Genomic DNA, 57,671 nt, shown 5'->3' on the forward strand with positions numbered 1-57,671 from the left:
TCTGCGTATAAAAAATAAAAACATCCCAAGTTTCACACAAATTGCAAAACTTAGGATGTTTTTGAAATATTATAATCCGAAGAATTTTAAGAATGGAACTGCTTGAACAACAAAATACATTATTAAACTAAATCCCAGCCAAAGTCCAAAAACTCCAATAAAATATTTTGTAGTGTTTTCTGCTTTAAATAATTTTGCATATGCAATACTCAAAACAGCATAAAACCAAATTGAGAAAATATCTAATTTATGTGTAAGCCAACCGAGCATAGAATCTTTTTCAATGTTCATAAAACTGCCAACACTTGTATCCATAAACATTTTTCCCATTGCAATTGCTGCAATTATCATAACAATTACTTGTAATACAATTATGTAATGAGGCAAGCCATAAGCTAACATTGATGCTTTATAATCACCTTCACCCTTTAATCCAAATTTTACTAATAATAAAAAGACACCAGCAATAATAAAAAATGAAATAAATGTAATTACTGTTATTCCAATTGAAGAAAAAATTAATTGTGTACTTCCGCCTTTTTCCATTTGTTCTTGAATTGCATCAAGCTGTTGATCAGCTTGCTCTTGTGTCATTTGTCCCTTATCAACTGCTTCTTGAAAATTCTTCTCAAATTGTGCCATTTGTTTTTCTACAATATCTGATTTTACTTCCGGATTATTCATCATAATAAAATTTGAGGCGATTGCAACAATTATTACCAACACCAGCGGTATAAGCCAATCAACAGTTTTGAAAGGTAAATTTGCTAATTTCTGAAATAAATTTGAAGGTTCAGATAAAACACCGATCATTTTATCGGTAAATCCAAGTTCTTCAATTTCAACAATTTCATCAATTTGATGTTCTTGATTATTTAATTCATCCATAATTTTATTCCTTGTTTAGTTTAAAGAGGAATTTGTTTATTTGCTGAATATAAAATAAGTATAAAAATTATTTTTATCACATAAAAAACTTATTTCAAATAACAATATTCTAAATTGTTACAATAGATTAAAAGAAGTAAGTTTGTGCAATAAAATTTTGAGGAATTATGAAAACAATTATTGAACCGTTCAGAATAAAATCCGTTGAGCCAATTAAATTTACAACAAAAGAAGAGCGAATTAAGATTTTGGAAAATGCTGGTTATAATCCTTTTTTAATTAAAGCAGATGACGTAATTATTGATTTACTTACGGATAGCGGAACTTCAGCAATGAGTGCAAAACAATGGGCTGGAATTATGGAAGGCGATGAATCTTACGCCGGCTCTAAAAGTTTTTACAAGTTTGAAAAAGCTGTAAAAAAAATTACGGGACATAATTTTATAATTCCGACACATCAAGGAAGAGCTGCAGAAAAAATACTTTTTTCAATTGTTGGCGGAAAAGGTAAATATATTCCCAACAACACACATTTTGATACAACACGCGCCAATGTTGAGTTTAGTGGAGCTGAAGCTGTTGATTTGCTAAACGAAATTGGAAAACATCCAGAAATTAAAGCAGATTTTAAAGGAAATATGGATGTTGAAAAATTGGAAGAATTTATATTAAAAGTTGGAAAAGAAAATATTCCACTTGTTATGATTACGATTACTAATAATTCCGGCGGCGGTCAGCCGGTTTCCATGCAGAATATTAAAGATGTAAAATCAATTTGTGTAAAATATAAGTTACCGCTTTTTATTGATGCTTGTCGTTTTGCCGAAAATGCATACTTTATCAAAAAAAGAGAAAAAGGTTATGAGAATAAAAGTGTGCTGGAAATTTCGCAAGAAATATTTTCTTATTCTGATGGCGCGACGATGAGTGCGAAAAAAGATGCACTTGTAAATATTGGTGGATTTCTTTCAATCAACAATGAAGATTTGGCAATGAAGTGCAGAAATTTGTTAATTGTTACTGAAGGATTTCCAACTTACGGTGGACTTGCCGGACGCGATTTGGAAGCAGTTTCACAAGGTTTGGAAGAAATTGTTGATGAAAATTATCTTCAATATAGAATTAGAAGTATTGAATATTTGGGAGAAAAATTGCTGAACGCCGGAATTCCAATAATAGAACCGCCGGGCGGACATGCAATTTATATTGATGCAAAAAGATTTTTGCCACAAATTCCTCCACAAGAATTTCCGGGACAATCAATTGTTTGTGAATTATATTTAGTAGGTGGAATTCGATCAGTTGAAATTGGAAGTGTAATGTTCGGCAAATATGATGAAAATGGAAAAACCGTTTCTCCGCCAATGGAATTAGTGCGTTTAGCAATTCCGCGCAGAGTTTACACACAAAGTCATATTGATTATGTTGCCGAAGTAATAATTGAAGTTTTCAAGAATCGTGAGAATTTAAAAGGTTATAAATTTACTTATGAAGCTCCAATGTTAAGACATTTTACAGCAAGATTTGAGAAAATATAAAATAAAAAATCATTATTTGCTGTTTTGCTAGCATTAAACAATTTATATTAAATTACTACAATTTCTATTGGATTTATGAAACTTAAAAAAACAATTTCCTTTACAGATAAAAACCAAATTTGGCGTTTGCTGATTTCTGAATCTGATAAAATTTTAATTGAAACAAGAGATTTAGAAAGCAAAGAAGTTTTCTATCATTACCTTGATTTGAACAATGGGAAAATAATATTTAAAAATTTTCAGATGGAAGAAAAATTTTGGATTGGTGTAGAAAAAATTTACGATGAAAAAATTATATTTCATCAATATACAAAACCAAATATGCCGGAACATAAAAAAATTATTGTTTATGATATTCAACAAAAAGAAGTTTTATGGCAAAATGATGATTTCATTTTCTTAACAATTTTGGATAATAAAATTTATGCATTCAAAAAAAAGTTTGAAGGCAAAGAAATATTTGTTCTGGATTTTAATTCCGGTGAAATAATTGAAAAAATTGAAAATGAAGATGAGAAACTAAAATTAGTTTTGGGAAATATTAATTCTGAAGATTTTGCAAATTACATTTACCCGGAAACTTTTTATAATAATGACAAGCATATATCTGAAATAGTTGAAAATGAAATTCACGATAAAAGTGGTGTAAGTAATATTGATTTAATAAAATTCAACGATTTGCTAATGTTCAATTATTATATAAAAAAAGAAAATAATTTTCTTGATAATATGTTTGCCGTTTACAATATTGATAAAAAGAAAAAACTAATTACAGAAGTTTTAAACAAAAATATAAATTCTTATTCGCCGGATTCATTTTTCATATACAAAAACAATTTGATTGTTCTCAAAAACAAAGTTGAATTAATTTCGTATAAAATTGTTTAATTATTTAAGGCGGATTTATGGAACTTACCTCACAAGAAAAAAAAATGCTTCTTTCTTTTGCGCATTTTTCAATAGAATCCGGGTTTCGTCCAAGTCATATAAATCTTCCAACATCTGAAGAATTTCCAATTTTAAAAACTAATTCCGGAGCTTTTGTTACAATTACAATTAATAAAAAATTGCGAGGATGCATAGGATATATTCAATCGGATGACGAATTAAGCAAAACCGTTATGGATGCGGCATTTCAAGCGGCTTTTCATGATCCACGATTTGAACCTTTAAGCGAAAGTGAGTTTGCAAAAATTAAATTGGAAATTTCAATTTTATCTGAACCATTTATATTGAATAATTACGATGAAATAATTTTAGGAAAACATGGATTAATTTTAGAAGAAAATGGAAGAAAAGCATTATTGCTACCACAAGTTCCAATTGAACATAAACTTGATAAAGCGCAATATTTATCGGCACTTTGTAGAAAAGCTGGACTTTACGATGAATATTGGAAAACAAAAAACCTAAAATTAAAAGCATTTACTGCAACTATATTTTCTGAAGAGGAAATTTTGAAATGAAAATTCGAGAACCAAAAGTTGCAGGAATGTTTTATCCAAACTCCAAAATTGAACTTGAGAAAATGATTAATGTTTTTTTTGATAATGTTGAATTAGAAGCAAAATTTGAAAATGTTAAAGGAATAATTTCTCCGCATGCCGGATATATATATTCCGGGCAAACTGCAGCATTTGGTTACAAAACAATTATTGGGAAAAAATTTAAAAACGTAATTGTAATTTCGCCAAGTCACAGAGAATATTTTCCTGGAATTTCAATTTATGATGGAGATGCGTACAAAACTCCGCTTGGTGAAATTAAAATAAATTCTGAATTAAGAAATCAAATTTTAGATAAAAGTAATTTATTTTTTTCCGGCGAAGAAGGTCATAGATACGAGCATGCTTTGGAAGTTCAACTTCCGTTTTTACAAATTGCAATTGGTGAATTTCGATTAATTCCAATTGTTATTGGAGATCAAGGCAAAATGTTCGTAGATGAATTAGCTGAAGTTTTATCAAATTTTATTGATGATGAAACTCTATTGGTTGCAAGTTCTGATTTATCACACTTTTATAATAGAGAAAAAGCTCAAATTAAAGATGGCAAAATTGTTGAACACATAAATAAATTTGAGTTTGAAAAACTTCAATCGGATTTAGAAAATAATAATTGTGAGGCTTGCGGCGGTGGAACAATAGTTTCCATAATGAAGGCATTGAAAAATAAAAATATCAATAAATCCAAAGTTCTTAAGCAAACAGATTCTGGAGATATAACCGGAGATTCTTCTGAAGTGGTTGGATATTTATCAGCAATAATATTCAATTAAATTTTCCTTAAAATTTCCATCAATTCAAGAATTACCACACTCCACAAATTCTCAAAAAATATTATATTTGCAAATCTTTTTTAATATAGTGAGGTTTACCATAGCACAGAATAACAGAAATGATGTAATTGAAAAAATTGTATCTCTTGCAAAGAGAAGAGGATTTGTTTTTCAATCAAGTGAAATTTACGGCGGATTAAACGGCTGCTGGGATTACGGTCCGTTAGGTGTTGAACTTTTGAACAATATTAAATCCGAGTGGTGGAAAGCAATGACTTACCGCGAAGATGTTGAAGGTTTGGATGCATCAATTTTAATGCACCCAAAAGTTTGGGAAGCAAGCGGTCACGTTGAAAATTTTACAGATCCAATGATTGACTGCAAACAATGTAAAGCAAGATTCAGATTGGATACTTTGGGCGAAGCAATTGCTGATAAAAAGAAAGAAAAATTATTTGAAGCATTTTTAGAAAAAGTTAATAATGAAATTGTAAAATCAATTATCAATTCAGATAAAAATTTGGATGAAAAATTTGAATCGCTGTTATCAAATAAAGATTTCGCAGATTCATTTTTGGAAGAAATAAATTGTCCTCAATGCGGGAATAAGGGAACTTTTACAACACCAAGAAATTTTAATTTAATGTTTAAAACTTTTCTTGGACCAGTTGAAAAATTAGAAAACGCAATTTATTTACGTCCTGAAACTGCGCAAGGAATTTTTGTAAACTTCTTAAATGTTCAAAGTGCAAGCCGACAAAAACTTCCGTTCGGAATTGCGCAAATTGGGAAAGCTTTCCGTAATGAAATTAATACAAAAAATTTCCTTTTTAGAACTCGCGAGTTTGAGCAAATGGAAATGCAATATTTTGTAAAACCAAGTGAAGATAAAAAAAATTATGATTCGTGGAAAGCAACAAGACTTGAATGGTTTAAAAAATTGGGAATGACACCGGAAAAATTACGGTATCATGATCATCCGGCAAACAAGCTTGCTCATTATGCAAAAGAAGCAACGGATATTGAATATCAGTTTTCGTTTGGCTGGGGAGAAATTGAAGGAATTCATAACCGAACAAATTTTGATTTGGGAAGACACGAAGAATTTTCCGGAAAATCTCAAAAATATTTTGATGAGGAGATTAAAGAAAAATATATTCCATTTATTATTGAAACTTCTGCCGGTGCTTCAAGATCATTTATGGCTTTTTTAGTTGATGCTTATAACGAAGAAGAAGTAAACGGAGAAACCAGAGTTGTATTGAAATTTCATCCAAAACTTGCGCCAATAAAAGCTGCAGTTCTTCCTTTGGTAAATAAAGATGGAATGCCGGAAATTGCTCGCGAAATTGAAAATGATTTACGTCCATTTATGAAAGTTTTTTATGATGATAAAGGCGCTATTGGAAGAAGATACAGAAGACAAGATGAAGCTGGAACGCCCTTCTGCGTTACTGTAGATACACAAACTTTGGAAGATGGAACTGTTACAGTGCGCGATAGAGATTCTATGGAACAAATTAGATTGGATAAAAAAGAGTTGTTAAAATATTTTCTTGAAAAGTTAAGGTAAAGAAAAAGATTAAGAATAAGAGTAAGATTAAGAAGTTGTGTTGATAAACATTTTGAAGAAAGAAGGGAGAAGTATTCTTCCTTTTTTTTTTGTAATTTGGATTAAGTAAATTACTTCAACAAAAAAATAATTTAAACTAAAATTGCTTTAGGAGAAAAATGAAATCAAAATTAATTTTAATGTTTTTGCTTTCCGTAACTTTAATTTTTGCTCAAGCAAGAAAAATTGAATTTACCGAATATGATCTTGATAATGGATTGCATGTAATTTTACATCAAGATAAAACAACGCCAATTGTGGCTGTTTCAATTATGTATCATGTCGGATCAAAAAATGAAGATCCCGAAAGAACCGGATTTGCGCATTTTTTTGAGCACTTAATGTTTGAAGGTTCTGCCAACATTCCTCGTGGACAATTTGATAAAATTATGGAAAGTGCCGGCGGAACAAATAATGCAAACACTTCTCAAGACAGAACTTATTATTATGAAATTCTTCCATCTAACCAATTGGAATTAGGATTGTGGATTGAATCAGAAAGATTATTACATGCAAAAATTGATTCTATTGGGGTTGAAACACAGAGAAAAGTTGTAAAGGAAGAAAAAAAACAACGATATGAAAACCAGCCTTACGGTTCTGTAATTGAAGAAACTTTTAAAAGAGCTTACAAAGTACATCCATATACGTGGCTGCCGATTGGCTCTGCACAGTATATTGATCAAGCAACAATTCAAGAATTTAGAGATTTTTATAAAACATTTTATGTCCCTGAAAATGCAACTTTAGTAATTGCCGGTGATATTGAAATTGAAAAAACAAAAGAATTAATTAAAAAATATTTTGCAGATATCCCAAAATCTAAAAAAATTGTTCCCAGACCAAATGTAACCGAACCACCTTTAACTGTTGAAGTTAGAGATACAGTTTATGATAATATTCAGCTTCCGCTAGTTCTTCAAGCATATAGAATTCCAGCTTTAGGTACGGAAGATTTTTATTCATTAGAAATGTTAACAACACTTTTAGCTTCCGGGGAAAGTTCACGTTTGCAAAAAGCTGTAGTTGATCAAAAACAAAAAGCCATGAATGTTGGAGCTTTTCCATTTTCATTAGAAGATTCCGGACTATTCATAACATACGGAATAAGCAATATGGGAATTACAGCAGATGATTTAGAAGCTGCAATGCAAGAAGAATTAGATAAATCAATTAAAGAAAAAATTAGCGAAATTGAATTTCAAAAATTGCGAAATCAAATTGAAAATGATTTTGTAAGCGGAAATTCTACAGTTGCGGGAATTGCAAATAATTTAGCAACATATAATGTTCTTTATGGAAATACCGAGTTAATAAATTCTGAAATTGATAATTATATGAAAGTTACAATTGATGATATCCAAAATGTTGCACAAAAATATTTAACAAAAGAAAATAGAGTTTTACTTTATTATTTACCAAAATCAGCTCAACAATAAAAAGTTTATAATGAATTGGAGAAATTAAGATGAAATTTAAAATTGTAATTTTATTTATTCTTTTTGGAGTGTTAAGCTTGGTCGCCCAAGTTGATAGAACAGTTCAGCCAAAACCGGGACCGGCACCGGAAATAAATATGGGTGAATATCAATCATTCACTTTGGATAATGGTTTAAAAGTATTTGTAATCGAAAATCACAAACTTCCCAAAATTAATTTCAACTTAATTAGTGATCGAGATCCTATTTTAGAAAAGGAAAATACCGGTTATATTGAATTAGCCGGACAACTTTTAAGAAGAGGAACATTAACTCGATCAAAAGAAAAAATTGATGAAGAGATTGATTTTATTGGAGCAAACCTAAATACTTCGGGTTCAAGTATTTCCGGTTCATCACTTACAAAACATTTTGATAAGTTGATGGAAATATTTTCCGATGTACTTTTAAATTCGGATTTCAAGCAAGACGAATTAGATAAACTTAAAAAGCAAATGCTTTCCGGTTTAGCTGCATCCAAAGAAGATCCTGAAGCAATCGCATCAAATTTAAGAAGTGTTTTAACTTATGGCGCCGATCATCCATATGGAGAAGTAATGACGGAACAATCAGTTAATTCAATTTCTTTAGATATGTGCAAAAATTATTATAAGAAATTTTTTAAACCAAATATTGGATATTTAGTATTTGTCGGTGATATAAATTTAAAAGAAGCAAAAAAAATTAGTGAAAAGTTTTTAAGTAAATGGGAAAAGGGAATTGTTGAAAATTTTTCTTATCCAACTCCAAAAGCTCCGTTAGTTACAAAAGTTGGAATTTCAAATCGTGATGCTTCGGTTCAATCTGTTGTGAATGTAACTTATCCCGTTGAGTTAGAAAAAAATAGTCCGGATTTAATAAAAGCATCCGTAATGAGTGCAGTTTTAGGCGGAACATTTTCTGCAAGATTAAATCAAAATTTGCGCGAAAAACACGGCTACACTTATGGTACCGGAAGTTCTTTAAATTCCGATAAAGTTATTGGTAATTTTAATGCTTCGGCGACAGTTAGAAACTCAGTAACAGATAGCGCAATTACAGAAATTTTTAATGAATTGAAAAAATTACGAAATGAAAAAGTTCCGGAATTAGAACTTGAAAGAATTAAAAGTTATTTAAATGGAAGTTTTTCTCGATCACTTGAAAATCCGCAAACCATTGCGCGCTTTGCATTAAATATTGCAATGTATAATCTTCCAAAAGATTATTATAAAAATTATCTTAAAAATTTAAGCTTAGTAACTGCTGAAGATGTTCAAGAAATGGCAAAAAAATATTTGAAACCAAGTAATGCGCAAATAATTGTAGTTGGAAACGCAAAAGAAGTTGCAGAAAATTTAAAGAAATTCAGCATAAGCGGAAAAGTTCAATATTATGATATTTATGGAAAAGAATACGATCCAAATGTTAAGAAAGTTGAAGAAGGAATTACTGCCGAAAATATTATTGAAAAATTTATTGAAGCAACCGGCGGAAGAGAAAAAATTTCTGCCGTTACAGATAAAATAGTTGAATACAAAGGCGTTGTTCAAGGAATGAATATAAAATTGACAATGGCTCAAAAAGCTCCGAATAAACTTTTTCAAGAATTAGATTTTTCTGTCGGAAAACAAACAACAGTTTTTGATGGAGAAAAAGGAAAAGTAGAAGGAATGGGACAAGTGCAAAATTTGGAAGGTGAAATGCTTGAAGAACTGAAATTCCAAGCAATCTTAAATTCGTTTTTAGATTATGCAAAAAATAATGTTAAAATTGAACTTGACGGAATTGAAACAATAAACGGAAAAGATGCTTATAAAATTATTTCAACAATTCCATCCGGAAAAAAATCAACGCAATATTATGATAAAGAAACTAGTCTGAAAATTCGTGAAGTTAACAGTGTAACTTCGCCGCAAGGAACTTTTACACAAACAATTGATTTGGATGATTATAGAGATGTTGATGGAATGAAACATCCGTTTAAACTTGCGCAGACATTAGGACCGCAATCAATTAATTTGGAAGTAACATCGGTAAAGACCAATTCTGGATTGAGTGATTCAATGTTTGAAGTAAAATAAAATTATTTGAAAATTAATTAAATCAATAAAGATCCGATCTTTTTAAAAGAGCGGATCTTTTTTAAAAAATACATCAGAATCAGAATGATAAACTTTGCAAATTAGAAAGTTTGAATAATATGAATAAAAGAAAATATACCACAATTGTTTTCGATTTGGGAAATGTACTTTTACCATTTGATCATCAAAAATGGGTGAAAAATTATAATTTAATTCAAAACGGATTAGGTGATAAATATTTTAAAAAATATCTTGAGAATTACACAATTCATAGAGATTATGAATCGGGGAAAATTTCTGAAGAAGAGTTTATAAAAATAAATTTGGAATGGTTGGAAAATAAAATTTTCGAAAATGAATTTTGTAAAATATTTTCAGAAATATTTACAATGAATTTGAATGTTATTGAATTACTTCCGAAACTTAAACAAAATTATAAATTAGTTTTGCTTTCAAACACAAATCACATTCACAAGAAATTTGGATGGGAACAAAATAAGTTTTTAGAAAATTTTGATAAATTAATTCTTTCGCATGAAGTTGGAGCTGTAAAACCGGAAGAAAAAATTTATAATGCCGTTGAAAAATTTACAAATGAACCAAGTGAAACCCATATTTTTATTGATGATATTTTGGATTATGTAAACGCAGCAAAAAATTTAGGCTGGGATGGAATTCAATTTATTGGTTACGAAAATTTAGTTAAAGAATTTAGTGAGAGAGAAATTTTGTTTTAGATTTTTTTCATTTTGTTCTCTTAATCTTACTCTTAATCATAATCTTAATCTTTTTATTCTTTAAAATAACAGAGAAAGTTTAGGATTAAGAGTAAGAAAACTACAAAAGTAATTCATCTTTTGATTTTATAATCTTGAAAATCTTGAAATTTTGGAATCTTGCAATTTTATTTCATCCATTCTTTCCAAACCTCTGGTTCATAACCGACAGTAACATCTTTTCCATTTCTAACAATTGGAGTTTTTAAGAGCAGCGGATCGGAAAGAAGTTCATCCTTTGTATTAAAAATCATGTATTTTAATCCGCGTTTCTCAAACTGCTTAGAATTTCTATCAATCAAATTCTCTTCATCAATTTTGAGAAGAATATTATCCAATTCACCAGCACTAATTCCTTTTTCTGCTAAATCCCTAAAATGAATTTGAATATTTCTTTCCTTAAAAAATCGTTCAGCCTTTTTTGTGTTGTTACATTTTTTTGTGCCGAATATTTGAATATTCATAATATTTACTATTTTGATGTGGGAACAATTTTTTTAATGTTTAGTTAAAAATAGAAATCTTAAAACAAATTACAAATTTTCATGAAGACAAAAATATTTATCAAAATTGGAATTCTGACTTTTGTTAGCAATTTTTCAAATGCACAAAATGTAAAATTTGATTCGCTACTGAATTCCGGAATAAACCAAATTTACAATATTAAATTTAATGAAGCTGAGAATACATTTTTAAAAGTTCAAAAAGATTTTCCCAAACATCCCGCCGGAAAATTTTTTGATGCAATGATTGTTTGGTGGAAAATAATGATTGATCAAGACAATGAAGAATATGATGAAATATTTGAACAAAAATTAGAAAACGTAATTGATTTTTGTGATGATTTACTTGACGAAAATGATGAAAATGTTGACGCAATATTTTTCAAAGGCGGATCACTTGGATTTAGAGGAAGATTATATTCAATTCGTAAAGAATGGTTTGATGCAGCTTTGGATGGGAAAGATGCACTTCCGTTAGTTTACGAAGCTTATGAAATCGATCCGAAAAATGAAGACGTAAAACTTGGTTTTGGAATTTACAATTATTATGCGGAAGCAATTCCGGAAAAATATCCATTTATAAAACCAGCGATGATGTTTATTCCTAAAGGAGATAAGAAAAAAGGAATTGAACAGCTAAAAACTGCTTCGCAAAAAGCAAAATATGCGGCAATTGAATCGAAGTTTTTTTTACTCACTTCATTTTATCAATTTGAAGAAGATTTTGATAAAGCACAAACCTATGCTGAAGAATTGACCAAAATGTTTCCTAACAATCCGATATTTGAAAAATATTTGGGAAGAATTTTTATAAAAAAAAATGACTACACAAAAGGCAGCAGAATTTTTCAAAGTATAATCGATAAACATGATAAAAAAATAACTGGTTATAATAAAAAGGCAGTGAGAGAAGCTAGTTACTACGTTGGTGTTGAGCAAATGAGAAGAAATCAAATTGATTTGGCTAAAAAGAATTTTAAAATTTGTGAAGAAATTTCAAGAAATCTTGATAAAAATGAAGATGAGGAATCTGGATTTTTAATAAGTGCGTTAGTTTATTTGGCAAAAATATATGAGCAAGAAAGGAATAAAATAGAATCAATAAAAATTTATGAAGAATTATTGAAATTAAAGGATTATAATAATTCACATGATAAGGCAAAAGAATCGTTAAAAAGATTGAAAGCTAAGAAATAAAAAGCATACAAAAGAACCGATCTTTTCTGGAGATCGGTTCTTTAAAAAATATTATAAACCGATATTTAAACCTACGCTAAAAGCAAACACATCAAGTTTATGAATACCACCCATATTATGATTACCTTGCTCAATGTCTCTTTCAGCACCCAGCAAATACTCTAAAGCTGCTTCAACAGTATAATTTCCAAGAGAATAACCAAAACCAGCTGTTACAACATGATTTGTAGACGATGGGAATAATACATTTAAAGTTTCGTCTGGAGCCGGAGCTGGATCATAATAATAACCTAATCTTAAAGCAGTAACCGGAGTAACCATATATTCTCCACCTAAACGAATTTGAACAGCATCTTCCCAATCTAGTTTAAATTCATTATCACCTTGAGCAGCCATAGCAAGTTTCCAATATGAGTTATCATATTCAGCAACCAATTTATCAAGTTCTGACCATTGGCTATATTGAGCGTCTAAAGTTAAAGTTAAACATTTATTTGGTTTATAAGCTAAACCACCGCCAATCCACAAAGGCCAGGTAACATCTCTATCAAAATCACTTTCGCCTGGGCCGGGAGCAATTCCCATTGTAGGAACTGTTGGTAAAGCTGGGAATAAAGTGTTTTTAGCAGTTCCGCTCATTGCAATAGTTGTCGCTAATCTAATTGTTGCTCCAGCTGCTAATTGATCATTAAATTTGTACTTTAAACCTATTGTTGCACCAAAACCCATTCCAGTTGATTCTTCTTCAAATTGACGAAAACCTAAACCTAAAGCTACGCCATTTGCAATAAATTGTTTCATGTCAAACATTGCATAAGAAATGTTTACAGCTAATCCAACTGAAAATTGATCATTAACTTGATAAGCAACAGCTGGAGAAATACTAATAACTCCAATTTGTGAAAGAAATTCTGTTCCATTTGCACCAGCACCAGCAAATTCTGTCGGATCCCATTCTGCTCCAAGTCCAGCTGGAACGTAAATACCAAGAGCTAATGCTAATTTATCCATTCTATAGTTTGCTAATAATCCGCCGGTAGGATAAATATTTGAAGCTGTTGAAGCATCAATACCAGCAAGATCCATTTTGTATGATCCAATTGGCATAACACCGGTAAAATATGCGAGAACAGAAGCTTTTTGATCAGCTAAACCAGCCGGGTTCCAGTAAATTGCAGTAGCATCGTTTGATAAAGCAACAAATGCACCGCCCATTCCTAAAGCTCTTGATCCCAAACTATTTAAGCTCAGCCCATTTGCAAAAACACTAGATGAAATTGCAAATGTTAAAATAACACTCAAAGTCAGTTTAAAGATTTTTTTCATTGCCCCTCCATAGTTAGTTGGTAAAGTGGATTCAAATATACTACTTTTGAATTCTATTTTGCTAAATAATTTTTGCTGGGGAATCAATTATTTTTGATATAAATAGGATAAAAAGTGAGGGAAAATTAAAGTTTTGTAGAAATTCCTATTCTGTGAATTGCACCAACTTCGCCATAAGAAGAAAAAGAATAATCAAAATTATAGTTTGAAACTACAATGCCAATTCCTAAATTTATTCCGGCTAAACCAGCTGTTCCACCAATTTTAAATTCTTTACGTTTTTCATTATCATAGCCAAGCCTTAACTTCACGATATTACTTAATCTAAATTCGCCACCAAATGTAAATTGTTGGAATCTTTCTCCAAAAGAATCATAATTTCCGTTTAATTTATTTAGAGATGCAAAAAATGTAAACGGAAGATGAAGCAATGTTTTAGAAAATCCAAATCGAATATCCAGAGGAAGTTTTTCTTCATACGAATAGTATTGTGAAATTTGCGAACCAAGATTCAATATTGAAAAACCAAAATTCCATCTTTCTTCCGGAATAGAATAATGAAGTCCCAAATCTGCTGCAATTCCGGTTGAAGAACGATCTGCAATTCCCGAATAAATAAATTTAAGATTTGCACCGTAGTAAAAATTATTTCCAAGCAAATTTGAGTAGCCGATTATTGCTGCAAGTTCACCGGCACCAAATTCACCGGTTTCAATTCCGTCGATCGTTCTGCCGTCGAAAGTTCCATAATTTATATATTGAACAGCAGCACCAAATCTTCCAATTCCTTCAAATTCATGAGAATATGAAAGTGCGGCAGAATTTATATCCAATAAATGTTTTACAAACGAAAATGAAATTGGGGATTCCTTTAAGTAACTTATTCCCGCTGGATTATAAAAAATTACATTTGGGTCATCGTTGTTTGAAACAAAACTTCCGGCTAAAGCAGAAGCACGCGGACTTTGATCGAGCATCAAAAATTTAAATGTTTCTTGACCGAACAAAGTAAAATTGAAACCCAAAACTAAAATTATTACTGCGGTTTTTTTCATAAATACTTAAAATTTGATAGGTGATTTTAAAGATAAAATATTATAAAGGCAAGATGATATATTTTTGCCCTAACATAATTTTTAATTCAAAAGGAACCGAATACCTAAAAATTGAGTAGAAACAATAAATAAAATTTAGAAAAAGACAAATCGGTCAGCAGATTCTACATTTTTTTTTGATATTTAATTGGGTATTTTGCAATCCAAAATTTAGAATTTTCGGTAAAATTTTTTGAAATTAACACTTATAATAGTTTTTGCATTTAATTTTGTTTTAGTAGCACAAACTAAAACTAACTTAGAAATCGTTGATTCACTTATCGGAGTTTCAATATCTAAAATAAATTCTACACAAATTGATAAAAATCAAAATTTTGAGTTTAAATTCAATTCTCCGCAAGAATTTAGCGCATTGTCAAATTCCGTTATTGAAAAAATGCAAAATGTGGGATTTAAGTTTAATAAAGACGAAAATAATTCTGAGGTTTTAAATTATTCAATAAAAAATATTCTGGTTGAATATCCTGAAATGTTTAGAGATGGAATTTTTGGTGAATATTTAGTTAATAGAAAAGTTGAATTAGAAAGTTCGTTTTATTTTAGCGCAAATGGTAATTTAAGCAAAGTTGAAAATTTTGTATATAATTATTCTGATACTTTAGCTTACGAAGAAATTAATTCCGTTCAAAATATTGCTTACGGATTTACTTCTCCGGAAATTCCAAGTGAACCATTTTTTTCAAGTTTAGTTGAACCAACTATTGCAATTGGAACAGCTGCTGTTGCGGTTTACTTATTTTTTAATGTGAGAAGTAAATAAATTTTAATAAATATTTTTAAATGTGATTTAGGAAAAATATCCAATGAAAAAAAATTTTGTGTTATTTATAGTTTCGATTTTTATATGGAATTGTTCATCTTCTGTTGATACAACTTCTCTTACCAGCGAACAGCATTTGGAATATGCAAGAAAATTATTCCTTGAAGAAGATTATGAAGAAGCAATAAGGGAATTTCAATCAATTTTACTTCAATATACTGGAAGTCAGATTAATGATGATGCACAATATTTCTTAGCATTTTCATACTTTAAGAGAGAACAATATTTATTATCCGCATATGAATTCAGCAAAGTTATAAGAGATACACCGGCAAGTGAATTTGTTCAAGATGCTCAATTTATGCTTGCGGAATCTTATTTTCAATTATCGCCGCATTATCAATTAGAGCAGAGTTATTCTAAAAAAGCAATTGAGGAATTTCAAGCCTTTATTGAATTTTTCCCAACACATCCAAAAGTTGAAGAGGCAGAAAAAAAGATTGCAGAATTATATGCAAAATTTGCAGAAAAAGAATATCATAGCGCAATGATTTATGAAAAAATGGAATATTTTAATGCCGCAATTCAATATTATGAAAATGTAAAAAATACATATTTTGATTCTGAGTTTGCTCCTTTAGCACATTACAAACTTATTAATTTGCTAATTTTGAAAAACAGAAAAGATGAAGCTTTGCGAAATATTGCCGATTATATAAGTAAATATCCCAACGATGATAATATTGATGAATTGAAAGAACTTAATAAGGAACTTGAGAATTCTGTAAATGGCTAAAAAAAAGTTTGTTAAAGATTCAATTATTATGATGACTGAATTGGTTCTACCTCAACATACAAATCAGCTTGGAAATTTGTTGGGCGGACAATTAATGCACTGGATTGATATTTGTGCTGCGTTAGCTGCAAGCAAACATTCAGAAAAAGTTTGTGTTACAGCATCAGTAGATAAAATTGATTTTCATCACCCAATAAAATTAGGTTATGTAGTTACTTTAATTGCATCAGTTAACAGAGCGTTTAATACTTCTATGGAAGTAGGTGTAAAAGTTATAACAGAAAATTTTGTTTTAAGAAAAAATTTGCACACAAATTCTGCTTATCTTACATTTGTTGGTGTAGATAAAAATGGCAAACCCGCTAAAGCATTTGAGATTATTCCGGAAACAGAAGATGAAAAGAGGAGATTTAACGAAGCTCTTCAAAGAAGAAAACAAAGACTTACCGAAAGGAAAAACAATAGTTAAATTATTTTTTTTATTGTTTGTTTCTGCAAATGTTTCCGCACAAACTTTACTTAATAATTTTGGAAATTCGGAAATAATTAAAACTTATCCAGGTTTTATAAAATTTACATTTGTAGATTTTAATAATGATGGAATTGATGATTTAATTCTTTACGGCGGTCAATCTAAAAATTTCGTACTTCACAAAGGTTTGCCGGATTCTACTTTTGCTCCTCCAGAAAAAAAATCTTTCTTTTTTCCAATTGATGATTTCAAGTGGTTAACTTCTACAAAAAAAGGTGAAAATTATTATCTGTTTGTTTCGAGAAATAAAAGATTAGTCGGACTTGTAACATTCACTTCAAATTTTTCTCTAAAATTATTAAGCAAAATAGAGTTTAATTCTTATCCATCTTCTGTAGAAATTATTGATATAAATAATGATTATAACAATGAAGCAATTGTTTTTGGTCCAAATTTTAATGGTATTGAAATTTTGGTTTCAAAAGGTTTCAGATTAACTCAGCAAACTTCAATTGAACAAAATATTTTAAGAGAAATTACACCTTTAGATTTTAATCAAGATGGAAATTCCGATCTTGTGGGAATTGATATTTTAAACAACTCATTAAAATTTTTAGAAAATTATTCAAAATTTAATTTTACAGAAACACGTGAAATTAAATTTACAGAACCGATTTTATCATTTAAAAAAGTTCATTACAATAATGATGATTTTACTGATCTGGCAGTAACTGATGCAAAGGGAATAAAAATTCTTTTGGGTGATTCAGTTTATTCTTTTTCACAAAGTTTAAAATTCAATTTTGATTTTTCGCCGTCAATTTTTGAAATTGAAGATTTTAACAATAATGGATTCAAAGATATTGCAGCCGTAAATATTGATGATAATCAAGCTTATGTAAAACTTAATGATATAACTTACAACATTATAAATTACAATTTTAGCGGAATAACGGATTTAAAATATCTAAAAAATAAATACGTAAATGCAATTCTTCTATTAAGCAGCAAAGGAATTATCAAACAAATTGATACACAAAATAAATGGGGAAATACATTTAAATATTCCGTTGGAGGAATTCCAAATAAAATATTTTATAAGAAATCTGCAAACAATTCTGAAACAAATATTTTTATAACTGATAATGAAAACAATTTTGTAACAAAGTTAGCTTTAAATAAAAACGGATTTTTCGCAAATCAAAATGTGGAAAAATTTGTAAATGATTTTACAAATATATCATGGTCGCCCAAAACTAATTTAACTGCTGCATTTACGGAAAAAGAAAGATTAATAGAAATCCATACCGGTGTTTTAAAATCAAAAACAACAAGTTCACAGCATTTCGTTTATACAATTAATCAAATTGAGCAAGTTTTAATTGATTCATCTAATAATATTTATACACTTCAGAAAGATTCGGATAAATTATATCAACGAAAAATTGAAATTGAGAAAGATCAATATAGGCTAAAGTCAAATAATTTTATTGATGCAGAAGTTATTGATCAAATGATAAATTCTACAAATGATATTTATTATTGGAAATTTTCAAATAAAAATCTCACGTTAAAGAGTTTTAAGAATAATAGTAAGCGAGAATTATTCAATATAAAATTACTTGAAAATGAAAAACCTAAAGTAACGATTATTGATAGATTGAGAAAAAATAATCAAGAATCTGTAATTTCAATTTTACACCAAAAAAGTAACGAGACAATTATTTTTTATGATGGAAAAACAACAAAACATATAAAAACAAAAAATTTACTTTTCGGAAGTTTCCAAATTGATGAAAATAATTTTTGGTTTTCTCAAGATAAAAGGAAAAATTATATTTTATATTTCAAGAAGAAAAATAAAATTCAAAAGTTTAAATTAGATTTTACAACAAGATCAATTAAACTTCTTACTGATTTTGAAACAGAAAATTTAATAGATTTTTGCATTGAAAATTTTAGCGGTAAACTTTATTTAGTTTATACAACGGAAGATAATTGTATAAAATTTCAGAGAATTTAATGTTAAAAAAATTTTTGTTTATAATATTTTTATTTGCTGAATACAGTTTTTCGCAAAATTTGGATTCGCTTTACAATGAATTTATTTTGCAAAATTCACAACAAAATACTTCAGCGCAATTTCAAGTATCCGATGACGAAAATATTAAATGCGGATTTGGTTTAGCCGCTTCAATTAAAACTCAACTAAATGAATTTTCATTAGATAAACAAAGCAAAATTGAAGAAATTTTGCAACGACCAGAAATGCAGAAAAGTATCGTTTCGCCAAAGGGATATTTCAGAATTCACTTTGATACAACCGGCGTAAATATTCCCGGTTATGATATACAAGAATTAGCAATCGCATTTGATTCGGCTTACACATACGAAATTGAATTTTTAGGTTATCCGGCTCCGCCAAAAGACGGAACTTACGGTGGCGATGATAAATATGATGTTTATGTAACAAGTGCTGCCGGCGGTTATGGATCAACAAATTTGGAAGATGAAGTTAGTGAAAATAAATATATAAGTTTTATCAAAATTCATAATTCATTTTCCGGTTCATTTTACACAAAAGGAATTGATGCCGCAAGAGTAACAGCCGCACACGAATTTCATCATGCAATTCAAGTTGGAAATTATATTTATCGAGATTCCGATAGATTTTATTTTGAACTTACGTCAACATCAATGGAAGAATTTGTTTATGATCATGTGAACGATTATTACAATTATATAAAAAGTTATTTCAATAAACCGAACAGAAGATTTACAAGATTTAACGGCGGAAACGACGGTTATGATGTTTCAATTTGGAATATTTTTTTAAGAGAAAAATTTGGTAACGAAATTCCGAATGTTGGTGATCAAATTATAAAAAGAAGCTGGGAATTAATGAGCGAGAAAAACCAAAGAGCAATTATTGCATTGCAAAATTCAATTAGTCAATTTGGTTATTCTTATGCTGATTTATTTAACGAGTTTGGAATTTGGTTATTCTTCACAAATTATAGAACAAAAGAAAATAAATATTTTTCTGAAGCAGAATTTTATCCGCTAATTAAGAAAACCTCTGAGATGGAATTAAATCCAACACAAATGCCGTTTATGCTAAGCTGTGAACCAACTTCGCTAAATTATTTATTGGTAAAAGATAATTCGCAAGGATTACCAGATTCTATTTTTGCAATTTTCAGTAGTTCGGACGTAAACGGAACATTAACCACCGGAAATAATATTGATATTGATTTTAGAATTGATGTAAATTCTTTTAACGGATCTTTCCAAGTTGGAGAAAATTATTTTGCAAAAATTGATGGAAATAATAGTAATTATATAGGTCATAGTTACATTATAAATAGGGAACTTGCTTCAAATTATATGGAAAGAACAAATGTAGATTTTGTTTTCCCGCAGCCTTTTAACTATGATGAATTTTCTAATTTATGTTTCCCAACATATACAGATGAAAGCGGTGAAGCTGAATTATATATTTATTCAACTGATATGAATTTGGTTTTTAATAATTCATCACCGATTTCACTTTCCGGAAAAATGATTGTAACATGGAATGGTTTAGATAAAAATATGAATAAATTAGCAAGCGGTGTTTATATTTACGTTACAAAAGCAAATGGAAAAATCAAAAAAGGAAAATTTGTAATTCTAAATTAATTGATTTAAAATCTTACAAACTCAATTTCACTCAATAAAAATTTATGAGCAATAGTTCTCTTTCATTTCAGAATATATCAAAAACTTTTGGACGAAGATTAATTTTTAAAGAAATTAATTATGAATTTGTTAGTGGAAAAGTTTACGGATTTTCCGGAAGAAACGGTTCGGGTAAATCCACATTGGTTAAAATTGCTTCCGGGCTCATTTCACCAACAAAGGGCAAAGTAATTCATAAAGATTCTGAAAAAGAAATTATTCCGGAAAAACTTCACAACCATATTGGATTTGTTTCACCATATTTGGTTTTATATGATGAATTTAATGCCGAAGAAAATCTTTATCATTTTTCTAAAATCCGCGGGATTAAATTTGATAAAGAAAGAGCAGATTATTTATTGAATGAATTTGAATTACTTCAGCGCAAGAAAGATTTACTAAAAGGTTATTCAAGTGGAATGAAGCAAAGAATGAAATTTATTTTTGCACTTTTACATTCACCCAAAGTTTTATTTTTTGATGAACCAACTTCAAACTTAGATATTTCAGGCAAAGAAAAAGTTTATGAAATTATTGATAATGAAAGTAAAAATAATTTGGTAATAATCGCAAGTAATGAAGAACACGATTTAGCTTTGTGCAATGAAGTTTTGGAAATTGAGAATTTTAAGTAAATGAAGAATCAAGAATCAAGTTTCTAATGTCAATAGAATGAAAATAATTTCGGTACTTAAAAAAGATTGGGAATCTGAACTTAGAACTCGTTATGCAATAAACGCATTAGCGATGTTTATTCTTGTTACAATTAGCGTGATTTTATTTTCAATCGGACAAGAAAAAGTAAGTGTTCATTTAACCGGCGGATTATTTTGGGTAGTAATTTTCTTTTCTGCAATGTCCGGATTATCACGAGCATTTGTTTCCGAGGAAGAAAGAGGAACAACACTAACACTTCAATTAATTGCAGCACCATCCACAATTTATTTTGGCAAATTATTCTTCAATCTCGTTCTTGTTTTTATAATGAACATTGCAATTTTTATACTTTATTATTTGCTCTTCGAATCATTTGTTATTTTAAACTTCTTACTTTTTTTTGTTTCATTATTTTTTGGAAGTATTGGAATTGCAATTTCATCCACAATAATTGCGGCAATAATTTCTAAGGCAAATACTAAGGGAACACTTTATCCGGTTTTATCATTTCCAATTTTATTACCGCTTATTTTAACTCTAATGGAATTAACAAAATTTGCAATGGATGGGGATACAATTGTTCAATCTTACGCAGAATTGATGGTTTTAATTTCTTACGATGTTATAATGATAACTGCCGGATATATGTTGTTTGATTTTATTTGGAAAGATTAATTTTGTAGAGGCGCAAAATCCATTTTTTTATGGATGCGCCTCTACGTGAAATTATACTATTACTTATATCTTATAGTTACTATTAAATCTGCATTTGTTAACGAATAAGAATCTAAAACTTTTAGATAATAATAATTGATATCGGAAGTTTTGTATTCATAAGAATACGACATTTGCGTTATATTTGACGTAACATTTCCGCTAATGCTAAAAGTAACTTGTCCAGAACTTGATGAATATTCTAAAGGAATATTTTTCCCGACCAATACTTCATTTTCGTTTGAACCAAAATCTTGAATTCTAAAATGATGGCTATAAAAACTCTTAATTAATTTCGGATTCTGAATATTATCAAATTCAATTTCTAACTTTCTATCATAATCGGAATCGACATAAGTATGTGTTATTTTATTGCCTTCAATAACCGGGATATTATTAAATTGATTTCCAATAAATCCTGTTTCTTGTATTGTTGAATTAACACCTCCGTCATTTACATTATAAGTTCCGTCAAAATATAACCCGACTGCAGAACCCTCGATTTCTACATTTTTAACTTGCTTAATTTTAATTTCAAATGTTTCTTCCGAAGTACTGGAAAAAGATGAGGATAAATTATTATGAACAACAACAGCAACAAATCTAAATCCTTCATCAGTAATTTTTTTAAAATTATCAATTGTTAGTGAATCAAAACTTTGATTGAGTAAAACACTTTGTGTAGATGAAACTTTAAATAGTAAAAAAGAGAATAATGATTTACCGCTTATTTTGAATGTAATTTGGGACTTTGGATCCAACTGATCAAATCTATTTTCTACCGCAAATACTTTAGCAGATAATTCATTATAATTTTTTTTATATACAGCAATTGTATCTGTTACACCGTTTATAGTAAATTTTTGAGATGAAATAGAAGCTGCAGATAACAATGAGGGATATGAAAATGTTCCGCCATTGTATATTGAAAATTCGAAATATTGCTTTAAAAATGAAGGCCAAATTATGTCTATATCAGAAGAAAGTACTGAGTTTATTGCTTCAAATGGTTTATCACCATCAAAAATATTTTCATAAATTTTAACCAAAATAGATGATCCATTTTTATTCGTAATATATTTTATCAATCCAGCCATTCCGTAACCATATGATTGCGCATCCGAAGTTGATTTTTGTGCTCCGGAAATTATTTCGTATGCATTATCTGCAAAAATTGGCGAAACAAATGTTGAACTGCCGGAAAATAATTTTTCTGACCAAACTGCAACTGCTTCATCAAACCAAAGAGAAGGGCTTGCAAATTTTGCTTTTGAATAACTATTTCTTGAATCGTAAAGAGACTGTACTAGATGGAAAAATTCGTGTCCAGCAGTAACTTTCATATTTTCCGAATCGGAAAGTTTATCCCAATTAAATTCTAAATAACCATAATTATCTCCCCAAACCGAATTATAAGAATAACCATAAACTGAATTATCCAATTTCTTAATGGTAACAGATACCGGCCAATTTGTTCTTCGTGTAAAATCAAAACCTAAATCTTTGATTTTTGTATATGCTGTTTCTAAATAATCACCTAAATCATAAGCATCATTAAGTGCTGATGTTGGATAACTTATTTTGAAATGTTTGTTTGGAGTTACGTATGAATTATAACCCACAATAGCCATAAAATTTACAGAAATTGTTTCATCATTTATTTTTTGAAGTGAATTGAAATCAGCACTTGTTTTAGGAAGTTCGAAAACTAAATTTGTTGTTGTATCAACAGGATTAAATATTTGAAAAGAATTATTAGAAATATTTTGAGAAGTTGAAAATCCTTCATTACCAATGGCCAGCAAACATTTTGAATGCTTAAGCAAGGTAATTTTTATAGAATTATTTAAATATGTTGGCAAACCAGAAATCTTATAAGTTGTAGACATCTGATTTTGTCCGAAAGGTTTTTCCTCATCTGAAGACAATAATTTTAAATTAGAATTTGTTAAAAATGTTCCGGGTGGAATTATAATACTAATTTCGTCTGTTTTTAATTCTCCGCCCTCAGTTCCAATATTTTTTGAAGTAATTTCATTATAATCTGTTTCCTCAATCTTCGGTTCCGTTATATTTTTTTCATCGCTGCAGCTTAACATCAATAATAAAACTAAAATAATTGAGAATAGTTTTTTCATTTTTACCCCTTTTTTAAATTCAATAAATAGATAATTATATCTGTAAGTCTTTTATTAAAAAATAGAAAAAAAATCAAAAATCAAATTATTTTCGAATATTATCGAGATTTTTTTTATGCGATTGAATTTTCGGTAGGTAAGTCAACTGTAGAGACGCAAATCCTTTAGCTGAAGGATGCGTCTCAACATAAATTAAAGTTTAAATTCCCATTTCATCCAATAAATAATCAGCGCCGCCAAGTTTTTGTGTAATAAATAAAACGTATCTGATATCAACCCCAATAGAACGACTATAAGATTCATCCCAAGCAAAATCATTTATTGTTGCTTCATAAGCTCTATCAAAATTTAATCCAATTAATTCGCCGTAAGAGTTCATTATAGGACTTCCAGAATTTCCGCCGGTTGTATCTGTATTGTACAAAATTGCTGCTGGAACATCTTTTAAACCTTCATCGTAAAATTCACCAAAATCTTTTAATTCATATATCGTTTTTAATTTATCCGGGATTGCATATTCACTTCCTAAATAACTTTTTTCGATTACTCCGGATAATGTTGTAAAAGGTGACATATAAACTGCATCTGCCGGAGAGTAACCTTTTACATATCCATAAGTTAAACGTAAAGTTGAATTTGCGTCCGGAATAAAATTAGATTTTTCCCACAATTTTTTTACTTCATAAAGTTCTGCGGCAAGTTTAGAATTTTTATTGTTAATCATTTCATATTTTTTATCAATTTCATCGAATTCAATTTCTAAATTTCTAACTAAAGAAATAAATTTATCGTCAAATTCATCCGGAGATTTTATTAGAATTTCATCAATATAATTTTCGTTAAACATTTTTGAGTTCATCAAATTATTTTCTACAAATTCATTTAAATTATTTATGCTTTCCAGAGATTGAATTTTATTCTCAAATTTTTCCGCATCAGTAAACATTTTGATAAGTAAGGATTTTTCAAATTGCGAATTGTATTCATTTAAAATCTCTCTAATTTGTTTTTTACTCTTTTCAATATTTTCATCTTTATAATTTTCATTTCTTTCGTTTTCCGGTTTATTCTTTTCATCGTTATATTCAATAATTTTATCTGCAATCCTATATCCGTTTGAAAATCTTTTAATTACGTTAAACCATAAATTTTTATCTGCTATTGAAAATAATTCATCATAATTATTTTTAAATTCGATTAATAAATTTCCGTATTTGCTTTTTAATTCTTCATTCGAATTTATAAAGTCCAATAATTCTTTTTCTTCATTTTGCTTTTTTTCAACAAGTTCTATTCGTTTTAATCCTTTCAATTTTCCTTTAAAATTTTTCATTGTATTTGCCAAACGCTTAATTGTTGATGCAAATTTTAATTGAAGTTCAATATCATCTTTACCAATTTTTTCCAATTCTTCAATCATCCATTCATATGTATTTGAAATAATAGGCAAATTATAATTTTGTTGATATTGTAAAAAGTACGAAGGCATATGTCGGTATGTTGTTCCCGGATAACCAAGAATGAAAACAAAATCATTTTCTTCAACTCCGTTAGGATTTATTTTAAGAAATTTCTTTGGCATAAACGGAATATTATTTTCTGAAAATTCCGCGGCACTTCCATCCGGAGCAACATAAGCACGCATAAACGTAAAATCGCCGGTGTGTCTTGGCCAAACCCAATTATCTGTTTCGCCGCCAAACTCACCGATTGATCTCGGTGGAGCATAAACCAAACGAACATCTTTTATAATTCTATATTTGAAAAGAACATAAGTTTTTCCTTTAAACATTTCTGAAACTTCTCCAACAATTGAATTGGATTTATCTTCTGCAGAATCTGCAAGTTCTTTTATTTTGGTTTCAATAATTTTTGTTCGTTCTGTTAAATCTTCAATTCCAATTACGGAGTTTAAAATTATATCAGAAACATCTTGGTAAGATTCTGTAATTCTCACTGTTGTGCCTTTTGCTGGAATTTCTTCCAATTTTGTTTTAGCTAAAAATCCGTTTTCTAAATAATTATTTTCCGGTGAACTTGCTTTGCTTATTGCACCAAATGCACAATGGTGATTTGTTAAAATTAATCCTTCTTTTGAAATAAATGAACCAGAACATCCGCCAACTTTTACCAAAGCATCAATCAAGCTTATTCCGTTTGGATTGTAAACTTCAAGCGGATCAATTTTTAATCCGGCTTTCACCAAATCAATTTTATGAATTTCACTTAACGGAAACATTCCTTCTTCCGGAACGGGAGTAAACATTCCGGTTAAAAATAAAAACAAAAATGAAATTAGTAAGACAGTTGAATATTTTTTAGTTTTCATTGTAATCCGATTTTTTATTCAAAACATAATTATGAATCAAAAGTTAAAAAAAGTTTTTTACAAAAGAGACGTTCTAATTGTTGCAAAAGAATTATTAGGAAAAATTTTTGTTTTTAATGATAAAAGAATCGGTAAAAAACTTTCGGCTAAAATTGTGGAAGTTGAAGCTTATGACGGTAACATTGACGAAGCTGCTCATACATTTATTGGTAAAACGGAACGCAATAAAATAATGTTTGAAGAAGGCGGGTTTCTGTATGTTTATTTCACTTATGGAAAACACTTTTGTGCAAATATTGTAACCGGTGAAAAAAATCATGGAACGGCAATTTTAATTAGAGCAATGGAACCGATTGATGAAATTGAAACTTTTTCAAAAAATAGATTTGGCAAAAATAATTTAAGTGTAACTGAAAAAATTCATTTATTAAACGGTCCGGGGAAAATTTGTAAAGCTTTTAATATTACGAAAGATCAATATGGAATTGACTTAACCAACGATGAAATTTATTTATTAGATTCTGCAAAAATTTTAGAAAACCAAATTGTTACAACAAAAAGAATTGGAATAAAAAAATCGAAAGATTTAATGTGGAGATTTTACATAAAAGACAATAAATATATCTCAAAAATGTGAATAAATGATTTACAATTCAATCAAATTTCTATTCTTTCGAAAATGAATTATAAATTAAAATTTGTAAGTGAAACTTTGAACATTTTTTATTGTATGATAATTAACATTTTCCGAAACTGGAGAAAATTTTGAAAAATAAATCGTTAATAATTTTATTCATAATTTTTAGTTTATCAAGTTTAATTGCTCAAAAAAAAGAATTTAGAGAACTTGAAAATAATGCATTTTCTGTTGGTGAAAGATTAACTTTTGATGTTAAATACGGATTTGTTACAGCCGGTGTTGCCGTTATGGAAATTCCATCCATAAAAAAAATTGCAAAACGCGATGTTTATCATGTAAGATTTAATGTAAATTCTGTTGAAAGTTTTGATTCGTTTTTTAAAGTCCGCGATCGTTATGAAACTTATCTTGATGTAAAAGGATTATTTCCTTGGAGATTTGAACAGCATATTCGTGAAGGAAATTTTTCAAGAGATTTTTCCGCATTTTTTGATCAAAGAAAAAATTCTGCAAAAACAAGTAAAGGAACTTATGAAATTCCGGATTATGTGAATGACATAGTTTCTGCTTTTTATCTCGCACGAACTTTTGATTTTAAATCTTTAAAAGAGGGCGAAAGTTTTCATTTGGAAAATTTTTTCAAAGATAAAGTTTATCCGCTTGATGTTGTTTATCGTGGCAAAGAAAAGGTAAAAGTTGATGCCGGAACTTTTAATTGTATTATGATTGAACCGTTAGTTGTTGAAGGCGGTTTATTCAAAAATGAAGGAAGCATTATTGTTTGGCTTACGGATGATGATGTAAAAATGCCGGTAAAAGTAAAGTCCAAAATTCTAATTGGTTCAATTGATGCTGAACTTACAAGTTACGAAGGAATAAAACCAAAATTGGCTTCGTCAAAATAATTCTGCAATTTAAATATTTCGCTTTAAAATGTAGAATCCCGAATTGCTTTTCTATATTTTTCAACCATGAATAATGAAAATATGTCGCAGCCGGAAAATAATCCAAATCAATTTCATAATGTACCAACAATGTCTCCCACTAAAGCGGCAGTTTTAGGTTTAATAGCCGTCTTTTTTATTTTTCAATTTGGCGGCGGACTTTTAGCTTTAGGAATTTTTGGGTTTGATATTAAAAATGCAGATATGAATTTAATGAGGCTGCTTACAATTGGCTCACAAATTTTATTTATACTTTTTCCCGCAATACTTTTCAGCAAATTAGTTTTTATTGATGTAACTTCCATTGTACGTTTCAGAATGCCAAATCCAAAAGAAGTTGGAATTTTCGTATTGGGATTGATAATTATTATGCCGCTTCTTCAAGAATATCTTCACGTACAAAATTATTTTATAAATGAAATTGCAAAATCCAATTCTTTAGTTGAAGGAATAAAAAATTTCTTCGATGAACTTGATAAACTTGTCGAAGAATCATATTTGCAATTGCTAACCGGAAATAATGTTTTTGAAATAATTTTAATAATTATTACAGTTTCCGTAACTCCGGCAATTTGCGAGGAATTTTTCTTTCGGGGTTTTGTACAAAAAAGTTTTGAATATAAACTTAAACCGTTAACATCAATTTTTATAACAAGTTTCTTTTTCGGAATTTATCATTTCAATCCATACGGTTTAGTTCCGCTTATTTTGCTCGGAATGTATTTTGGTTTTTCAGTTTATCTCAGCAATTCCATTATTGTTCCAATCATACTTCATTTTCTAAATAATTTTATTTCAATAATTGCATTTTTTGTTTTTGGCGAAGAAGAATTAATGCAGTCAAATTTTGTTGATGCGGAAGGAATTAATACTCACATTTTAATTTTTATTCTCTTGCTAATCTTATTTTCGGCATTTGTGTTTTTCCTAAAGAAAAATTATAATAAGATTGTAAATAACGAAGAGGTGCAAAATGATTTGTCCAAATTGTGAAATTGAATATGTTGAAGGAATTAAAATTTGTGTTGAATGCGGAACGGAATTAATTACAAACGAAAGTTTTGAACTCAATTTAATTAATTATGATGATTGGGAAATTGTGTTTACAACTTCGGATACAATTGAAGCTGAAATGATAAAAGCCAATCTGGAAGGCGCCGGAATTGAATCAATAATTTTATCTCAGCAAGATAAAAATTTTCCATCGCCGGGTGATTTATCAATAATAAAAATTTTGGTAAAGAAAGAAGATTTGGATGATGCAAAAGAAATTATTACTGATATTAGTAGGGAAGAATAAATTTTGGCTTTAGGAAATACTTCTGTTAGAATTTTAGTTTCGCTTGTTGCAATTCCATTAATTCTTGCTACTTGTTTTTATGGAAGAATTCCTTTTTTGATTTTTGTTTTGGGTATCGGACTAATTTCATTTTGGGAATTTTCAGAATTAGTTAAGAAAAAAAATATTTATCCAAATTTAGTTTTAGGATTTTTAACAGTTGCAATTTTTGTAATAAATAAATATTACAATTTCATGCAAGTTGAAATTATAATTTTAATTTCAGCAATTTTAATTTTGCTCACTGAACTTTTTAGAAATAAATCATCTGCAATTTTAAATACAAGCACAACTTTTTTAGGAATTTTGTATTTAGGAATGTTTTCCACATCAATTTTGGGAATTAGAGAATTCTATAATTTCTCAGAATTATTATATGATGAAGGCGGATATTTAATAATTTCAATTTTAGCATCAATTTGGATTTGTGATTCTGCGGCTTTTTTTATTGGTTCCGCTTTTGGAAAACATAAATTATTTCCAAGGGTAAGCCCAAACAAAAGCTGGGAAGGAGCAATTGCGGGTTTTGTATTTTCCGTTTTTGCAATGATTGCGGCAAAAGCTTTGGTGTTAGACAGCTTAACATTATTTGATTCAATAATTATTGGAATTATTGTTGGAATTGTTGGACAGCTTGGTGATTTAGTTGAAAGCTTATTTAAAAGAGATGCCGGAGTTAAAGATTCATCTAATTTAATTCCCGGTCACGGAGGAATTTTTGATAGATTCGATTCACTTTTATTAACTGCACCATCTGTTTATGTTTATTTGGTTTTATTTGTCAGCAACTAAAATTTTTTTCAAACTTCAAAATTAGATATGCAAAGAATTTTTATACTATTTTTTTTGATTGTTAATTCAATAATTTTTAGTCAATCTGAAATAAAAATATCACAAGAAAGATATATTTTTTTATTGGATAGTTTAACAAATGAAAAATCAAATTTGCAAATTGAAAAAATAGTTTTGTTGAAGGAGATAGATAGTTTAAAGCAATCAATAATTAAACTAACTGAAAATATTGAGTCTGCTAGAATTAAACAGCTGATAAAGAAATATGGAAAAGAAAATGGAACACGGATTGCTAAAGGTCAAGTTTGGAAAGGAATGAAAGAGAAAATGCTCGAAGACAGTTGGGGAAAACCCGATAATATTACAAAGAATAAAAAACAGTGGGGATTATTTACACAATGGTATTATGGAGATATTACATATTTCTTTAAAAATGGTGAAATGATTGGTTGGGAACAGAAGAAATAAGTTTGTAATATTAATATCAATTGTAAGTTAATAGAGCAACACTCAATTTGAAATTAGTTATTAAATTTGTTATGTGATTTACTAAATTGAATAAATCAATATAATTAAAATTCAAAATAAGTTTTAAGAATGTGAGGAAACAATGAAAAGTAAAATTTTATTAATTGTACTTTTAGCAATTTCTATTTTTACAAATTCATGCAGCACAGTGCCGGTAACCGGAAGAAATCAATTAAATATAATTCCAGCATCGCAATTAATGTCAATGAGTTTTCAGCAATATGATGAATTTCTAAAGACTAATAAATTAAGCAGCGATACAAAAAATATTGCCCTCATTAAAAACATTGGTGCAAAAATTCAGAAAGCTGTTGAACAATATTTTGCTGAACAAAAAATGTCGGATCAGCTTGATGGATATTCTTGGGAATTTAATTTAGTTGAAAGTGAACAAGTAAATGCTTGGTGCATGCCCGGTGGAAAAGTAGTTTTCTATACTGGTATTTTGCCAATTTGCCAAGATGAAGCGGGAATTGCAACGGTAATGGGACACGAAATTGCTCATGCAATTGCAGAACACGGCGGCGAAAGAATGAGTCAATCTCTATTAGTTGAATTAGGTGGAATGGGTTTACAAGTTGCATTGCAGAATGAACCTCAATTAACTCAACAATTAGCAATGACAGCTTTTGGAGTTGGTGCGCAAGTTGGAGTTTTATTACCTTTTAGTAGATTGCACGAAAGCGAAGCTGATCACTTGGGATTAATTTTTATGGCAATGGCTGGTTACAATCCTAATGAAGCAGTAAGTTTTTGGCAGAGAATGGCTGCTCAAGGCGGCGGTGCCCCACCGGAATTTTTAAGCACTCACCCTTCAAATGAAACAAGAATTAATGATTTAAAGAAATTGATTCCCAAAGCAATGCAATATTATAAAAAATAAGTAAATGTTTAATAAATATATTTTTGTTTTAATTTGTTTTTTAATTTTCATTGCAATATTGGCTCAAAATAATATTCCTACTTTTTCAGAAAGAGAAAATTTAGGTTTAATTGAAAATGATGAAATTGACGAAGCTTCCGGAATTGCAGCAAGTTACAAAAATCCCGGTGTAATTTGGACGCATAACGATTCTGGCGATAAAAATAGAATTTTTGCTCTTGATACAACTGGAAAAAATTTAGGCGAATATTTTCTTACCGGAATTGAAAATAGAGATTGGGAAGATATTGCTATTGGTCCAGGACTCGATGCTGCAAAATCATATATTTATATTGCTGATATTGGCGATAATGATGCTCAATATTCTCTAAAATATATTTATATAATTGAAGAACCTTTAGTTTCATTAAATCAAAATCCGGTTATTTCAACTATTGGCAAAGTAGAAAAAATTACATTTTATTATCCTGATGAACCTCGAGATGCAGAAACCCTAATGCTTGACCCAATTACAAAAGATTTATTTGTAGTAACAAAAAGAAATTCTAAAATTAATATTTATCGACTTCCATTTCCTCAATCAACAAATTCAAATATTGAGGCAGAAATTTCTGCTGAAATAAAATTGGATTTTGATCCGGAATTTAACAAACCATTTAATTATTTAACCGGCGGAAATATTTCGATAAATGGGACAGAAATTTTAATAAAATCTTACACAAATATTTTCTATTGGTATAGAAACCCCTCAAAATCAATTGCGGAAGTTTTAAGTGAAACTAAACCCGAAATTTTACCTTTTGAAAATACACTTGACGAAACCCAATGTGAAGCAATCTGTTGGAAACCTTATTCAGATATGGGCTATTACACATTGAGTGAAGAAAAAATTGATTATAATGGAACCACTTTAAATTTTCCTGCAAGTTTATATTATTATAAAAGAACTTCAGAAATTACATCTGTTGAAAATTTAAAGATTACAAACAATTTTAAACTTGAACAAAATTTTCCAAATCCATTTAATCCAATAACAAAAATTAAATATACTATTCCAGCCGATTTAGAGACATTGCATGCAACTTCTCTACAATTAATTGTGTATGATTTTCTTGGAAGTGAATTACAAACTTTAGTAAACGAACATAAAACTACCGGAAATTATGAAATAGAATTTGACGGCTCAAAATTTCCGAGTGGAATTTATTATTATGAACTTACTTATGGAAATTTTAGAAAAGTAAAAAAAATGGTTCTACTCAAATAAACACTTCACAAAATTATTCTTTTAAATAGTAAATTTGTTTATCAACTTCTAAGAAAATTCTTAATGTCAGAAAATAAAAATAGAATAGAAATTATTACTTTAGGCTGTTCAAAAAATGTTGTTGATTCGGAACGTTTAGCAAATCAACTTATTGCTAATAATTTTGAAATTACAAACACTTCAGAAAATTCGGATAGCATAATTATAAATACTTGCGGATTTATTGATGCCGCAAAAGAAGAATCTATCAATACAATTCTTGAAGCGATTGAACTAAAGAAACAAGGGAAAATTAAAAAAGTTGTCGTTGCGGGCTGTTTATCGGAGCGATTTAAAGATGAATTAAAATCAGAAATTCCGGATGTAGATGTTTTTTTCGGAACAGAAGATTACGAAGGAATTATTAAAGAATTTGGCGGAGATTTAAAAAAAGAATTGCTCGGTGAAAGGCAATTAACAACTCCAATACATTTTGCATATTTGAAAATTTCTGAAGGATGTGATAATCCTTGTTCGTTTTGCGCAATTCCGTTAATGAGGGGTTTGCATAAATCAAAACCGATTGAAGATTTGTTAAATGAAGTAAATTCGCTGGTTAAAAAAGGTGTAAAAGAATTAATTATAATTGGACAAGATACAACAGATTACGGCAAAGATATTTATGGAAAACGAAATCTTGCTGAACTATTACGCAAAATTTCTGAAATAAATGGAGTTGAATGGATAAAACTTTTGTATGCTTATCCATCACATTTTCCGGAAGATTTAATTGATGAAATTGCAACGAATCCAAAAATTTGTAAGTATATAGATATTCCGCTTCAGCATATTTCAGATTCGGTTTTAAAATCAATGCGAAGAGGAATTACAAAAAATACAACAATAAATTTATTACAAAAATTAAAATCGAAAATTCCTAATTTAGCGTTGCGTACTACGTTTATTGTTGGGTATCCGAATGAAACTGAAATTGAATTTGACGAATTGAAAAAATTTATAAAAGAATTTAAGTTTGATAAAGTTGGAGTTTTTAATTATTCGGTTGAAGAAAATACACCAAGTTTCATTTTAGGTGATAAATTTTCTGAAGAAATTAAGGAAGAAAGAAAGTTGGAAATTATGGAAATTCAGAAAGAAATTTCTTTTGCCAAAAATAAAAATCTAATTGGAAATAAATTAAGAGTAATTATTGATGATATTGAAGGTGAATATTTTGTTGGCAGAACTGAAAGGGATGCGCCGGAAGTTGATGGAGAAGTTTTAATTAAAGCTGAAAATAAAATGTTAAAATTGGGTGAATTTTATTTCATTGAAATTGTTGATTGTAATGAGTATGATTTATATGGAAAATTAGTTTAAAATTTGGGAACTAAAATGAAAACACTTTTAATTTTATTTATTTGTTTGTCAAATATTTTTGCTCAAGTGGAATATTCCAGAAAAGGCGGAACTGCGGGACAAACTCCTAAATTCTATATTGATATTGCAAATTATGCTAGTCAAGATTCCGGAAAATCGAAAATTGATGTTTTCATAAAAATTCCATATTCAAATATTCAGTTTATAAAAACTAATTTAGGATATTCTGCAAAATACGCTGTAACAATTTCGCTTTATGATGTTGAAGATGAAAATTTGAAATTGGAAAAACAATGGAATGAAAAAGTAAACACTCAAAATTTTAAGCAAACAGAATCTAACTCAAGTTTTAACATTAGTTATAAATCTTTAACACTTGTGCCGGGTGAGTATAAATTTGTTTGCAAAATTGAGGATTTGGAATCAAGAAAATATCATCCGTTTGAACAAAATATTAAAGTGAGAGAATTTTCAAAAAATTTGGATTTAAGTGATATTATAATTGTATCTGAATTTATTGAGACAAAAGAAGGCTCAAAAATAATTCCGAATATTTCTAATTTGGTTACATCTCAAGATTCGGCGCTTTCTTTTTTCTATGAACTTTACACAAACAAAGAGAACAAACAAAATATTTCATACAATATTGTTGATAAAGAAGGAAATCAACTTTACAAAACCGATGTTGTTCGCGAATTAAAAATTGGAAAAAATGAAATTCATGAAACATTGGAGAATATAAAATTTGCATTAGGCGATTATCAAATTGTTGTAAAAATTAATGATGAAAATCATAAAATAGTAAAAGGTATAACAAAGAAATTTTATTCAAAAATATTTGGATATCCAACTTCAATTAAAGATTTGGATGAATCAATAAAACAAATGCAGTACATTGCAAATTCTGATGATATTTCTTTTATTGAAGATGGTGAAAATTATAATGAAAAATTAAATAGATATTTAAATTATTGGAAGAGATTGGATCCATCGCCAAATACAGTTGAGAATGAAACGCTGAATGAATACTACAGAAGAGTTGAATACGCAAACGATAATTTTGATGGATATTTTAAAGGTTGGCGAAGTGATATGGGAATGGTTTATATAACTCTTGGTCCACCGGATCAAGTTACTAGGCGACCTTATGAAATTGACTCAAAGCCATATGAAATATGGGATTATTACATATTGAACAGAAGTTTTATTTTTGTCGACCAAACAAATTTTGGTGATTACAGATTAGAAAATCCGGCTTACGGAGATTGGTTTAGATACAGACCTTAAAAATGGTATTATCAATTACATTAAATCCGCTTTTAGAAAGAAATTTATTTTTTAAAAATCTTTCACAAAATTACCGTGCATACAAAGAGAATTATTCAGCAGGTGGAAAAGGAATTAATGTTAGTCGGCAATTAAATTTTTTAGGAATTCAAAATCACTCATTAACTTTTCTTGGCGGAAACAAAGGCAAAATAATTAGATCAATTCTCGAAAAAGAAAATATTAATTTCAGCTCAGTAAATACAAAATCCGAAACCCGCGAAGCTTCATTAATTTTTGATGAAACCAACAAAAAACTGCAAACTTATTTTGGAGTTAATCAAGTAATTTCAAATGAGGAAATTTCTCAATTCATTTTGAAAATGGAAAAAGCAATTACAAATTCTTCTGTTGTTGTTTTTTCCGGAAGCGTGCCGAGCGAAAATTGCTCACAAATTATTGAAAAAGGTTTAGAGTTTTGCAATCAATATGATAAAATTTCTGTTCTTGATACTTACGGAGAAAATCTTGAAAATCTAATAAAACTAAGCCCAACAGTTATTCACAATAATGCTGATGAAATAAAAAAACATCTCAAAGTAAAATTAGATTCGGAAAAGGATTATCAAACTATTTTAAATGATTTTTATAAATTCGGAATAAATTTATCATTTATCACAAACGGAAAAAATTCTTTTTATGCATCAAAAGCAGATTTTAATTACAAAGTTGAAAATCCGATTGTTGATGAAATAAATCCAACCGGAAGCGGTGACGCATTTTTAGCCGGAATTATTTATGGATTAGAAAAATCATTAATATTTAATGATTTTGTTAAATTGGGCTCTGCGCTTGGTGCTTTAAATGCTTCAACTTTAGAAGTTTGTAAAGTAAAATTGGAAGATGCACAAAAGTTAACTTCGCAAGTTACAATTCAAGAAATAGGAAAAAAAATAAAAATAATTGATGATTCGCCAACCATTTAATAAAATTATTTTCGCCATTTCGTTTTTACTCTCACTTACAATTTATTCTCAAAATGATTTAAATAAAATTTTCGAAAATGAAATAATTATTGTTCGAAAAATTAATGTTAGCAATGAGAACAAATCTGACTCACTTATTTACAAAAAATATTTTCAAAAACTTATTGATGCTCAATTTAATCCGGAGTATTTGGAATTTGAAATAAATAATATTTTAAACTTTTACGAAAATAATGGATTTCCATTTGCTGAAGTTAAAATTCAATCAGTGATAATAAATTCAGATAGCAACAATAATAAATTTGCGGATATTTATATTTCAATTCAAAAAGGTGAGTTGCAAAAAATCAGTAAAGTTGAAATTGAAGGAAATATTAAAACAAATAATAATGTAATTATTAATGAATTAAGAATTGCAAGTGATGAAAAATATTCTCAAGAGAAAATTGATAGAATTCCAATTCTTCTTAATAAGTTAAATTTTTTTGAATCGGTTGAAACTCCAAAATATTTTGTTGATAATGAAAATAATGGAGTTCTTAAAATTTCTATCAAAGAAAAAAATACAAATTCATTTGATGGAATAATTGGTTACGTTCCCGCACAAACTGAAAGCGGAAAAGGTTATTTAACTGGTTTTGTAAATATTATTTTAAGAAATTTATTTGGAACTGGTCGCGGAACCGCAATAAAATGGCAGCAAGAAAGTAGTGCAACTCAAGAACTTAGTTTAAAATATTTAGAACCGTGGCTTTTTAATTATCCGTTTAATCTTAATTTGGAATTTTTTCAAAGAAAACAAGACAGCTCTTACGTTAAAAGATTATTCGGCGGAATTTTAGAATTTCTCGCAACTGAAAATATAAGCGCTGCATTAATTTTAGAAAGTGAATTTGTTATACCCACATTGACTCAAAAGGCAATAAATAATATTCCAAATTCTTCTTCATTAAACAGTGGATTGAAAGTAAAAATTGATTATCGCGATGATATTTTTTCTCCAACTGAAGGATTAGTTTTTGGTTCAACTTACAAATACCGACAAAAAAAAATAAATTCATCGACAAATTCCGAATTAAACGGAAATATTAATTATCATAATTATGAGCTTGAGTTCGGCGGTTATTATTCATTTTTCAAATCACAAGTTCTTTCTCTGGAGATTGATGCAAAAGAAATTATTGGTGATTATTTTGATGCAAGTGATTATTTTCAATTTGGCGGAACAAATTCTTTAAGAGGTTATAGAGAAAACTCTTTTATTGGGAATAGAGTAATTTGGTCAAATCTTGAATATAGATTTTTACTTTCGCAAAGAAGTTTTCTTTTTACATTTTGGGATAGTGGTTATTTTTTGCAGACGAACAATTTAGAAAATTCAGAAATTCGTAAAGAAAGATTTGCAAATGGTTACGGATTGGGATTAAGTTTAGAAACCGGTTTGGGAATAATAAAAGTTAGTTATGCAATTGCTGAAGGAACTTCTTTGCTAAATGGATTTATTCATTTCGGCTTGGTTAATGATTTTTAGAATTTATAAAATTTATAAAGTCAGATAAAACAAAGTAAATTATTTTTATGAAAAAATTTTTGGCAATAATAAAAATTTCTCGACCAATAAATTTTCTCATAACATTTATTGTTGTAATTTCATCCGCAATAATTTCTTCGGAAGATTTTTACGTTTCGCAAAATATTTTTGTGGCAGCTTTTTCAGCATCATTAATTGCGGCAGCTGGAAATATAATTAATGATATTTTTGATTTTAATATTGATTTAATTAATCGTCCAGAAAGACCGCTTCCGGCAAATGAAATCTCAATAAACTTTGCAATTATTTTATATATAATATTTACTGCTGGTGGATTATTTTTATCTTATTACATTTCATGGGATTTATTTTTTATTGCAATTTCTGTAAGTCTAATTTTACTTCTTTATTCATATTTATTAAAAAGAATAATTCTCCTTGGCAATATTACAATAGCTTTTTGTACGGCATTGGCATTTATTTATGGCGGAGTTACGGTTAATAATTTACAAGCCGCAATTATTCCAGCATTGTTTGCATTCTTAGTAAATTTAATTCGAGAAATTGTAAAAGATGTTGAAGATCAAAAAGGTGATTTAGAAAATAACATAATTACTTTTCCTTTAAAGTTTGGAATGAGATCAACAAAAATAATTTTGTCGTTTCTCATTATTGTTTCAATTCTGTTTACATTTTATCCATTTGTAAATTCCATTTACAAAATTGAGTATTTTTTAATTGTACTTTTTTCTGTTAATTTAATTTTGGCGTATGTTTTAAAACTTATACTAAACATTAATTTTGAAAATAAAATATCACAAATAAGCAATTTACTTAAACTAAGTATGATTTTTGGACTAATAGCAATACTGTTCGGATAATTTTGGAAAATAAAAAATTCGATTTACAATTTATTTCTGATGATAAAATTTTACTTGCCGGAATTGATGAAGCTGGTCGCGGACCATTAGCTGGACCAGTAGTTGCAGCAGCAGTTATTTTTGAAAAAGATATTTTTATTCCCGGTGTAAATGATTCAAAACAATTGAATGAAAACCAAAGAGAAAGTTTAGATAAATTAATAAAAGAAAAAGCCATCTGTTTTGGATATGGAATTGTTGATGAAAAAGAAATTGATAAAATTAATATTCTTCAAGCAACTTTAAAGGCAATGAAAATTGCAGTTGAAAATCTAAACGTAAAACCAAATTTAATAATTATTGATGGAAACAAATCATTCAATTCTAAAATTCCGACTAAAACAATTGTAAAAGGTGATACAAAATCTTTCTCAATAGCTGCAGCTTCAATTTTGGCAAAAGTTAAAAGAGATGAAATAATGAAAAATGCTGCAATTAGTTTCCCACAATATTTTTGGGAAAAGAATAAAGGGTATGGAACCAAACAGCATATTGAAGCAATTAAAAAATACAATTACTCTCCTATGCATCGAAAAACATTTTTGAAAAATATTTTTCAAAGTAATCAAGAAACTTTTATTAAAAATGAAAAATAATAAAAAAGAAACCGGTGATATAGGTGAAAAAATAGCAACTGATTTTCTTGCTGAAAAAGGTTTTGAAATTATTGAAAAAAATTATCATTTCGGTCACGGTGAAATTGATATTGTTGCAAAAGATAAAAATGTTTTAGTTTTTGTAGAAGTTAAAACTCGTAAAAATTTGGAATTTGGTGAACCCGAATTAGCTGTTACAAAAAATAAACAGAGACAAATTAGAAAAATTGCAGAAGCATATTTGTATGAAAAAAATATTAAAGATATTGATTGCAGATTTGATGTATTTGGAATTTTACTTAACAAAAATCTTCCACCTAAAATAACTTATATTGAAAATGCTTTTTAGTATATTAGATTATTAGAAAAATTCATTTTGTAATTCCTAAAAATTTATTGCTAATGAATCTGCCAAATCATATAAATAAAAAAGATTTAACTTTTCGCGAAAGATTATATAATTTTTTTGCAACAATTACTGGACTCTCAATTTTTAATTGGGAAATTTTAAAGCAAGCATTTGTTCCTCCGTATGAAATTCCGGAAATAAAAAAACACATGAATGAATTGGGAATTAAAACTTTTCCAATTGTAAGTATTACGGGATTCGTAATCGGGTTGGTTATTGTGATGCAAAGTGAACCGGTATTTGTAAGATTCGGCGCTTCCGATTTTCTTCCCGGCGCTTCAGCGCTTTCCATTGTACGTGAATTAGCTCCGGTAATTACAGCATTAATTTTTGCCGGAAGAGTAAGCTCCGGAATTGGTGCAGAGCTCGGTTCAATGCGTGTAACTGAACAAATTGATGCAATGGAAGTTTCAGCAATAAATCCGTTTAAATATTTAGTTGTTACTAGAGTTATTGCAACAACAATGATTCTTCCAATATTGACTGTGTATGTTATTTTTCTTGCAATCGGCGGAGGCTTTTTTGCATTAACACTTTCGCAAGGAATGAATTTTGAATATTATAAAAACGCTGTTGTGGATAGCGTAAAATTCGGTGATTTAATTCCAAGTATTTCCAAAACTTTTGTGTTTGGTTATATTACCGGAATTGTTGGATGTTATAAAGGATATATTGCAGATGGCGGAACCGAAGGAGTTGGAAAAGCATCAACAACTGCAGTAGTTTTGGCATCATTAATTATTTTATTATTTGATACTGTTTTAGTAAAAATCTCTTTAATGATATGGCCGATGTAAATTATATTATCCGAATTGAAAATCTTAGTAAAAAATTTGGCGATAAAATTGTTCTTGATGATATTTCACTCAACGTAGAAAAAAGTGAAAACCTTGTTGTTTTTGGAAGAAGTGGAACCGGAAAAAGTGTTTTACTAAAATGCATAGTTGGATTATTAAAACCGGATAATGGAAAAATTTATATTAAAGATAAAGAAGTTACATCGCTTTCTTCTAAAGAATTGAATAAAGTAAGAAAATTTACAAGTTTTCTTTTTCAAGGTGCAGCTCTTTATGATTCAATGACTGTGAGGGAAAATTTAAAATTTTCACTTCAGAGAAATGTTGAAATTTCAAATCAAGATGCAGAAAAAAAAATTATAAAAACTTTACAAATGGTTTCACTTGCAGATGCAATAGATAAAATGCCTTCGGAGCTTTCTGGTGGAATGAAAAAAAGAATTGGTTTGGCAAGATCAATAATTACTGATCCGGAAATAATGTTTTATGATGAACCAACAACCGGTTTAGACCCAATATCATCTAAAGAAATTAGTGAATTAATTTTGGAATTACAGAAGCAGTTAAAAATGACATCAATAATTGTTACTCATGATTTAAATTGTGCAAGTATAATTTCTGATAGGAACATTTTTCTAAAAGACGGCAAAATTGCCTACCAAGGAAAAATTGAAGAATTGGCAAAATCACAAGATAAATTTCTTAATAATTTTTTCAGTACAAACATAGTTGAGTAAAGAGAGGATTAAATGTTAAAGCAATTGGAAGGAGCAAAACTCGGACTTTTCATTTTTCTGGGAACAGTTCTTTTAGTTATTGCAATTTTTCTTATCGGAAGTAAAGAATCATTATTTACAGATAGTATTTATGTTAAAACATATTTTGATAATGTTGAAGGTTTGCGAACCGGCGCAGCAGTTAGGTTAAACGGATTAAATGTAGGAAGCGTAAGTGATGTAAAGTTGATGGAAGTAAATCAATACCGTGTTGAAGTTACTATGAGAATCAGTGAAAATGTTAAAGAGTTTATAAGATTAGACAGCGAAGCCGGAATTGAAACCGAAGGGATAATTGGAAGTAAAATTGTAATAATTACGCCCGGTTCAAAAGAAAATGCAACAATTGAAAACGGTGGAGTAATACTTTCAAAGGCTCCTATAAATATGTCACAAATTATTTCTGAAACCCAAAGCATTATGGGTTACATGAAAGATTTAACAAAAGAACTTTCCGAAGTTTTGGGTAAAGTAAATGCTGGCGAAGGAACTATTGGTAAATTAGTAAATGATAAAGAACTTTATACCGAAACAGTAACCATAGTAAAATCTGCTGATGTTGCACTGAACATAATGGTTGATAGATTGGAAAAAATGTCCGTATTTATAATCGGACTTGGAACCAACGTTGAAAATATTGTTGGAAATGTTGATAGCGCTGCAATTGATTTAAGAAATTTAATTGATAGAATAGAAAAAGGTGAAGGTGCACTTGGAGCTTTAATTTCGGATGCAAGTGTTTATGATTCAATAAAAACAATTGTTTCGAATTTAACGCAAACAACCGAAAATGCTAAAATTGGTGCAGATGGATTTGCTGAAAATATGGAAGCATTAAAGCATAATTGGTTATTTAAAAATTATTTTGAACAAAGAGGTTATTGGAAAAAATCTGAGTTCGAAACAAAAATTGATAATCAATTAAAATCAATTGAAGAGCAAAGTAAAACTTTAGATTTAAAATTAAAAGAACTTCGGGAATTGGAAGAAAGAATTTCCACAAAGAAAGAATAACTATTTTTGAATTTTAATATTTAGAAAAATCTATTAAAATTTTCTTATTTAAATAATTTTAAAATTCACACCAAAAATTACTATTTTACAAAATTGTAATTTACTAATCCCAATCTAATGGAAGAAAAAAATAATATAGATATTAGAAATAAAATTATTCTTAAAGGTGCAAGAGAGCATAATCTAAAGAATATAAATCTGGAAATTCAAAAGAATCAATTAGTTGTTTTTACCGGAGTAAGCGGAAGCGGAAAATCTTCGTTGGTTTTTGATACAATATACGCCGAAGGTCAAAGAAGATTTGTAGAAAGTCTTTCTTCTTATGCACGCCAATTTCTTGAAAGAATGAACAAACCCGATTTGGATTTTATTTATGGAATTTCTCCAGCAGTTGCAATTGAACAAAAAGCCGGCGCAAGAAATCCAAGATCAACGGTTGGAACTTCAACAGAAATTTATGATTATCTGCGTTTGCTTTTTGCACGCATCGGAATTACATATTGTTTTGAATGTGGAAATATCGTAAAAAAAGATTCTGTTGCAACAATAACACAATGGCTTGAAGAAAGAAATGAAGAAACAAAATTTTATCTTGCGTTCCCAATTCATAAACACGAGGGGAGAAATGTTGCAGAAGAATTAAGTCATTTAGTTAAAAAAGGATTTTACAGAATATTTTATAAAAATAAATTAATTGATTTAAATACTCCAGAAACTTTACCAAAGAAGAAAGACGATATTTTTGTTGTAATAGAAAGATTTAAAATTAAAAAGGGAAGAGTTAGAGAACTTCTTGCTTCATCAATAGAAATAACGTTAAAAGAAGGTGAAGGCAAATTAACAGTTATAAATGCAGATACAAATGAGTTGAAGCATTTTAATAATCAATACGAATGTTGCGGAATAAAATACAGCGAACCCGAACCAAGATTTTTTTCTTTTAATAATCCATATGGCGCATGTCCAGTTTGCCAAGGTTTCGGAAAAACAATTGGTTATGATATGGAAAAGGTAATTCCAAATCTGGATTTAACAATTCTTGAAGGCGCAATTGCTCCATGGCGAACTCCGAAATTCAGCAAATATTTACGTGATTTAATTCGTGTTGCTAAGGAAAATAAAATTCCAATTAATATTCCATTCCGACAATTATCTGAAGTTCAGTTAAATAAAATTATGAGTGGGTTTGATAAATTTATTGGAATTGAACCATTCTTTAAAAAACTTGAGCAGAAAAATTATCAAATGCATATTAGGATTTTGCTTAGTAAATATAGAGGTTACACAACTTGTTACTCTTGCAAAGGATCACGATTACGAAAAGAAGCGCTTCAAATAAAAATAAAGTTTAAATCAATGCTGGATATTGTGAAAATGCCCATTAATAAACTTTACGATTTTTTTGAAGAATTAAAATTAACAAATTACGAAAATGAAATTGCCGGAAGCGTATTAAAAGAAATTCAAAAAAGATTAAAATTTTTAAATGATGTTGGATTAAGTTATTTAACATTAGACAGATTGAGCAGCACACTTTCCGGCGGTGAAACACAGAGAATAAATTTAGCAACATCTCTCGGCTCGGCATTAATTGGAACTTTATATGTTTTGGATGAACCGAGTATTGGACTTCATCCAAGAGATAACGGGAAATTAATTAGTATTTTAAAATCTTTACGAGATATTGGTAATACAGTTTTAGTTGTTGAACATGATGAAGAAATGATGAGAGAAGCTGATTATATTTTTGATATTGGTCCAAAAGCCGGAAAAAACGGTGGTGAAATTATTGCAAACGGAACTTATCAAGAAATTATTAAAAATGAAAAATCGCTTACCGGACTTTATCTTTCCGGCAATAAAAAAATTCCCTTACCGGAAAAAAGAAATTCGGAAGAAACAATAAAAATTAAAATTACCGGAGCCGCAGAAAATAATCTTAAAAATTTAGATGTGGAAATTCCTTTACAAAAATTTGTTACAATTACCGGAGTTAGCGGTTCGGGAAAATCCACATTGGTACATGATATTATTTATGGCGGAATAGCAAAAATGCTTGGGAAAAATCCCGATAAAATTGGAAAGTATAAATCTATTGAAGGTATTAACTCGATTGAAGAAATTGAAATTGTTGATCAATCGCCGATTGGAAAATCGCCAAGATCAAATCCAATTAGTTATGTAAAAGGTTATGAAATTATTAGAGATATTTTTGCATCAACTCCGCAAGCAAGATTAAGAGGTTATAAACCCGGATTCTTTTCATTCAATGTTGATGGCGGAAGATGCGATACTTGTAAAGGTGACGGATTTGTCAAAATTGAAATGCAGTTTTTAGCTGATCTTTATCTTGAATGTGATGATTGCAAAGGTACAAGATTTAAAAAAGAACTTAGAGAAGTTACCTACAAGAACAAAAATATTGTTGATGTTTTAAACTTTACCGTTGATGAAGCCGTTGATTTTTTTTCCGGAAATGATAGAATTTTAACTTATTTAAAAACTCTGCAAGATGTTGGCTTAGGATATATTCATCTTGGACAGCCATCAAATACATTATCCGGTGGGGAAGCCCAAAGAATAAAACTTGCAAAGCATTTGATTTCACAGCAGAAAAATAATCACACACTTTTTATTTTTGATGAACCAACAACCGGTTTACATTTTGATGATATTGATAAATTATTGAAGTGTTTTAATGTTCTTGTTGAAAATAAAAATTCGGTAATTATAATTGAGCATAATTTAGATGTAATAAAATGTGCGGATTATGTTATAGATTTGGGTCCGGATGCTGGAGATAAAGGTGGAGAAGTTGTTGCCGTTGGAACTCCGGAAGAAATTGCGATGAATGAAAAATCAATTACGGGAAAATTTTTACGGCATTATTTGAATTAGTTAAACAAGTAGAAAATTAATTTAAATTGTATTTAAAATTTCTTCCCTTTTATCAATAAGGAAAATAATCTTAATTGATTCAATTTCATCTAAATTCTCACTTAATTTTATAATATTTTCACCAAGCTCAAATTCAAACTCAATTTCTTTGTAAGTATTTTCTTTAGTTAAAATTCCAACCATTGCTTTCTGTTTTTCAAACGAGTGAACTGATAATAAAAATTCATCTTCATTTTGTTTTAATAAAATTGGAGAAATATTAATTGCAGATTCCTCTTTTAACTTTTCTAAAAATGGCACTTTAACCAATACTGGATTAGAGAAATTAACTTCGTTCCAAAGTCTATCAATTTTTCCAATATTATAATTGAATAATAATTTTGTCGGATTTGAAAATTTCAATTTTGCTTGTCGTTTATCTAATGATATAATTCTGGTAATAGTTTTTTGTTCAGTGTTATCATACAAAACATAAAATCTTATTTGATTAGGAGTTTTTAAAGCATGATTATTATCCCAGCTTAAAATTATTTCTTTGGGAGAAATTTCTTCAACTTCACAATTTAAATTTTCAATTGGCTCGGAATTATCCAAAACTTTCCACGGCATTTCAGCGGGAAATGCAATATCAGTATAATACTTTTTTGTATTATCAATATGTTCATACCTAAAAAATGAAACTCCGGCGGCACCAATATTTCTCGCATATTCTATCATTTTATTTAATTGCGGAATTACATCTTCTTTGTAAGCTCCCAATCCAAGAATAATATTTTTACTGTAAGCTTTCTCAACCCAATCTTTTGCTAAAACATCAAACTTGGGATTTTTATCAAATCCCCAATATATTTGCGGAACTAAATAATCAACTAAATTTTCTTTTAGCCAAGTTTCAGAATCTTGATAAACACTTGAATATCCTTCCCAACCGGTTGCACCAACTAAATTTTTTCTAATTCCAATTGGGGCAATTCCAACTTTTAAATATGGATTTATTGGTTTAGCCGTATCTTTAAATTTTCTTAAAATTGTTGTTAAATTATTTCTTCGCCAATCATCTTTAGAAATATTAGAACCGTTGCACTTAAAATATTTTTCATCAGAAAAATCACTTCCCGGATATCTAAAAAAATCTAAATGAATTCCGTCGATATCATATTTGGATGTAAGCTCAATCATTAAACTAACAAGATAATTTTGAACATCTTCAATTCCTGGATTTAGCCAATAAGATGTTGAGCCATTTTCTGAATATTTTACAACCCAATTTGTATGGGCACTTTTTACATGTTTAGGATGTTTAGAAATTTTTTCATCATTCCCGATGAAACATCTTATCATATTTACCCATGCGTGAACTTCCAAATTAAATTCTTTACCAAGTTCTATTACATATTGCAACGGATCATATGAAGGAATTTTGCCGACCGTCCCGGTTATATACGGCGAGAAGGGTTCGATTTCGGAATTATACATTACCGTTCCATTACTTCTCACTTGGAAATAAACTGTATTGAAATTTTTTTCTTTTATAGTTTTAAACATATCGCGAAGAGTTTTTTTCTGATATTCTTCATCTGTTGTGTTTGGAGGCCAATCCAATTTAAGATTTGTTGTAAGCCAAACTGCGCGGGTTTCTCTTGGTATTTGTGCAAATAAATTTATTGAAATGACTAATTGCAGAATTAAAAAAATTTTCAATTTATTCATAATTTAGAAATGTACAATTGCTTCTGAAATTGATTGGTTAATTAATTGCGACTCAACACTAATATCGGTAAGGATTGTTCCAACACTATTCAGCAATACTAATTTTATTTTGTTATCTCTATTCTTTTTATCTTTTTGCATAACACTAAAAATTTTTTCATTATCAACTTTGGAAAGTTTTATTTTGTTAGAAAACTGTAATAGAAAATTTAAATTTTCATCAAAATTTATTTTGTCAATTAAATTTAATTTTAGCGAAAGATATAACGCACAAGTAATTCCAACAATTACGGCTTGTCCGTGTTTTAATTTATGATTTTGTTGAACTTCAAAAGCATGTGCAAAAGTGTGACCCAAATTTAAAATTTTTCTAATTCCACTTTCTTTTTCATCGACTGTAACAACACTTCCTTTAAATTTTACTGATGTGAAAATAACTTTAGTAGTTATTTCATCATCATTTGTAATAATTTTATTAATATTTTCTTTTACGAATTTGTAGAATTTTTTATCAATCAAAAACGCATATTTTACTATTTCACCCAAACCGCAAATTATTTCATCATTAGGTAATGTGCTAAAAAAATTTGTATCAATTAAAACAAATTTTGGCTGATAAAAAGTGCCGATAATGTTTTTTGTGCTTTCAAAATTTATTCCCGTTTTTCCACCGACTGAACTATCAACAGAAGCTAAAAGTGTTGTGGGAATTTGAACATATTTAATTCCACGCATATAAGTTGAAGCAGCAAATCCGGCAACATCACCAATAATTCCGCCGCCAATTGCAATTATTATAGAATCTCTACCAAAATTATTCTTAATTAATTCTGAATGAATTTTTTGAACGGAATCAAAACTTTTATTTTTCTCGGCTGATTCAATAATTATTTTTTTTACTTTTTTTTCTAAAGATGAAAATGCGTTATCAATTACTTTTGAGTAAAATTTATTTACATTTTTATCAATTACTAAACAATAATCTTGATAGAAATTTTTATCTTTAAGAAAACTTATAATTTGGGGGAAAATATTTTTCCCAAGAAAAACTTCATATTCATTATTCGGAATATTAATTTTTATTTTTTTCAAGTATTACTCTATTTATAATTTTAACAAATCTATCTACCGTTTGTCCAATTGGAGAATTATCAACATCAAAAATTAAATCTGCTTGACTGTAATAAGGTTCTCTTTCGTTCAACATTGAATTTATTTTTTTTAGAAAAACTTCTTTCGGATTTTCCGCAATCACCAATTCCTTAAATAAAGGTCGATCTGTTTTCTTTTTTATCCTTGTATAAATTACATCTGGCGCAACTCTTAAATAAATTAAGTGTCCATTTTTCTTTATGAAATTCAAATTTTCATCATTTATTAATGTTCCGCCGCCCAATGAAATAACCACATTATTGTTAGATGACAAACTTTTTAATTTTTCACTTTCAATTTCTCTAAAATAATTTTCACCTTTAGTTTCAAAAATTTCTGTAACAGTTTTTTTTTCGTCTACGCAAATTTCAACATCAAGATCGAAAAAATTCCAACCAATACAATTTGCAAGAATTCTTCCCAACGTACTTTTTCCACTTGTCATAAATCCGGTTAGATAAATTCTTTCAATCATTTACATTTCAAAATTTTGAAAGCAAATATAGTTAAATGAAAATTAAGAGACGAAGTGTTTGTTAAAATTTAGAAATGATACGCGATGCCAATTCTGAAAGTAATTCCATCAATATTAATTCTGGAAATTAGATTATTTGAAGAAACCGAATAAGTGCTGCCTTCATAAATAACAGTTTTATCATTGTATTTATTGGTTACTTTAAAATCCGGATCTCTAAAACGAATTTCACCACGAAAAGAAATATTATTCAAAACTAAATAATCCATTCCCGTACTTACTTGAATTCCATAACCAATTTCCGAATCGACCTTATCAAATGAGACATTACCGAAATTTCTTGTTCTATTTCCCAAATAAATTCCCAAACCACCGCCAAAAAAGAATTTAAAATCTTCTGTAGAAAAAGGAAGAAAATAATAAATAGAAAGTTCGATTGGATAAATTTCAAATCCATCTTCAACAATAAACAAAGGAGAACTTAAATTTCTACCTTTTTCACTATTTGATAAATACTCAGTAGAAATTCCGAGAATAATTAAATCATTCAATTTAAATCTAAAATCAAAAGAATAATTTTGAAAATCACCAATATCGAAATATTGATTTTGATCAAAAATATCAGCGGCATTTGGGTTTAGAAAAATTTTTGATGATGTAGTATAATTATATCCAATTCCAATGGAAAAATTATTTTCATCATATTGTGCAAATAGAAATCCGGTATTCAGCAATAAAAAATATGTTAAAAAATTTTTCATAAGTGAAGCGATATTAACTAAAAATATTGTTGAGGAAAAGTGAAAAATTTAGTTGTTAATATTAAAATATAAAGTTTTTTTGAATATTTCGAAAATTATTTAGATAAACAGATAATAATACTCCAATGTATATTTTTATTGGTCAATAAATCAAGTTTACCTAACTTTAGCAATTCAAAAAATAAATTATCATAAATTTCTTAAAATATTATGGTGAAATATGTTTAAAAAATTATTACCAAAAGAAGAAAAATATTTTGAAGATTTCAAAACTATGATTTCGCAAATTGAGGAAATGGCGGTTATTACGGAGAAAATATTCTCGTTTGATGATCAGAAAGCTAATATTCTTAAAATGAAACCTCTTGAATTAAGATGTGATGAAACTGCGCAAAAAATTACAAAAAGATTAAATAAAACTTATGTTACACCGTTTGATAGAGAAGATATTTTTGCATTAATAAAAAGATTGGATGATATTAGTGATATGCTTTTAGGTGCAACCGTAAGAGTTGAAACTTTTAATATTGCAAAAAAAATTGAACATGCTGATAAACTTGCATTAATAATTAGAGCACAAGTAAAAGAACTTGGCGTTGCAATTCAAGATTTAAAAGTTAAGAGAACAAACGAATTGAAAGCAGTGAAAGATCTTGAAGGTGAGGCTGATAAAGTTTACCAACAAGCAATTAAAGAATTATTTGAAAACGAAAAAGATGCAATTGAATTAATAAAGAAAAAGGAAATTATAGATATTCTTGAAAGAACCAGCGATAAATGCCAGTCAACAGCTAATGTAATCTTAGCAATTTTTATAAAGAATACCTAAGAAAACACTATGGAAATTGTTTTATTGATTATTGCCCTCGCACTTATTTTTGATTTTTACAACGGAATGAATGATGCTGCAAATTCTATTGCAACAATTGTTTCTACAAGAGTTTTAACACCTTTGCAAGCTGTTACCTGGGCGGCATTTTTTAATTTCATTGCAGCATTTGCATTTGGTGTTAGTGTTGCAACAACAATTGGTAAAGGTTTAGTTGAAGTAAATGTTGTTGATAATTTTGTGATTTTTTCCGGAATTGTTGGAGCAATTATTTTAACTGCGACTGCAACTCATTTTGGGTTACCAATTAGCGTTTCGCACGCAATTATTGGTGGTTATGGCGGTGCAGCAATTACTAAAGCCGGAATTGGCGCAATAATAATATCCGGATATACAAAAGTTATAATTTTTATTTTTCTTGCTCCGCTGATTGGATTTATTGGAGCTACTTTTTTTTCAATTATAACTTTGTGGATTGTTAGAAATCAATCACCTAGCAAAGTAGATAAATATTTCAGAAAACTTCAATTAGTTTCGGCAGCAGTTTACAGTCTTAGTCATGGCTCAAATGATGCACAAAAAACAATTGGAATAATTACAATTGTACTTTTTACAAATAATTTTTTGGGTGAAACATTTTACGTTCCGTTTTGGGTAATTATTTTAAGTCATACTGTTATTGCATTAGGAACAATGTTTGGCGGCTGGAAAGTAATTAAAACACTTGGAATGAGAGTGACAAAACTTACACCATTTGGCGGATTTAGTGCTGAAACTTCTGCCGGATTTACAATTATTGGTGCAACTTTAGCCGGAATTCCGGTTAGTACAACACACACAATTACTGGATCAATTATTGGAGTTGGATCTTTAAAAGGATTTTCTGCTGTACGCTGGGGTGTTGCGAGAAATATTTTGTGGGCTTGGATTCTTACAATTCCTTTATCGGCAATTTTTGCAATGATAACTTATTTAATCGCAACCGGAATATTTAAATAGAGAAAAAATAATTTTTGATTTTAATATTTTATTATTTGCTGAGAGGATTATTCAAAATTATATATTGAAAATAAATTTTAATCATTTCAACTATTCAAAAAAAAAGCATCTTTAAGATGCCTTTTCGATTTCAACAAAATTATTATTATCTAAAAAATTGATATCTATTATCTTCTATATTCGCATCTTTCTTTAATCCTTCAATCCATTCAGAAAATACCATATTTTTCTTTTGAGCTAAAAGATTTTCTCTAATTGAATTTTTCTGAATAGAATAAATTGTAGAATCAATAGGTGTTCTTTGAGTTACTTTTAAAAGATAATATCCTCTTGATCCTTTAACCGGATTTGTAATTGTATTTATTTTAGAATCTAATGAAGCTTGAGTAAATGCCAAATCTCTTCCAACTCCGGGTACATTTCCGTTTGGTGCAAAATTTGAAACGCCAGAAACTTTAACTTTACTATAAACTTCGGCAGCTTTTGAAAAATCGTTTGTATTTCCAATTTTATTTTTGATTTCTTCTGCAATTGATTTTGATTTATCGAATTTCTTTTCTTTAATCACTTTTGATTTAATAATTTCCTTTACTTCTTCTAATGGTTTTTTGCCGGCATCGGTAATTTTTGAAACTGTTGCAACTACATAACCAGCCGGAACTTTAAATACAGAACTTACATCATCAATTCCATTCTCAAATGCAAATTTTATTAAACCTACATTTGCTCCAAGTCCGGGTATAACTTTTGATTCTTCTGTAAAAGGAGAAGTTTCTTTAACTTCAATTTTTAATAATTCTGCTTCAGAATAAAAATCTTTTTTATCGGCAACATATGCAAAATCATTAGCTTTATCATAAGCTCTATCTACAGTTGTAGCAGAAGCTTTAACTTCATTTACAATTTTTTCAACAACATATTTTTTATCACTTTTTCCGGTAACTTTAATAATATGATAACCAAATTGAGTTCTAACTGGTTTTTGAATTTCTCCGACTTTTCCGTTAAAAGATGCATTTTCAAATTCTTTTACCATTTGACCTTTGCCGAACCATCCTAAATCACCTCCGTTTCTAGCACTTCCATCTTCTGAAGCTTGTTTTGCTGTTGCTTCAAAATTTGCACCTTTTACTAATTGATTATAAATTCCGTCAATTTTAGTTTTTGCGGCATTTTCATCTTGACCGTGTTTAATTAAAATATGCGAAGCTTTTACAAGCATATCTTTGCTGGTTACAAAATCGTCTACTTTGTAAACAACATAACCTTCATTTGTTAGAACCGGACCAACCAAACTTCCTTTTTCAGCTTTAGAAATTTGTAAACCGGCTTCTCCGCCAAACATTGTTAAAGCAAGTGTATCTTTTGAATAAGGTTTTTCGGAATAAATATCCACATAAGATTTGAAAGTTGTTGTATCATCTGCTATTTTTTTAACTATTGCCAATAAATTATTTTTCACACTCATCGAATCATCTTTTGTTGCACCATTGCTGAAAAGAACATATTTCAATTGTCTTTGAGCATCAACTTCAAACTCTTTACTATTTTCTATATAATATTTTTCGATATCCGCATCATTAACTGAAACTTCATTATCAGAAATAGAATTTATATCAACAAAAGCATATTCTGTAGAAATTTTCATATTTTGTTGAATAAAAGCATCTTTTACATCTTGATCACTAACAATTATTGATGCATTTAAAAAACTTGCTAATTTTTGTTGAACTAATTGCTGACGAACAATATTTTCTGTTTGAACCATTGCTTCTTTGTTTTGCGGATCATAAATTGCTTGATCGTAAGCTTGTCTATTAAATTTTCCGGTTGAATCAACAAAATATTGTGTAATTATCTGAGGTGGATTTGGTCCTTGAATAATATCTAAAATTTCTTGATCTGTAACTGTAATTCCTAATTCTTTAATTTTCTCATCAATTAATTTTTGCGAAACTAAATTTTCCCAAACTTGATCTCTGAAAGCATCCATTTGTGTTTCTGGAATTTCTTGTCCCGTTCTTTGCTGTTGATCTTTTCTATATTGCTCAATTAAATTTGAATATTCTTGGTAAGAAACACTTATACCGTTTATCGATCCAACATCGTTGCTTCTTGTTGCAATAATATCTGAAACTCTTGAATCAGAAAGTACCATAAATAATACAAAAAGTCCTCCAACTGTAATAATAAACCATGGAGCAAGACTTCTCATTCTTGCCATCATTCCCATATCTAACTACTCCTTTATTTCGAAAGTAAAAATTTTTAGCTAACAAAGTTAGAAATGGATAGTTTTAAAAGCAATGTTTTAATTTTTAATTCATTTTTCAACTTTTTAAAGAATAGCAAAACACTCTGATTAAAATGTGACTCAAAAATAATTTGCTTGTAAAAAATGGCTTCGTTAAGTTTAGTTTTAACAAAATCAATTAATGAAATTTGAGATTGTTATGAACAATTTTTTTGAAGTTTGGGGATCATTTATTTATTTGTATTTAGTCGGCGGAATTTTCTTTTTTAGCGGAATGTATATTATTAAAAAAAGCGGTGCATTAAATACAAAAAGAAAAAGTCATAAATTTTGGCTCAAAACTTTGTATGGCGGATTTTTATTTTTCTTTAGCATACATTTTTTATCCATAATTGCTGCTTTATATTTATAGAAATTCAATAAATTTTTTAGGAGTAATATGATTACTTTTGCTGATACGTGGATGCCTTTTATCTATTTATATGTTGTTGGTGGACTTTTTTTCTTAAGCGGAATGATTATTGTGAAAAAAGCAAAAGCGGTCAATTTTGAAAAAAAACGTCATCGCTATTGGTGGAATATTTCAATTTTTGGTTACTTTTATTTTATGGCAATTCACGCAATTTTTATAATTGCAGCACTCTATTTTTAGTTCAAAAAATTTCAAACAAAATTAGAATTTTATTATGGAAGTACATCATAGTTTAGGATCTTCAACCGATTGGATAGTTATGGTTGTTTACTTTATTGTTATTATGGGATTTGGATCATATTTCAGTAAATATAATAGAACAACAACTGATTTCTTTTTTGGCGGAAGAAGATTTGCTTGGTGGCTTATTGCAATGAGTATTGTTGCAACCGGAGTTGGAAGTCATAGTTTTATCAAATATTCAGCAAAGGGTTTTGAAGCCGGATTTTCATCCACAATGACTTATATGAACGATTGGTTTTTTGTTCCGTTCTTTATTTTTGGCTGGCTTCCAATTATTGTTTATACAAAAATTAGATCAATTCCAGAATATTTTGAAAAAAGATTTTCCCCCTCAACAAGATTTCTTGCAACAATTTTACTTTTGTTATATATGATTGGCTACGTTGGCATTGGATTTTTAACAATGGGAAAAGCAATTTTGCCTTTACTTCCTCCAGAATTTACAATTTTTGGAATTCATTTTGAAATTACTTTAATGGGATTGATAGTAGTAATTGCTCTAATTGTTGGAGTTTATATTACTTACGGCGGACAAACCGCGGTAATATTTACAGATTTAATTCAAGGGTTTGTTCTAATTTTTGCCGGAATGTTGGTTTTCTTTTTGGGAATTGATTACATAGGCGGATTTGGATTATTTTGGGAACTTCTTCCAACTACTTGGAAATTGCCGTTAGCAAATTTTAATAATCCCCCTGGATTTAATTTTGTCGGAATTTTCTGGCAAGATGGAATTGCCGGTTCTGTTGGATTTTTGTTTATGAATATGGGTTTAGTTATGCGTTTTATGGCAACCAAAAGTGTTGATGAAGGAAGAAAAGCTGCAACATTTAATATTCTCTTTATGCTTCCGCTTTCTGCAATTGTTGTGGGAAATGCCGGCTGGATTGGAAAAGCAATTTCAACAATAAATCCATCAATTGTTCCTCCAGATACAAATCCAGATAATATTTTTGTTGTTGTAGCTAATGTTATTTCACATCCGGGAGTTTTTGGATTTGTAATGGCTGCACTAACTGCAGCTTTAATGTCAACAGTAGATACATTACTAAATGCAACAGCGGCTGTTTATATTAATGATGTTCATCGCCCAGCAAAAAAATGGTTAGCAAGAAAAGTTAAAAGTATAAAAGAAGAAGATAAACAAGAATTATTTGCTGCAAGAATTGCAACTGCTTTGTTTACAATAATGGGAGTTTTAGCTGTTATACCTTTTAGTGCTTTCCCAACCGTTTATGAAGCTCACGGATATTTTCATTCAACTTTAACACCACCTTTAGTAGTTGCAATTTTCTTAGGTGTCTTTTGGAAGAAATTTACAAATGCCGCAGTTATTGCAACATTTGTTGTTGGAGTTGCATTAATGGTTTTAGGAATGTATTATCCGCGACCATTAATTGAAGTTTTTGCCCACGGAACTGCTTATGATCCGGCTCATCCTTATACTTATATTGGAGCTTTATATAATTTATTTGTTTGTGTATTTGTGGGAGTAATTACTGCTCTTACAAGAAAACAGCAAGTTTCGCTGGTGAAAAAAATTAAATCAAACCCAAATCATAAATCAATTGTTTCCGGAATTACATTTTTATCTGGTGCATTTTTTGTTATGATAATTTTTAATGTCGCCTCACTTCCAATCCTAATGATTCTATCAATCTTGATGTTAATATTTGTAGTTATTTCTGCAAATTATTATTCGAAATATTCTGAAGAAACTCATACTGAAGGCTTAACAGTTTGGGGTTTGGCTAAAGCTAAAGAAATGTTCAAAGGCAGTAAAGTAAATGAAACTGATGGAGAAGTAATAAAGGTAAACTGGAAACTTGTAAATTCAAGTGAAGATTTAATGTGCTTTTCACAAAACGATATGAAAAAAATGTCGGCAAATCCGGGCGATTTAGTTTACATTTCTGACGCAAGAAAAATTTTAGGTGGACTAAAATCCGTTCATAGCACTTTCGGAAAACCTCATAATGAAGATGGAATTGTTTACATCACACAAGAACAAATTGATCAAGGTCAATTTGTAGCAGGTAAAATTTTAACTGCTGAAAAGGAAATGTGATAAAAACAGTATAAGAGTAAGATTAGGATTAAGAAAAATTTGAAAAAATATTATAAAATCTATTTTGAAGTTTCTTAATCTTACTCTTAATCATTATCTTAATCTTCTTTTTACAAATTGAATACAAATAATTTTACATCTAACTTCACAAAAAGCACAAATCAAAAAAAAAGTGTAATTTTAGCACAATAAAAAAATTATACTTTTCATGGATTCTAAAAAATATAATAATGTAAAACTCGGTTTTGGAATTGTAAAATCAATTCTAACTTTCATACTAATTTTAGTTCTTCTTCTTTCCGGATTAAGTGAAAAATTAGAAATTTATGGAGATTCACTTTTCGATTCAAAATATCTTACTTTAATTTTTTACGTAATTATTAGCGGTGTAATATTTTCAATTCTATTTTCCCCAATCAATTTGTATACAGATTTTATTCTTGAGCACAAATACAAATTATCAAACCAAACTTTTTTTGCATGGATTTGGGAAAATACAAAAGGTACAATTGTCGGTGGAGTAATTGGAATTCCGTTATTATTAATTTTTTACTACGTTCTTAATTATTATCAAGAAATGTGGTGGCTGCCGTTTGCAATTTTATTGTTTTTTGTTTCAGTAATTTTAGCGAAAATTGTTCCAATTATAATTCTTCCAATTTTTTACAAAGTATCGCCAATTGAAGATGAAGATTTGCGAAATAGAATTTTCAAACTTTCAGAAAATGTTAATTTAAAAGTTGAAAATATTTTTAAATTCAACATGAGTAAAACCACAAAAAAGGCCAATGCCGCATTTACTGGATTAGGAAAAACAAAAAAAATTCTTTTGGGAGATACTTTAACAAATGAATTTTCTAACGATGAAATTGAAACAGTAATTGCTCATGAACTTGGTCATTACAAACATAAACACATCATTAAAAATATTGTAATTGGTACAATTTCAAGTTTTGTAACACTTTACTTACTTTCATTATTATATTCAAATTCTATAAGCTGGTTTGGATTTTCAAACATTACTCAAATTGCTGCACTTCCAATTTTATCACTTTGGGGAATGTTGATCGGGTTAATTCAAACTCCTCTTACAAATATTTTATCAAGAAAATATGAACACGAAGCTGATGAATATGCGATTAGAAGTACAAATAAAAAAGATGTTTTTATTAAAACTTTAGATAAATTAACAGAACAAAATTTAGGTGATAAAGAGCCTCATCCTTTTGTGGAATGGTTTTTTTACAGTCATCCATCAATTAAAAAAAGAATTGCTTTTATTGAAACCATAAAAATTTAAGAGTGTAAAATGTCAGTAACAATTCAAGATGTAAAAAAAATTGCCGAGCTTGCTCGATTAGAATTTACTGAAGAAGAAATCGGAAATTATACAAATGAGATGA

Annotated in this window: 53 protein-coding genes (1 of these 53 only partly in view); 42 read left to right on the top strand and 11 right to left on the bottom strand. The window is 28.9% G+C overall.

Features of this window, described 5'->3' with window-relative positions:
- Window positions 1-69: 69 nt before the first annotated feature.
- Entirely contained in the window at window positions 70-888 is an 819-nt protein-coding gene (locus tag IPM32_07975; GenBank protein ID MBK8945194.1) for a YIP1 family protein, read from the bottom strand.
- 167 nt (window positions 889-1,055) lie between these two features.
- Here IPM32_07975 and IPM32_07980 point away from each other — a divergent pair, with 167 nt between their 5' ends.
- The 8 genes from IPM32_07980 (at window position 1,056) to IPM32_08015 (ending at window position 10,594) form a co-directional block, all read left to right on the top strand.
- The gene (locus IPM32_07980; GenBank protein MBK8945195.1) at window positions 1,056-2,426 is read left to right on the top strand and encodes a tryptophanase; all 1,371 of its coding nucleotides are present in this window, start codon (window positions 1,056-1,058) and stop codon (window positions 2,424-2,426) included.
- Between the two features lie 75 nt (window positions 2,427-2,501).
- Window positions 2,502-3,314 carry a DUF4905 domain-containing protein gene (locus IPM32_07985; protein ID MBK8945196.1) on the top strand — a complete coding sequence of 271 codons (813 nt, stop codon included), beginning with the start codon at window positions 2,502-2,504 and terminating at the stop codon, window positions 3,312-3,314.
- A 17-nt stretch (window positions 3,315-3,331) separates the two neighbouring features.
- Window positions 3,332-3,892, top strand: a complete 561-nt coding sequence (gene amrA, locus IPM32_07990; GenBank protein MBK8945197.1) for an AmmeMemoRadiSam system protein A — start codon at window positions 3,332-3,334, stop codon at window positions 3,890-3,892.
- Window positions 3,889-4,704, top strand: coding sequence for an AmmeMemoRadiSam system protein B (amrB, locus tag IPM32_07995; protein ID MBK8945198.1), 816 nt, complete (start codon window positions 3,889-3,891; stop codon window positions 4,702-4,704). Before amrA ends, amrB begins: the two co-directional genes overlap by 4 nt.
- Before the next feature lie 127 nt (window positions 4,705-4,831).
- Window positions 4,832-6,277 (top strand): glycine--tRNA ligase, encoded by a 1,446-nt coding sequence (locus IPM32_08000; protein ID MBK8945199.1) that lies wholly within the window; start codon window positions 4,832-4,834, stop codon window positions 6,275-6,277.
- 158 nt (window positions 6,278-6,435) lie between these two features.
- Window positions 6,436-7,755, top strand: coding sequence for an insulinase family protein (locus IPM32_08005; protein MBK8945200.1), 1,320 nt, complete (start codon window positions 6,436-6,438; stop codon window positions 7,753-7,755).
- Between the two features lie 29 nt (window positions 7,756-7,784).
- Window positions 7,785-9,857 (top strand): insulinase family protein, encoded by a 2,073-nt coding sequence (locus IPM32_08010; GenBank protein ID MBK8945201.1) that lies wholly within the window; start codon window positions 7,785-7,787, stop codon window positions 9,855-9,857.
- A gap of 119 nt (window positions 9,858-9,976) precedes the next feature.
- A complete protein-coding gene (locus tag IPM32_08015; protein ID MBK8945202.1) occupies window positions 9,977-10,594 on the top strand; it encodes an HAD family phosphatase in 618 nt (205 codons plus the stop codon).
- A 167-nt stretch (window positions 10,595-10,761) separates the two neighbouring features.
- Here IPM32_08015 and IPM32_08020 read toward each other — a convergent pair whose 3' ends face one another.
- Window positions 10,762-11,097, bottom strand: a complete 336-nt coding sequence (locus IPM32_08020; protein MBK8945203.1) for an ArsC family transcriptional regulator — start codon at window positions 11,095-11,097, stop codon at window positions 10,762-10,764.
- Between the two features lie 99 nt (window positions 11,098-11,196).
- Here IPM32_08020 and IPM32_08025 point away from each other — a divergent pair, with 99 nt between their 5' ends.
- Window positions 11,197-12,333, top strand: coding sequence for a hypothetical protein (locus IPM32_08025; GenBank protein ID MBK8945204.1), 1,137 nt, complete (start codon window positions 11,197-11,199; stop codon window positions 12,331-12,333).
- A 51-nt stretch (window positions 12,334-12,384) separates the two neighbouring features.
- Here the strand turns inward: IPM32_08025 and IPM32_08030 are convergent, their stop codons facing one another.
- Window positions 12,385-13,659: an outer membrane protein transport protein gene (locus IPM32_08030; protein ID MBK8945205.1), complete on the bottom strand. Its 1,275-nt coding sequence runs from the start codon at window positions 13,657-13,659 to the stop codon at window positions 12,385-12,387.
- A gap of 125 nt (window positions 13,660-13,784) precedes the next feature.
- The gene (gene porQ, locus IPM32_08035) at window positions 13,785-14,714 is read right to left on the bottom strand and encodes a type IX secretion system protein PorQ (protein ID MBK8945206.1); all 930 of its coding nucleotides are present in this window, start codon (window positions 14,712-14,714) and stop codon (window positions 13,785-13,787) included.
- Window positions 14,715-14,946: 232 nt separating this feature from the next.
- On the opposite strand from porQ, the gene IPM32_08040 reads away from it, so the two are divergent.
- From IPM32_08040 to IPM32_08070, 7 genes are read left to right on the top strand one after another with little or no spacing between them, the layout of a single operon-like run.
- Window positions 14,947-15,534, top strand: a complete 588-nt coding sequence (locus tag IPM32_08040; GenBank protein ID MBK8945207.1) for a hypothetical protein — start codon at window positions 14,947-14,949, stop codon at window positions 15,532-15,534.
- Between the two features lie 43 nt (window positions 15,535-15,577).
- Complete coding sequence (gene bamD, locus IPM32_08045; protein ID MBK8945208.1) at window positions 15,578-16,330, top strand: outer membrane protein assembly factor BamD; 753 nt, start codon at window positions 15,578-15,580, stop codon at window positions 16,328-16,330.
- A complete protein-coding gene (locus IPM32_08050; protein MBK8945209.1) occupies window positions 16,323-16,799 on the top strand; it encodes an acyl-CoA thioesterase in 477 nt (158 codons plus the stop codon). Before bamD ends, IPM32_08050 begins: the two co-directional genes overlap by 8 nt.
- Window positions 16,726-18,825 carry a VCBS repeat-containing protein gene (locus IPM32_08055; GenBank protein ID MBK8945210.1) on the top strand — a complete coding sequence of 700 codons (2,100 nt, stop codon included), beginning with the start codon at window positions 16,726-16,728 and terminating at the stop codon, window positions 18,823-18,825. Before IPM32_08050 ends, IPM32_08055 begins: the two co-directional genes overlap by 74 nt.
- Complete coding sequence (locus IPM32_08060) at window positions 18,825-20,483, top strand: hypothetical protein (protein MBK8945211.1); 1,659 nt, start codon at window positions 18,825-18,827, stop codon at window positions 20,481-20,483. Before IPM32_08055 ends, IPM32_08060 begins: the two co-directional genes overlap by 1 nt.
- A gap of 44 nt (window positions 20,484-20,527) precedes the next feature.
- Window positions 20,528-21,157: an ABC transporter ATP-binding protein gene (locus tag IPM32_08065; GenBank protein ID MBK8945212.1), complete on the top strand. Its 630-nt coding sequence runs from the start codon at window positions 20,528-20,530 to the stop codon at window positions 21,155-21,157.
- Between the two features lie 37 nt (window positions 21,158-21,194).
- Window positions 21,195-21,854 carry a heme exporter protein CcmB gene (locus tag IPM32_08070; protein ID MBK8945213.1) on the top strand — a complete coding sequence of 220 codons (660 nt, stop codon included), beginning with the start codon at window positions 21,195-21,197 and terminating at the stop codon, window positions 21,852-21,854.
- 59 nt (window positions 21,855-21,913) lie between these two features.
- Here IPM32_08070 and IPM32_08075 read toward each other — a convergent pair whose 3' ends face one another.
- Together IPM32_08075 and IPM32_08080 are read right to left on the bottom strand one after the other, a co-directional pair.
- Window positions 21,914-24,031 (bottom strand): hypothetical protein, encoded by a 2,118-nt coding sequence (locus IPM32_08075; GenBank protein MBK8945214.1) that lies wholly within the window; start codon window positions 24,029-24,031, stop codon window positions 21,914-21,916.
- Window positions 24,032-24,230: 199 nt separating this feature from the next.
- Window positions 24,231-26,360: a S46 family peptidase gene (locus tag IPM32_08080; protein ID MBK8945215.1), complete on the bottom strand. Its 2,130-nt coding sequence runs from the start codon at window positions 26,358-26,360 to the stop codon at window positions 24,231-24,233.
- A gap of 31 nt (window positions 26,361-26,391) precedes the next feature.
- Here IPM32_08080 and IPM32_08085 point away from each other — a divergent pair, with 31 nt between their 5' ends.
- From IPM32_08085 to uvrA, 19 genes are all read left to right on the top strand, one after another.
- Entirely contained in the window at window positions 26,392-26,997 is a 606-nt protein-coding gene (locus IPM32_08085; GenBank protein MBK8945216.1) for a DNA-3-methyladenine glycosylase, read from the top strand.
- Between the two features lie 128 nt (window positions 26,998-27,125).
- Window positions 27,126-27,905 carry a DUF3108 domain-containing protein gene (locus IPM32_08090; GenBank protein MBK8945217.1) on the top strand — a complete coding sequence of 260 codons (780 nt, stop codon included), beginning with the start codon at window positions 27,126-27,128 and terminating at the stop codon, window positions 27,903-27,905.
- A 66-nt stretch (window positions 27,906-27,971) separates the two neighbouring features.
- Window positions 27,972-28,937 carry a CPBP family intramembrane metalloprotease gene (locus IPM32_08095; protein ID MBK8945218.1) on the top strand — a complete coding sequence of 322 codons (966 nt, stop codon included), beginning with the start codon at window positions 27,972-27,974 and terminating at the stop codon, window positions 28,935-28,937.
- On the top strand, window positions 28,918-29,244 hold the full coding sequence (locus IPM32_08100) for a DUF2007 domain-containing protein (GenBank protein MBK8945219.1): 327 nt from the start codon (window positions 28,918-28,920) through the stop codon (window positions 29,242-29,244). Before IPM32_08095 ends, IPM32_08100 begins: the two co-directional genes overlap by 20 nt.
- A gap of 3 nt (window positions 29,245-29,247) precedes the next feature.
- Complete coding sequence (locus IPM32_08105; protein MBK8945220.1) at window positions 29,248-30,075, top strand: phosphatidate cytidylyltransferase; 828 nt, start codon at window positions 29,248-29,250, stop codon at window positions 30,073-30,075.
- 27 nt (window positions 30,076-30,102) lie between these two features.
- Window positions 30,103-30,543 carry a hypothetical protein gene (locus IPM32_08110; GenBank protein MBK8945221.1) on the top strand — a complete coding sequence of 147 codons (441 nt, stop codon included), beginning with the start codon at window positions 30,103-30,105 and terminating at the stop codon, window positions 30,541-30,543.
- Between the two features lie 142 nt (window positions 30,544-30,685).
- On the top strand, window positions 30,686-31,486 hold the full coding sequence (locus IPM32_08115; GenBank protein ID MBK8945222.1) for a M48 family metallopeptidase: 801 nt from the start codon (window positions 30,686-30,688) through the stop codon (window positions 31,484-31,486).
- Between the two features lie 4 nt (window positions 31,487-31,490).
- Window positions 31,491-32,753, top strand: a complete 1,263-nt coding sequence (locus IPM32_08120) for a T9SS type A sorting domain-containing protein (protein ID MBK8945223.1) — start codon at window positions 31,491-31,493, stop codon at window positions 32,751-32,753.
- Window positions 32,754-32,816: 63 nt separating this feature from the next.
- Window positions 32,817-34,112, top strand: a complete 1,296-nt coding sequence (gene rimO, locus IPM32_08125; GenBank protein ID MBK8945224.1) for a 30S ribosomal protein S12 methylthiotransferase RimO — start codon at window positions 32,817-32,819, stop codon at window positions 34,110-34,112.
- A gap of 15 nt (window positions 34,113-34,127) precedes the next feature.
- Window positions 34,128-35,399 carry a GWxTD domain-containing protein gene (locus IPM32_08130; protein MBK8945225.1) on the top strand — a complete coding sequence of 424 codons (1,272 nt, stop codon included), beginning with the start codon at window positions 34,128-34,130 and terminating at the stop codon, window positions 35,397-35,399.
- Between the two features lie 2 nt (window positions 35,400-35,401).
- On the top strand, window positions 35,402-36,364 hold the full coding sequence (locus IPM32_08135) for a 1-phosphofructokinase (protein ID MBK8945226.1): 963 nt from the start codon (window positions 35,402-35,404) through the stop codon (window positions 36,362-36,364).
- Entirely contained in the window at window positions 36,342-37,895 is a 1,554-nt protein-coding gene (locus IPM32_08140) for a BamA/TamA family outer membrane protein (GenBank protein MBK8945227.1), read from the top strand. The genes IPM32_08135 and IPM32_08140 overlap by 23 nt, the downstream gene beginning before the upstream one ends.
- A gap of 47 nt (window positions 37,896-37,942) precedes the next feature.
- Window positions 37,943-38,776, top strand: coding sequence for a geranylgeranylglycerol-phosphate geranylgeranyltransferase (locus IPM32_08145; GenBank protein ID MBK8945228.1), 834 nt, complete (start codon window positions 37,943-37,945; stop codon window positions 38,774-38,776).
- A complete protein-coding gene (locus IPM32_08150; protein MBK8945229.1) occupies window positions 38,773-39,411 on the top strand; it encodes a ribonuclease HII in 639 nt (212 codons plus the stop codon). Before IPM32_08145 ends, IPM32_08150 begins: the two co-directional genes overlap by 4 nt.
- On the top strand, window positions 39,401-39,760 hold the full coding sequence (locus tag IPM32_08155; GenBank protein MBK8945230.1) for a YraN family protein: 360 nt from the start codon (window positions 39,401-39,403) through the stop codon (window positions 39,758-39,760). Before IPM32_08150 ends, IPM32_08155 begins: the two co-directional genes overlap by 11 nt.
- A gap of 53 nt (window positions 39,761-39,813) precedes the next feature.
- Window positions 39,814-40,617: an ABC transporter permease gene (locus IPM32_08160; GenBank protein MBK8945231.1), complete on the top strand. Its 804-nt coding sequence runs from the start codon at window positions 39,814-39,816 to the stop codon at window positions 40,615-40,617.
- Window positions 40,605-41,354: an ATP-binding cassette domain-containing protein gene (locus IPM32_08165; GenBank protein MBK8945232.1), complete on the top strand. Its 750-nt coding sequence runs from the start codon at window positions 40,605-40,607 to the stop codon at window positions 41,352-41,354. The genes IPM32_08160 and IPM32_08165 overlap by 13 nt, the downstream gene beginning before the upstream one ends.
- 12 nt (window positions 41,355-41,366) lie before the next feature.
- Window positions 41,367-42,407, top strand: a complete 1,041-nt coding sequence (locus IPM32_08170) for an MCE family protein (protein ID MBK8945233.1) — start codon at window positions 41,367-41,369, stop codon at window positions 42,405-42,407.
- A 117-nt stretch (window positions 42,408-42,524) separates the two neighbouring features.
- Window positions 42,525-45,305, top strand: coding sequence for an excinuclease ABC subunit UvrA (gene uvrA / locus IPM32_08175; GenBank protein MBK8945234.1), 2,781 nt, complete (start codon window positions 42,525-42,527; stop codon window positions 45,303-45,305).
- A 21-nt stretch (window positions 45,306-45,326) separates the two neighbouring features.
- Here the strand turns inward: uvrA and IPM32_08180 are convergent, their stop codons facing one another.
- The 4 genes from IPM32_08180 to IPM32_08195 all read right to left on the bottom strand — a co-directional run bounded on the left by IPM32_08180 (window position 45,327) and on the right by IPM32_08195 (window position 49,403).
- A complete protein-coding gene (locus tag IPM32_08180) occupies window positions 45,327-47,006 on the bottom strand; it encodes a family 10 glycosylhydrolase (protein ID MBK8945235.1) in 1,680 nt (559 codons plus the stop codon).
- Between the two features lie 12 nt (window positions 47,007-47,018).
- Complete coding sequence (aroB, locus tag IPM32_08185) at window positions 47,019-48,107, bottom strand: 3-dehydroquinate synthase (GenBank protein MBK8945236.1); 1,089 nt, start codon at window positions 48,105-48,107, stop codon at window positions 47,019-47,021.
- Window positions 48,088-48,642 (bottom strand): shikimate kinase, encoded by a 555-nt coding sequence (locus tag IPM32_08190; protein MBK8945237.1) that lies wholly within the window; start codon window positions 48,640-48,642, stop codon window positions 48,088-48,090. The genes aroB and IPM32_08190 overlap by 20 nt, the downstream gene beginning before the upstream one ends.
- 68 nt (window positions 48,643-48,710) lie before the next feature.
- Window positions 48,711-49,403 carry an outer membrane beta-barrel protein gene (locus tag IPM32_08195; protein MBK8945238.1) on the bottom strand — a complete coding sequence of 231 codons (693 nt, stop codon included), beginning with the start codon at window positions 49,401-49,403 and terminating at the stop codon, window positions 48,711-48,713.
- Window positions 49,404-49,623: 220 nt separating this feature from the next.
- On the opposite strand from IPM32_08195, the gene IPM32_08200 reads away from it, so the two are divergent.
- The gene (locus tag IPM32_08200; GenBank protein ID MBK8945239.1) at window positions 49,624-50,232 is read left to right on the top strand and encodes a DUF47 family protein; all 609 of its coding nucleotides are present in this window, start codon (window positions 49,624-49,626) and stop codon (window positions 50,230-50,232) included.
- A gap of 9 nt (window positions 50,233-50,241) precedes the next feature.
- Window positions 50,242-51,231, top strand: coding sequence for an inorganic phosphate transporter (locus IPM32_08205; protein ID MBK8945240.1), 990 nt, complete (start codon window positions 50,242-50,244; stop codon window positions 51,229-51,231).
- 145 nt (window positions 51,232-51,376) lie between these two features.
- Here the strand turns inward: IPM32_08205 and IPM32_08210 are convergent, their stop codons facing one another.
- The gene (locus tag IPM32_08210) at window positions 51,377-53,464 is read right to left on the bottom strand and encodes a peptidylprolyl isomerase (GenBank protein MBK8945241.1); all 2,088 of its coding nucleotides are present in this window, start codon (window positions 53,462-53,464) and stop codon (window positions 51,377-51,379) included.
- A gap of 220 nt (window positions 53,465-53,684) precedes the next feature.
- On the opposite strand from IPM32_08210, the gene IPM32_08215 reads away from it, so the two are divergent.
- From IPM32_08215 to gatC, 5 genes are all read left to right on the top strand, one after another.
- The gene (locus IPM32_08215) at window positions 53,685-53,897 is read left to right on the top strand and encodes a hypothetical protein (protein ID MBK8945242.1); all 213 of its coding nucleotides are present in this window, start codon (window positions 53,685-53,687) and stop codon (window positions 53,895-53,897) included.
- A gap of 27 nt (window positions 53,898-53,924) precedes the next feature.
- Window positions 53,925-54,137, top strand: coding sequence for a hypothetical protein (locus IPM32_08220; protein ID MBK8945243.1), 213 nt, complete (start codon window positions 53,925-53,927; stop codon window positions 54,135-54,137).
- A gap of 34 nt (window positions 54,138-54,171) precedes the next feature.
- Window positions 54,172-56,268: a sodium:solute symporter family protein gene (locus IPM32_08225; GenBank protein MBK8945244.1), complete on the top strand. Its 2,097-nt coding sequence runs from the start codon at window positions 54,172-54,174 to the stop codon at window positions 56,266-56,268.
- 208 nt (window positions 56,269-56,476) lie between these two features.
- Window positions 56,477-57,568 (top strand): M48 family metallopeptidase, encoded by a 1,092-nt coding sequence (locus IPM32_08230; GenBank protein MBK8945245.1) that lies wholly within the window; start codon window positions 56,477-56,479, stop codon window positions 57,566-57,568.
- A 9-nt stretch (window positions 57,569-57,577) separates the two neighbouring features.
- Window positions 57,578-57,671, top strand: partial view of an Asp-tRNA(Asn)/Glu-tRNA(Gln) amidotransferase subunit GatC gene (gene gatC, locus IPM32_08235; protein ID MBK8945246.1) — the beginning only. It continues 203 nt past the right edge of the window; the window shows 94 of its 297 coding nt (coding positions 1-94); its start codon is at window positions 57,578-57,580; its stop codon lies beyond the right edge, outside the window.

This window comes from Ignavibacteriota bacterium, assembly GCA_016716225.1.
Lineage (GTDB): Bacteria > Bacteroidota > Ignavibacteria > Ignavibacteriales > Melioribacteraceae.

What these genes read in the sequence shown, in the direction of transcription:
- IPM32_08210 (MBK8945241.1), bottom strand. Translation starts at nt 53,464, where the DNA reads ATGGGAATGATGGCAAGAATGAGAAGTCTTGCTCCATGGTTTATTATT.
- IPM32_08010 (MBK8945201.1), top strand. Translation starts at nt 7,785, where the DNA reads ATGAAATTTAAAATTGTAATTTTATTTATTCTTTTTGGAGTGTTAAGC.
- amrA (MBK8945197.1), top strand. Translation starts at nt 3,332, where the DNA reads ATGGAACTTACCTCACAAGAAAAAAAAATGCTTCTTTCTTTTGCGCAT.
- IPM32_08055 (MBK8945210.1), top strand. Translation starts at nt 16,726, where the DNA reads ATGAAAAGAGGAGATTTAACGAAGCTCTTCAAAGAAGAAAACAAAGAC.
- IPM32_08020 (MBK8945203.1), bottom strand. Translation starts at nt 11,097, where the DNA reads ATGAATATTCAAATATTCGGCACAAAAAAATGTAACAACACAAAAAAG.
- IPM32_08190 (MBK8945237.1), bottom strand. Translation starts at nt 48,642, where the DNA reads ATGATTGAAAGAATTTATCTAACCGGATTTATGACAAGTGGAAAAAGT.
- IPM32_08095 (MBK8945218.1), top strand. Translation starts at nt 27,972, where the DNA reads ATGAATAATGAAAATATGTCGCAGCCGGAAAATAATCCAAATCAATTT.
- IPM32_08200 (MBK8945239.1), top strand. Translation starts at nt 49,624, where the DNA reads ATGTTTAAAAAATTATTACCAAAAGAAGAAAAATATTTTGAAGATTTC.
- IPM32_08110 (MBK8945221.1), top strand. Translation starts at nt 30,103, where the DNA reads ATGCAAAGAATTTTTATACTATTTTTTTTGATTGTTAATTCAATAATT.
- IPM32_08050 (MBK8945209.1), top strand. Translation starts at nt 16,323, where the DNA reads ATGGCTAAAAAAAAGTTTGTTAAAGATTCAATTATTATGATGACTGAA.
- rimO (MBK8945224.1), top strand. Translation starts at nt 32,817, where the DNA reads ATGTCAGAAAATAAAAATAGAATAGAAATTATTACTTTAGGCTGTTCA.
- IPM32_08145 (MBK8945228.1), top strand. Translation starts at nt 37,943, where the DNA reads ATGAAAAAATTTTTGGCAATAATAAAAATTTCTCGACCAATAAATTTT.
- IPM32_08075 (MBK8945214.1), bottom strand. Translation starts at nt 24,031, where the DNA reads ATGAAAAAACTATTCTCAATTATTTTAGTTTTATTATTGATGTTAAGC.
- IPM32_08005 (MBK8945200.1), top strand. Translation starts at nt 6,436, where the DNA reads ATGAAATCAAAATTAATTTTAATGTTTTTGCTTTCCGTAACTTTAATT.
- porQ (MBK8945206.1), bottom strand. Translation starts at nt 14,714, where the DNA reads ATGAAAAAAACCGCAGTAATAATTTTAGTTTTGGGTTTCAATTTTACT.
- IPM32_08170 (MBK8945233.1), top strand. Translation starts at nt 41,367, where the DNA reads ATGTTAAAGCAATTGGAAGGAGCAAAACTCGGACTTTTCATTTTTCTG.
- IPM32_08215 (MBK8945242.1), top strand. Translation starts at nt 53,685, where the DNA reads ATGAACAATTTTTTTGAAGTTTGGGGATCATTTATTTATTTGTATTTA.
- IPM32_08130 (MBK8945225.1), top strand. Translation starts at nt 34,128, where the DNA reads ATGAAAACACTTTTAATTTTATTTATTTGTTTGTCAAATATTTTTGCT.
- IPM32_07975 (MBK8945194.1), bottom strand. Translation starts at nt 888, where the DNA reads ATGGATGAATTAAATAATCAAGAACATCAAATTGATGAAATTGTTGAA.
- IPM32_08220 (MBK8945243.1), top strand. Translation starts at nt 53,925, where the DNA reads ATGATTACTTTTGCTGATACGTGGATGCCTTTTATCTATTTATATGTT.
- amrB (MBK8945198.1), top strand. Translation starts at nt 3,889, where the DNA reads ATGAAAATTCGAGAACCAAAAGTTGCAGGAATGTTTTATCCAAACTCC.
- IPM32_08120 (MBK8945223.1), top strand. Translation starts at nt 31,491, where the DNA reads ATGTTTAATAAATATATTTTTGTTTTAATTTGTTTTTTAATTTTCATT.
- IPM32_08085 (MBK8945216.1), top strand. Translation starts at nt 26,392, where the DNA reads ATGAATCAAAAGTTAAAAAAAGTTTTTTACAAAAGAGACGTTCTAATT.
- uvrA (MBK8945234.1), top strand. Translation starts at nt 42,525, where the DNA reads ATGGAAGAAAAAAATAATATAGATATTAGAAATAAAATTATTCTTAAA.
- IPM32_08230 (MBK8945245.1), top strand. Translation starts at nt 56,477, where the DNA reads ATGGATTCTAAAAAATATAATAATGTAAAACTCGGTTTTGGAATTGTA.
- IPM32_08060 (MBK8945211.1), top strand. Translation starts at nt 18,825, where the DNA reads ATGTTAAAAAAATTTTTGTTTATAATATTTTTATTTGCTGAATACAGT.
- IPM32_08195 (MBK8945238.1), bottom strand. Translation starts at nt 49,403, where the DNA reads ATGAAAAATTTTTTAACATATTTTTTATTGCTGAATACCGGATTTCTA.
- IPM32_08015 (MBK8945202.1), top strand. Translation starts at nt 9,977, where the DNA reads ATGAATAAAAGAAAATATACCACAATTGTTTTCGATTTGGGAAATGTA.
- IPM32_08135 (MBK8945226.1), top strand. Translation starts at nt 35,402, where the DNA reads ATGGTATTATCAATTACATTAAATCCGCTTTTAGAAAGAAATTTATTT.
- IPM32_08165 (MBK8945232.1), top strand. Translation starts at nt 40,605, where the DNA reads ATGGCCGATGTAAATTATATTATCCGAATTGAAAATCTTAGTAAAAAA.
- IPM32_08100 (MBK8945219.1), top strand. Translation starts at nt 28,918, where the DNA reads ATGATTTGTCCAAATTGTGAAATTGAATATGTTGAAGGAATTAAAATT.
- IPM32_08030 (MBK8945205.1), bottom strand. Translation starts at nt 13,659, where the DNA reads ATGAAAAAAATCTTTAAACTGACTTTGAGTGTTATTTTAACATTTGCA.
- IPM32_08205 (MBK8945240.1), top strand. Translation starts at nt 50,242, where the DNA reads ATGGAAATTGTTTTATTGATTATTGCCCTCGCACTTATTTTTGATTTT.
- IPM32_08160 (MBK8945231.1), top strand. Translation starts at nt 39,814, where the DNA reads ATGAATCTGCCAAATCATATAAATAAAAAAGATTTAACTTTTCGCGAA.
- IPM32_07985 (MBK8945196.1), top strand. Translation starts at nt 2,502, where the DNA reads ATGAAACTTAAAAAAACAATTTCCTTTACAGATAAAAACCAAATTTGG.
- IPM32_08080 (MBK8945215.1), bottom strand. Translation starts at nt 26,360, where the DNA reads ATGAAAACTAAAAAATATTCAACTGTCTTACTAATTTCATTTTTGTTT.
- IPM32_08065 (MBK8945212.1), top strand. Translation starts at nt 20,528, where the DNA reads ATGAGCAATAGTTCTCTTTCATTTCAGAATATATCAAAAACTTTTGGA.
- IPM32_08115 (MBK8945222.1), top strand. Translation starts at nt 30,686, where the DNA reads ATGAAAAGTAAAATTTTATTAATTGTACTTTTAGCAATTTCTATTTTT.
- IPM32_08225 (MBK8945244.1), top strand. Translation starts at nt 54,172, where the DNA reads ATGGAAGTACATCATAGTTTAGGATCTTCAACCGATTGGATAGTTATG.
- IPM32_08155 (MBK8945230.1), top strand. Translation starts at nt 39,401, where the DNA reads ATGAAAAATAATAAAAAAGAAACCGGTGATATAGGTGAAAAAATAGCA.
- IPM32_07980 (MBK8945195.1), top strand. Translation starts at nt 1,056, where the DNA reads ATGAAAACAATTATTGAACCGTTCAGAATAAAATCCGTTGAGCCAATT.
- bamD (MBK8945208.1), top strand. Translation starts at nt 15,578, where the DNA reads ATGAAAAAAAATTTTGTGTTATTTATAGTTTCGATTTTTATATGGAAT.
- IPM32_08070 (MBK8945213.1), top strand. Translation starts at nt 21,195, where the DNA reads ATGAAAATAATTTCGGTACTTAAAAAAGATTGGGAATCTGAACTTAGA.